Origin of the sequence: Caldisalinibacter kiritimatiensis (assembly GCF_000387765.1) — a bacterium.
Taxonomy (GTDB): domain Bacteria; phylum Bacillota; class Clostridia; order Tissierellales; family Caldisalinibacteraceae; genus Caldisalinibacter; species Caldisalinibacter kiritimatiensis.
Genome location: NZ_ARZA01000186.1, coordinates 1 through 50,196, shown reverse-complemented (window position 1 = coordinate 50,196; position 50,196 = coordinate 1). Strand labels below are relative to the sequence as shown.

At 31.3% G+C, this 50,196-nt stretch carries 46 protein-coding genes; 4 read left to right on the top strand and 42 right to left on the bottom strand.

The window, feature by feature from the left end:
• Nucleotides 1–173: 173 nt before the first annotated feature.
• From L21TH_RS08260 to purR, 12 genes are all read right to left on the bottom strand, one after another.
• Nucleotides 174–419 (bottom strand): RNA-binding S4 domain-containing protein, encoded by a 246-nt coding sequence (locus L21TH_RS08260; RefSeq protein WP_006313898.1) that lies wholly within the window; start codon nucleotides 417–419, stop codon nucleotides 174–176.
• A gap of 113 nt (nucleotides 420–532) precedes the next feature.
• On the bottom strand, nucleotides 533–811 hold the full coding sequence (locus L21TH_RS08255) for an HU family DNA-binding protein (protein ID WP_006313896.1): 279 nt from the start codon (nucleotides 809–811) through the stop codon (nucleotides 533–535).
• A gap of 95 nt (nucleotides 812–906) precedes the next feature.
• Nucleotides 907–2,376, bottom strand: coding sequence for a bifunctional methyltransferase/pyrophosphohydrolase YabN (gene yabN, locus L21TH_RS08250; RefSeq protein ID WP_006313894.1), 1,470 nt, complete (start codon nucleotides 2,374–2,376; stop codon nucleotides 907–909).
• Between the two features lie 59 nt (nucleotides 2,377–2,435).
• A complete protein-coding gene (locus L21TH_RS08245) occupies nucleotides 2,436–4,046 on the bottom strand; it encodes a putative polysaccharide biosynthesis protein (RefSeq protein ID WP_006313892.1) in 1,611 nt (536 codons plus the stop codon).
• A 140-nt stretch (nucleotides 4,047–4,186) separates the two neighbouring features.
• A complete protein-coding gene (gene spoVT, locus L21TH_RS08240; protein ID WP_006313890.1) occupies nucleotides 4,187–4,738 on the bottom strand; it encodes a stage V sporulation protein T in 552 nt (183 codons plus the stop codon).
• 379 nt (nucleotides 4,739–5,117) lie between these two features.
• Complete coding sequence (locus tag L21TH_RS14955; protein WP_006313888.1) at nucleotides 5,118–6,053, bottom strand: peptidylprolyl isomerase; 936 nt, start codon at nucleotides 6,051–6,053, stop codon at nucleotides 5,118–5,120.
• A gap of 38 nt (nucleotides 6,054–6,091) precedes the next feature.
• A complete protein-coding gene (gene mfd, locus L21TH_RS08230; RefSeq protein WP_006313886.1) occupies nucleotides 6,092–9,640 on the bottom strand; it encodes a transcription-repair coupling factor in 3,549 nt (1,182 codons plus the stop codon).
• Between the two features lie 120 nt (nucleotides 9,641–9,760).
• On the bottom strand, nucleotides 9,761–10,321 hold the full coding sequence (gene pth / locus L21TH_RS08225; RefSeq protein ID WP_006313885.1) for an aminoacyl-tRNA hydrolase: 561 nt from the start codon (nucleotides 10,319–10,321) through the stop codon (nucleotides 9,761–9,763).
• 63 nt (nucleotides 10,322–10,384) lie between these two features.
• Nucleotides 10,385–11,332, bottom strand: a complete 948-nt coding sequence (locus L21TH_RS08220; RefSeq protein WP_006313884.1) for a ribose-phosphate diphosphokinase — start codon at nucleotides 11,330–11,332, stop codon at nucleotides 10,385–10,387.
• A 32-nt stretch (nucleotides 11,333–11,364) separates the two neighbouring features.
• Nucleotides 11,365–12,756, bottom strand: a complete 1,392-nt coding sequence (gene glmU, locus L21TH_RS08215; protein WP_006313883.1) for a bifunctional UDP-N-acetylglucosamine diphosphorylase/glucosamine-1-phosphate N-acetyltransferase GlmU — start codon at nucleotides 12,754–12,756, stop codon at nucleotides 11,365–11,367.
• A gap of 338 nt (nucleotides 12,757–13,094) precedes the next feature.
• The gene (spoVG, locus tag L21TH_RS08210; protein ID WP_006313882.1) at nucleotides 13,095–13,373 is read right to left on the bottom strand and encodes a septation regulator SpoVG; all 279 of its coding nucleotides are present in this window, start codon (nucleotides 13,371–13,373) and stop codon (nucleotides 13,095–13,097) included.
• Between the two features lie 267 nt (nucleotides 13,374–13,640).
• Nucleotides 13,641–14,465, bottom strand: coding sequence for a pur operon repressor (purR, locus tag L21TH_RS08205; RefSeq protein WP_006313881.1), 825 nt, complete (start codon nucleotides 14,463–14,465; stop codon nucleotides 13,641–13,643).
• A 233-nt stretch (nucleotides 14,466–14,698) separates the two neighbouring features.
• Here purR and murC point away from each other — a divergent pair, with 233 nt between their 5' ends.
• Complete coding sequence (murC, locus tag L21TH_RS08200; protein ID WP_034429770.1) at nucleotides 14,699–16,099, top strand: UDP-N-acetylmuramate--L-alanine ligase; 1,401 nt, start codon at nucleotides 14,699–14,701, stop codon at nucleotides 16,097–16,099.
• A gap of 158 nt (nucleotides 16,100–16,257) precedes the next feature.
• Here the strand turns inward: murC and L21TH_RS08195 are convergent, their stop codons facing one another.
• The 21 genes from L21TH_RS08195 to L21TH_RS08100 all read right to left on the bottom strand — a co-directional run bounded on the left by L21TH_RS08195 (nucleotide 16,258) and on the right by L21TH_RS08100 (nucleotide 37,655).
• On the bottom strand, nucleotides 16,258–17,256 hold the full coding sequence (locus tag L21TH_RS08195; protein WP_006313879.1) for an LCP family protein: 999 nt from the start codon (nucleotides 17,254–17,256) through the stop codon (nucleotides 16,258–16,260).
• A gap of 280 nt (nucleotides 17,257–17,536) precedes the next feature.
• Nucleotides 17,537–18,355, bottom strand: a complete 819-nt coding sequence (locus L21TH_RS08190) for an alpha/beta fold hydrolase (protein WP_006313877.1) — start codon at nucleotides 18,353–18,355, stop codon at nucleotides 17,537–17,539.
• Nucleotides 18,356–18,373: 18 nt separating this feature from the next.
• On the bottom strand, nucleotides 18,374–19,270 hold the full coding sequence (gene phaZ / locus L21TH_RS08185; protein ID WP_006313875.1) for an intracellular short-chain-length polyhydroxyalkanoate depolymerase: 897 nt from the start codon (nucleotides 19,268–19,270) through the stop codon (nucleotides 18,374–18,376).
• Nucleotides 19,271–19,306: 36 nt separating this feature from the next.
• Complete coding sequence (locus tag L21TH_RS08180) at nucleotides 19,307–20,626, bottom strand: acetyl-CoA hydrolase/transferase family protein (protein ID WP_006313873.1); 1,320 nt, start codon at nucleotides 20,624–20,626, stop codon at nucleotides 19,307–19,309.
• Nucleotides 20,627–20,657: 31 nt separating this feature from the next.
• Complete coding sequence (locus tag L21TH_RS08175) at nucleotides 20,658–21,692, bottom strand: 3-oxoacyl-ACP synthase (protein WP_006313871.1); 1,035 nt, start codon at nucleotides 21,690–21,692, stop codon at nucleotides 20,658–20,660.
• A 71-nt stretch (nucleotides 21,693–21,763) separates the two neighbouring features.
• Entirely contained in the window at nucleotides 21,764–22,588 is an 825-nt protein-coding gene (locus tag L21TH_RS08170; protein WP_006313870.1) for a methyl-accepting chemotaxis protein, read from the bottom strand.
• 416 nt (nucleotides 22,589–23,004) lie between these two features.
• Nucleotides 23,005–24,267, bottom strand: a complete 1,263-nt coding sequence (locus L21TH_RS08165) for an ABC transporter substrate-binding protein (protein WP_006313869.1) — start codon at nucleotides 24,265–24,267, stop codon at nucleotides 23,005–23,007.
• A 58-nt stretch (nucleotides 24,268–24,325) separates the two neighbouring features.
• Complete coding sequence (locus L21TH_RS08160) at nucleotides 24,326–25,030, bottom strand: ABC transporter ATP-binding protein (RefSeq protein ID WP_006313868.1); 705 nt, start codon at nucleotides 25,028–25,030, stop codon at nucleotides 24,326–24,328.
• Complete coding sequence (locus tag L21TH_RS08155; protein ID WP_006313867.1) at nucleotides 25,023–25,835, bottom strand: ABC transporter ATP-binding protein; 813 nt, start codon at nucleotides 25,833–25,835, stop codon at nucleotides 25,023–25,025. Before L21TH_RS08155 ends, L21TH_RS08160 begins: the two co-directional genes overlap by 8 nt.
• A 24-nt stretch (nucleotides 25,836–25,859) precedes the next feature.
• Nucleotides 25,860–26,846 carry a branched-chain amino acid ABC transporter permease gene (locus tag L21TH_RS08150; protein WP_006313866.1) on the bottom strand — a complete coding sequence of 329 codons (987 nt, stop codon included), beginning with the start codon at nucleotides 26,844–26,846 and terminating at the stop codon, nucleotides 25,860–25,862.
• Nucleotides 26,847–26,850: 4 nt separating this feature from the next.
• The gene (locus L21TH_RS08145) at nucleotides 26,851–27,723 is read right to left on the bottom strand and encodes a branched-chain amino acid ABC transporter permease (RefSeq protein ID WP_006313864.1); all 873 of its coding nucleotides are present in this window, start codon (nucleotides 27,721–27,723) and stop codon (nucleotides 26,851–26,853) included.
• Between the two features lie 266 nt (nucleotides 27,724–27,989).
• Entirely contained in the window at nucleotides 27,990–29,228 is a 1,239-nt protein-coding gene (locus tag L21TH_RS08140; protein WP_006313863.1) for an esterase/lipase family protein, read from the bottom strand.
• Nucleotides 29,229–29,247: 19 nt separating this feature from the next.
• Nucleotides 29,248–29,664 (bottom strand): hypothetical protein, encoded by a 417-nt coding sequence (locus L21TH_RS08135; RefSeq protein WP_006313862.1) that lies wholly within the window; start codon nucleotides 29,662–29,664, stop codon nucleotides 29,248–29,250.
• Between the two features lie 61 nt (nucleotides 29,665–29,725).
• The gene (locus L21TH_RS08130) at nucleotides 29,726–31,207 is read right to left on the bottom strand and encodes a sodium:solute symporter family transporter (RefSeq protein ID WP_006313861.1); all 1,482 of its coding nucleotides are present in this window, start codon (nucleotides 31,205–31,207) and stop codon (nucleotides 29,726–29,728) included.
• A gap of 18 nt (nucleotides 31,208–31,225) precedes the next feature.
• Entirely contained in the window at nucleotides 31,226–31,645 is a 420-nt protein-coding gene (locus L21TH_RS08125) for a hypothetical protein (RefSeq protein ID WP_006313860.1), read from the bottom strand.
• Nucleotides 31,646–32,018: 373 nt separating this feature from the next.
• A complete protein-coding gene (locus L21TH_RS08120; protein WP_006313858.1) occupies nucleotides 32,019–33,428 on the bottom strand; it encodes a sigma-54 interaction domain-containing protein in 1,410 nt (469 codons plus the stop codon).
• A gap of 11 nt (nucleotides 33,429–33,439) precedes the next feature.
• On the bottom strand, nucleotides 33,440–33,583 hold the full coding sequence (locus L21TH_RS14560; RefSeq protein ID WP_162138490.1) for a hypothetical protein: 144 nt from the start codon (nucleotides 33,581–33,583) through the stop codon (nucleotides 33,440–33,442).
• A 67-nt stretch (nucleotides 33,584–33,650) separates the two neighbouring features.
• Nucleotides 33,651–34,841 carry a thiolase domain-containing protein gene (locus tag L21TH_RS08115; protein WP_006313856.1) on the bottom strand — a complete coding sequence of 397 codons (1,191 nt, stop codon included), beginning with the start codon at nucleotides 34,839–34,841 and terminating at the stop codon, nucleotides 33,651–33,653.
• A gap of 174 nt (nucleotides 34,842–35,015) precedes the next feature.
• A complete protein-coding gene (locus L21TH_RS08110) occupies nucleotides 35,016–35,861 on the bottom strand; it encodes a 3-hydroxybutyryl-CoA dehydrogenase (RefSeq protein WP_006313855.1) in 846 nt (281 codons plus the stop codon).
• A gap of 55 nt (nucleotides 35,862–35,916) precedes the next feature.
• Nucleotides 35,917–36,696, bottom strand: a complete 780-nt coding sequence (locus L21TH_RS08105) for a short-chain-enoyl-CoA hydratase (RefSeq protein WP_006313853.1) — start codon at nucleotides 36,694–36,696, stop codon at nucleotides 35,917–35,919.
• A 365-nt stretch (nucleotides 36,697–37,061) separates the two neighbouring features.
• Nucleotides 37,062–37,655: a 5' nucleotidase, NT5C type gene (locus L21TH_RS08100; protein ID WP_006313851.1), complete on the bottom strand. Its 594-nt coding sequence runs from the start codon at nucleotides 37,653–37,655 to the stop codon at nucleotides 37,062–37,064.
• Nucleotides 37,656–37,831: 176 nt separating this feature from the next.
• On the opposite strand from L21TH_RS08100, the gene L21TH_RS08095 reads away from it, so the two are divergent.
• Nucleotides 37,832–39,001 (top strand): NAD(P)-dependent malic enzyme, encoded by a 1,170-nt coding sequence (locus L21TH_RS08095; protein WP_006313849.1) that lies wholly within the window; start codon nucleotides 37,832–37,834, stop codon nucleotides 38,999–39,001.
• A gap of 3 nt (nucleotides 39,002–39,004) precedes the next feature.
• Here L21TH_RS08095 and L21TH_RS08090 read toward each other — a convergent pair whose 3' ends face one another.
• The 4 genes from L21TH_RS08090 to L21TH_RS08080 form a co-directional block, all read right to left on the bottom strand.
• Nucleotides 39,005–40,000 (bottom strand): zinc dependent phospholipase C family protein, encoded by a 996-nt coding sequence (locus tag L21TH_RS08090; protein WP_006313840.1) that lies wholly within the window; start codon nucleotides 39,998–40,000, stop codon nucleotides 39,005–39,007.
• An 89-nt stretch (nucleotides 40,001–40,089) separates the two neighbouring features.
• A complete protein-coding gene (locus L21TH_RS08085; RefSeq protein WP_006313834.1) occupies nucleotides 40,090–41,046 on the bottom strand; it encodes an arsenic resistance protein in 957 nt (318 codons plus the stop codon).
• Nucleotides 41,047–41,272: 226 nt separating this feature from the next.
• The gene (locus L21TH_RS14290) at nucleotides 41,273–41,368 is read right to left on the bottom strand and encodes a MetS family NSS transporter small subunit (protein ID WP_155848338.1); all 96 of its coding nucleotides are present in this window, start codon (nucleotides 41,366–41,368) and stop codon (nucleotides 41,273–41,275) included.
• A gap of 40 nt (nucleotides 41,369–41,408) precedes the next feature.
• Nucleotides 41,409–42,923 (bottom strand): sodium-dependent transporter, encoded by a 1,515-nt coding sequence (locus L21TH_RS08080; protein WP_006313833.1) that lies wholly within the window; start codon nucleotides 42,921–42,923, stop codon nucleotides 41,409–41,411.
• Between the two features lie 397 nt (nucleotides 42,924–43,320).
• On the opposite strand from L21TH_RS08080, the gene L21TH_RS08075 reads away from it, so the two are divergent.
• A complete protein-coding gene (locus L21TH_RS08075; RefSeq protein ID WP_006313832.1) occupies nucleotides 43,321–43,959 on the top strand; it encodes a nitroreductase family protein in 639 nt (212 codons plus the stop codon).
• Nucleotides 43,960–43,983: 24 nt separating this feature from the next.
• On the opposite strand, the gene dcd is transcribed toward L21TH_RS08075, so the two are convergent.
• The gene (gene dcd, locus L21TH_RS08070; protein ID WP_006313830.1) at nucleotides 43,984–44,517 is read right to left on the bottom strand and encodes a dCTP deaminase; all 534 of its coding nucleotides are present in this window, start codon (nucleotides 44,515–44,517) and stop codon (nucleotides 43,984–43,986) included.
• 160 nt (nucleotides 44,518–44,677) lie between these two features.
• Between dcd and L21TH_RS08065 the strand changes: the two genes are divergently transcribed.
• Nucleotides 44,678–44,872 carry an H-type small acid-soluble spore protein gene (locus L21TH_RS08065; RefSeq protein ID WP_006313828.1) on the top strand — a complete coding sequence of 65 codons (195 nt, stop codon included), beginning with the start codon at nucleotides 44,678–44,680 and terminating at the stop codon, nucleotides 44,870–44,872.
• Nucleotides 44,873–45,012: 140 nt separating this feature from the next.
• On the opposite strand, the gene lplA is transcribed toward L21TH_RS08065, so the two are convergent.
• The 4 genes from lplA to L21TH_RS08045 all read right to left on the bottom strand — a co-directional run bounded on the left by lplA (nucleotide 45,013) and on the right by L21TH_RS08045 (nucleotide 49,628).
• A complete protein-coding gene (gene lplA / locus L21TH_RS08060; RefSeq protein ID WP_242826512.1) occupies nucleotides 45,013–46,011 on the bottom strand; it encodes a lipoate--protein ligase in 999 nt (332 codons plus the stop codon).
• The gene (gene lpdA / locus L21TH_RS08055; protein WP_006313824.1) at nucleotides 46,001–47,707 is read right to left on the bottom strand and encodes a dihydrolipoyl dehydrogenase; all 1,707 of its coding nucleotides are present in this window, start codon (nucleotides 47,705–47,707) and stop codon (nucleotides 46,001–46,003) included. The genes lplA and lpdA overlap by 11 nt, the downstream gene beginning before the upstream one ends.
• A gap of 48 nt (nucleotides 47,708–47,755) precedes the next feature.
• Nucleotides 47,756–48,109 (bottom strand): carboxymuconolactone decarboxylase family protein, encoded by a 354-nt coding sequence (locus L21TH_RS08050; protein WP_006313823.1) that lies wholly within the window; start codon nucleotides 48,107–48,109, stop codon nucleotides 47,756–47,758.
• 187 nt (nucleotides 48,110–48,296) lie between these two features.
• A complete protein-coding gene (locus tag L21TH_RS08045; protein ID WP_479722805.1) occupies nucleotides 48,297–49,628 on the bottom strand; it encodes a glucose-6-phosphate isomerase in 1,332 nt (443 codons plus the stop codon).
• Nucleotides 49,629–50,196: the final 568 nt, after the last annotated feature.

The window sequence follows — 50,196 nt, the reverse complement described above, 5'->3', positions numbered from 1 at the left end:
CGCTGTTCGCCTTTCGCTTTTCGATAATAATTCTATAAACATTTTTTCTGCCTTTCAAACCTGTATTTAACTTAATTACAAGCTATACAGTAAATATACTTTATTAGACAATGAAAAAGCGAGCAAAGCTCGCTTTTTTAATATTGGATACTAGTTATTAGCTAATGGCTAAATCAATTCTTAATTACCCTATATAAGTCCTGTGCTTTATCCTTTGGTACGTGTTCAAGTATCTCTAATACTTCTATCGTAACATTTCTGTTACCAAAGTTAATTTCTATTATATCTCCTACATTTACATCTGTTCCTGGTTTAGCTTCTTTATTATTTACTAAAACCCTACCTTGTTCACACGCTTCTTTTGCAACTGTTCTTCTTTTAATAATTCTGGAATTTTTTAAAAACTTGTCTATTCTCATAACTATCCTCCCATCTCTTACAGTTGATATTTAAAGTAAAAAGATTGTCACAAAACAGCGTAGACATAAATTTTCGACATTAAATAAAAAATCAGGTCAATTGACCTGATTTCTTATTTATTTACAGCTTCTTTTAATGTTTTACCAGCTTTGAATACAGGCGCTTTTGAAGCTGGGATATCGATAACTTCTTGTGGGTTTCTTGGGTTTCTACCTTTTCTTGCTTTTCTTTCTCTAACTTCGAAAGTTCCAAATCCAACTAATTGAACCTTGTCCCCACTAGTTAAAGCCTCTTCTACACTTTTCATGAATGCGTTTAATGCGCTTTCTGCGTCTTTTTTAGTTAAACCACTTTTTTCTGCAATGCTTGTAATTAATTCTGATTTGTTCACTAAAATTACCTCCTTATATTTATTAATATAGATTTTATACGTATAGCATATTCTATGTTTTTGTCTAAAATCCTCTTTTTTGAAGGGATTTTTTATCATTTTTTGTTCTTTTGTGTCTTAGCTTGTTCCCATAACAAATCCATTTCTTCCAAACTCATACTTTTTAAATCCTTTCCTTGTTTAACACTCTCCTTTTCTATGTACTCAAATCTTTCTATAAATTTATTAATTGTTTTATTTAAAGCTACTTCTGGATTTATTTTAAGAAATCTAGCTACATTAACAATAGCAAACAACAAATCTCCCAACTCTTCTTCAATCTTATCATTATCCTTATTGTTGTATTCCTGTATTAACTCTTTATATTCTTCTTTAGCTTTATCAATAGCTCCATCTATACTATCCCAATCAAAGCCAACATCTGCTGCCCTTTCTTGTATCTTATAACTCTTCATTAAAGATGATAAGCTCTTAGGTAAATTTTTCAATCTATCAGTATAACTTGTAACAGATTTTTCTTTATCCTTCATCTTGTCCCAAGTAGATTTTGCTTCGTTTAAATCATCTGCTTTTACTTCTCCAAATACATGGGGATGTCTATATATCAACTTATCACATATACCCGAAGTAACATCCCAAATGTTAAAATATCCTTCTTCACTTCCTATTTGTGCATGAAATACTACTTGTAAAAGTAAGTCACCCAACTCTTCTACTAATGAATCAATATCTCCACTGTCTATTGCGTCTACAACTTCGTATGCTTCCTCTAATACATACTCTCTAAGGGACTCATGGGTTTGCTTCATATCCCACGGACAGCCCTTCTTACTTCTTAATCTTTCCATAATACTAATCAAATTATTCATATTATATCTTTTTTTAGTTGAATTGTCTACTCTTGGTATGTACAAATATGTAAAATAATCAAAATTATCTATTCTATCTATCTCAAATAATGGTATTTTTACTATTTCTTTATTTTGATTAGAAGAAATTTTAATAATATATATCTCATAATCATCATCATATACTTCCATCAACTTCAATTTCGCCTCTGAAGCTACCATTTGGTCATATACTTGAGAAATAATATTATGACTATTGATATCCACCATATACTCTTCAAAAGATAAACTATCAAGTACTTTAAAACCACTACTAATATCAAATCCTATGGTAGATATTGCTTTTTCAAGAAAACTTATGCTAGGAATAACTTCAATTTCTATTTTACATTCATTTTTAAATTTATTCAATATAAAAACTGTATTTTCTCCTATAAAAGGATTACCTGGTACTCCATAATTAATAATATCATACTGCTTTGCCTTTTCTATTAGGTCTTCAGTAATAATTTCATACACTTTATCAAAATCTTCTTCTTGTTCGTACACATAATCATATGAATTATACTTTATACCTTCTTCTTTTAAATAATCCGTAACAGGATGTCTTTCTGTCCTTAAATAAATAGGTGAACCATTTGTAAGCGTATTTACAGCTTTTAAAGACATTTCATCAACTTTACCTGGTCCCAGACCTATCACGTTAATCTTTGACATTTCTAACCCTCCGTATTAGTTATAATTAGCAATATAAGCTAGGTTTATACCTAGCTTATTTACCCTCTCAATAGTCCTATTGCTTTTAAAAGTCTTGCTATTTTATTACCAAAAGGTAAAAGGTCAAAATCTCTAGATGTAATAGCTCCTGTTATTAATAAAGCTGAGCCATAAACAATAGCTCCCACAAAAATAGCTAAAATCGTAGCTAATTTGGCTCCTATTAAAGACATTGTATATTGGTACGTAAACCATGTAGTTAACACCATAATAGTAACAGAAATAATAGGTTTAATAAAAGTATTAATAAAATTAAATTTCGTTTTAGTATGTTTTTCTACTGCTATAAAGTTTAAGATACATGCTATAAAGTAAGCAACAACCGTACTAATAGCTGCCCCTTTAATATTTATCTCTGGTATTCCTGTTAAAATATATGTTAATACTATTTTAAATACAGCTCCTACTGCAAGATTTCTAACAGGTACTCTAGGCTTTCCTAACCCTTGTAAAATAGCTGTCAAAGACTGTATTAATGTTAAAAACAACACACTAAAGGCTAAAATTTCAAGTATAGCTCCTGTGCTCTCTAAAGTAGATAAATCATTGTTAAAATATAATAATTTAATTATCGGTGTTGAAAGTATATATAGTCCTAAAGCTGCTGGTAACCCAATAAGTAATGTAACTCTAACTCCTGAGCGAGTTATCCTCTTTATGTTTTGATAATTTTTTCTAGCAAAAGCATCAGAAACAGCTGGAACTAAACTCATAGCCAATGCTAGTGAAAATACCTGTGGAAAATTAATAAGTGTTTGAGCCATTCCTCCTAATTGACCATACAGTTCTGCAGCTTCCACTTCACTATAATCAATAAACTGCAATCTTCTCATTACTATACCTGCATCTATAGTATTCATTATTGGTACTATTGCAGCCCCTATAGCTATTGGTATAGCAATAGATAAAAGTCTTTTTACTATTGTATTTGTACTTTCTAACTCTTCTTCTGAACTACTTTTTATCTCTATCCTAATATTTCTTTTTCTTATAAAATATATAATTAAAATTCCTATAGTTCCGAATATAGCACCTGCTGAAGCACCAAAGGAAGCACCAGATGCTGCTATTGGCAAGCCTTTTTCTAATAATGTATATGCTAAATACAGTCCAAAAATCACCCTAAATAACTGCTCTATAACCTGAGATAAAGCTGTAGGTGTCATTGTCTGCCTACCTTGAAAATATCCTCTAAATGCCGACATAATAGGCACAAAAAATAAAGCTGGAATTAAAGCAACTAATGAATAATATGAATTAGTGTTACCTATTAACTTCACTATGCTTTCTGCAGTAAAGTAAACAAATGAAGAAGTTAGTATACCAACCATAAGCATTGCTAATAAAGATACCCTGAATACCTTATGAGCACCTCTATAATTTCCTAAAGCTCTTTTTTCCGATACAAGTTTTGCTATAGCTGTAGGAAATCCGGCAGTTGATATAGCAAGTAAAAACGCATACATTTGATAAGAGGGCTGATAATACCCCATTCCTTCTGCTGTTATTAAGTTTGCTAGTGGAATTCTATAGACTGCACCTAATATTTTTACTATTACCCCTGCTATCCCTAATATGGCAGCTCCTTTAAGAAAATTCTCCTTTGTCATGTATTGTCCTCCTACTTTTACTAACATAGATTAAGCAACTAGTATAATTATATCAGAAAGGAATAATATGTGGAATAGTTTATTATTTGCAAATAAAATATTAAAAGCTCACCATATAGGTGAGCTAACCAATTTCAATATTATTGCTCCATTTGTTTTGCTAAAAATGAAGCCGCTGTTTCAGATAGTTTTTGCTCTAATTCTCCCATTTTTTCATCAGATTCTTTAGTTGTTAAAATAACTGAGCCTATTGGGTCACCTTGCGTTACTATTGGTGCTATAACTTGATTAATATAATCATCTGGGTTAAACTCATTAGAAGAAACTCTTATAGGTTTACTAGTCCCTGTTGCCACATATGTTTCTTTACTTTCAATAATTTTTTCTAGTTCTGGACTTATTCTTTTTTCTAAGTACTCTTTTTTTGACCCTCCAGCAACTGCTACTACTGTATCTCTATCAGTAATTATTGAAATATGGCCTGTCGATTCATTTAAGGCCTCAGCATATTCATTTGCAAATTCGCTAAGCTCACCAATTGGTGAATATTTTTTTAAAATAACTTCTCCTTCTCTGTCTGTAAATATTTCCAATGGGTCTCCTTCTCTGATTCTAAGGGTACGTCTAATTTCTTTAGGAATTACTACTCTACCTAAGTCATCGATTCTTCTAACTATTCCCGTTGCTTTCATATCCTCACTCCTTAATTATTAGATTACATTAAACCTCACATCAAACCTCGGTGTAATTATTATTTAACTTTTTAGATTATTTTATGCATTAGTGGTAATTAAGTACAGAAGTCGATTTATATAATTTTATGTCATATTTGTAGTAAATAAAAGAACAAAGTCGACTTCGTCGATTTGTTAGTTAGTAGTTAGTAGCTTTTCAGTCAGTTCTCAGCTCCTAGCTATTAGTTCTTAGGTTTTGGCAAATGCATTTAACAATACTATTTTTCCCACTCACTCCTACCTGTATATTTAACTTAATTACAATCTATACATTAAATATACTTTCTTAATCAAAAAACAAAGCACTAAGAACAATATGTTCTTAGTGCTTTGTTTTTTATTCTACAAATATCTCTACTTCTGCATTTTCTCTTAATTCATTAAGTTTATTTGAATACTTTTGATTTTCCATATCTTCAATAACTATTTCTTTTAATTCTTCAAAACTGTCTAATCTATCCTCTACCTTTATAATATGGAATCCAAACTGTGTTTTCACAATACCACTAATTTCTCCAGGTTCTAATGAAAATGCCACTCTATCAAATTCTGGAACCATATCTCCTTTATTGAAGTACCCTAAATCACCACCTGCAGAAGCAGTTCCTGGGTCTTGTGATTTTTCTTTTGCTAATTCTGTAAAATCTTTACCATTTTTTACTTCAGCTAATATTTTTTGTGCTTGTTCTTCGGTATTCACTAATATATGGCTAGCTTTTATCTGAATATATGAATTTTTGTTTTCTTCAAAATATGCTTTAGCGTCTTCCTCTGAAATTGCTATACTTTTTAAGAATTCTTCTTTATAACTATTAATCGTAAGGTCTTTTTTTATACTTTCTGTCAAATATTCTTCTGTCATATTGCTCTCTTTTAAGAAATTTTTATAGTCATCCTCATTTTTAAAAACTTCTTTATACTTTTCCACTTCTTTTTTTGCTTGCTCATCGGTAGCTGCTATTTCCATCTCTTCAGCTTTTTGTATAATAATCTCTTCGATTATAAGATTCTCTAATACTTTTTCTTTAATAGCTTGTTCAAAGGTTCTACCATCGCCTATATCTTTCGCCCATATATCAGGCCCAAACTGAGCTTCATATGCCTTTTTATATATATCAAGCTCTTTATCATAATCTGCTTTTAAGATTTTTTCACCATTTACTATGGCAACTGCTTCATTTTCAGCTTTTTCACTGCTACATCCGGTTAGCACAAACGAAAATATCATTATTGTAACTAAAGCTAAAGCTAATAGCTTTCTTCTTAAGAACATCTTATCCTCTCCTTCTTGTGACCAATACTTGTCTATTATTATATATTATTTTTTTGTTCATTGAAACTACTAATTTTTCCAACAACTTCTTCTACTGCATCTAGTACATAATTCTGGTCTTTCTTTAATAATCTATATTTAAAATACGGTTTTCTAGATACATCGAATTCCATCCTTCTTCCAAAGCCGTCAACAAGATAATTAATTAATTGAGGAGTGATTTTAGCAAAGTCACTAAATTCTATTTTTATAAACCCTTCTTTTTGTGATATAGAAACTATATTTGCTTTATTACACAATGATTTTATATATGATATCCTTATTAGATTGTTTACTTGTTTTGGTATATCTCCAAATCTATCTATTATTTCTTCTATAACATCAGATATATCCTCTTTATCCTGTATTGCTGAAATCTTTTTATAAATCTCTATTTTCAACTCTTCATTTCTGATGTATCTATCTGGTATATATCCATCTACATTTAGCTCTATTGTAGTCTCAACTTCTTCATAGGTTTCTTCACCTTTTAATTTCTTAATTGTATCTTCAAGATATTTAATATATAATTCGTAACCTATTGAAGCCATGTGTCCATGTTGTTCTGGCCCTAATATATTACCTGCTCCCCTTATTTCTAAATCCCTCATGGCAATCTTGAATCCAGAACCGAACTCTGTAAATTCTTTTATAGCTTTTAATCTTTTTTCTGCTACTTCTGATAAAACTCTATCTCTTTCATAAGTTAGATATGCAAAAGCTACCCTATTTGACCTTCCAACTCTACCTCTTAGCTGATACAATTGAGCTAATCCCATTTTATCTGCATTAGTTACTATTATAGTATTTACATTAGGTATGTCTAAACCTGTTTCAATGATTGTAGTACAAACTAAAATATCGTACTCTCCTTCTAAAAACTCTATCATTACCTTTTCTAATTCTCTTTCACTCATTTGGCCATGTGCTACTGCTATTCTAGCCTCTGGAACTAATCTTTTTAGCTCTGAAGCTACTTTTTGTATTCCTTGAACTCTATTATATACATAATATATTTGTCCATCTCTACTTAGTTCTTTTAATATTGCATCTCTTATTAACTGTTGATTATGCTCTACTACATATGTCTGTACAGGATATCTTTCTTCTGGTGGCTCTTCTATAACGCTCATATCTCTTATACCTATCATAGACATATGAAGTGTTCTAGGAATAGGTGTAGCTGTTAAAGTTAATACATCAACTGATTCTTTTATTTTCTTTAATGCTTCTTTATGTTTAACTCCAAATCTTTGTTCTTCGTCAACAATTAGTAATCCTAAATCTTTAAACTTTATATCTTTAGAAAGTAATCTATGGGTTCCCACGACTACATCTAATACTCCTGATTTTAAGTCATTTATTATTTTCTTTTGTTGCGCCGGTGTTTTAAATCTGCTAAGCATACCTATCTTGATAGGAAACTTACTGAACCTTTCCACCATAGTATTATAATGTTGTTGTGCTAATATTGTTGTTGGTACTAAAAAGGCTACTTGCTTGCCATCTAATACTGCTTTAAATACAGCCCTTAAAGCAACTTCTGTTTTACCGTACCCAACATCCCCACACAATAGTCTATCCATAGGCCTAGGATTTTCCATATCTCCTTTTATCTCTTCTATACATCTTAACTGGTCTTCAGTTTCTTCATAAGGAAATGAGTCCTCAAATTGTTTTTGCCAAGGTTGATCTTTAGAATAAGCAAATCCTTTATATGTTTGTCGTTTTGCATATAGTGTAAGGAGTTCTTTAGCCATATTTTCAATAGCTTTTTTAGCTTTAGTTTTAGTCTTAGTCCATTCACTACCGCCCATTTTATTTACTTTAGGCTTCACTGCATCTGAACCTATATACTTTTGTATTAAATTCATTTGGTCTACTGGAACATAAAGCCTGTCATTTCCTGAATACTTAATTGTAAGATAATCCTTTTTTACTCCTTGTACTTTTAGCTGCTCTACTCCCATATATCTTCCTATACCATGGGTCTCATGAACTACGTAATCTCCTGTTTTTAAGTCAGCAAAGGATGTTATTTTCTTTGTATCCTTACGTTTTTTCTTTTTACGTCTTTTTTTCTTGTAGTTTCCAAATACCTCTTTATCACTAATAATAGCAAACTTTATTTCTGGATATTCAAATCCTCTACTTATACTACCTGCAACCACAAAAACTTGACCGGATAGAATTTCTCTATCTAAATTGTCAACATAATTACATTCAATCCCTTTTTCTTTTAAAGCTTCAACAAGTCTTTTTCCTCTGTCCTCTACTCCACTTAATATAATTACTTTATATCCTCTATATTTAAATTGTTTAAGTTCATCAGATAACAATTCAATCTTATTATGAAAGGATTGCATACCTTTAACTGTAAAGTTTATAATTGATTTCGGCTTAAATCTTGGAATGTTTTTAAGAAGAGCAGTTATTGTTATGCAAACTTTCTCCTTTATGTGATTTGATACATTATCATATAAACTATATAAGTTCTCATGCTTAGATAACACTTCTCCTTTTTCAAAAAGGTCAGTATATTTATTTATAAAATCGTTTTCAATTCCCTTTACATTCTCTTCTATTCTTTGTGGCTCATCTACTATTATAAGAGAATCATCTTTTAAATATTTAATAATAGAAGTAAATTCATGAGGAATATATGGAATAAGCATGTCTAAATTTTCTATACTTAGTCTATTTTGCAATAACTCAATATATTCACTAAATTTTTCATCGATTCTATCCTTTATTTTTTCTGCTTTAATATGTTTGTTTTTTTCTAGCTTTTTTATTGACTTATTAATATCTTTGTTTATACCATTAATAATATCATTAATGTACTCTTCTTCAATTATCAACTCTTTAGCTGGCGATATATACACTTTATCAATATTTTCAATAGACCTTTGGTCTTTTAAATCAAAAGCTCTAATTGAATCTACTTCATCATCAAATAACTCTATTCTGTAGGGATTAGTGCCCACTAGTGGATAAAAGTCAATTATTCCTCCTCTTATGCTAAACTGTCCTTTCCCTTCTACCATATCTACTCTCTCATAACCCATGAGTATAAACCTTTTTGTTACCTCGTCTAAGTCTACTATAGAGCCAATCTCTAACTCCATATTATATTTAGTTAGCACTTCAGGTCTCATGATTTTATTAAGAACAGCTTCTATTGATGTAACAATAATTATATCCTCATTATTATTTAATCTATCTAAAACATTTAATCTTTGATTTAAAATCTCATGACTGTATGCATCTACACTATAGAATAGTAGTTGCCTAGAAGGAAAAAACTCAACATTGTCCCTTACAAATAACTTTAAGTCTTCTACTAATTTTTTTGCCCTAAGTTCATCGTAAGTAATAATCAAAATTTGTTTTTTTAGGTGTTGATTTAATCCATATGTGATATGAGCAATGTTTTCTTCTGATAAACCATGAATTCCAATAGGAGAGTTTTTCTTTTCTATATTTTCTAACAAATTTTTATACGATGACAGGTTCTTAATTTGATTAATAAATATATTATCAGGCATTACATCAACTCCTTGAATTAAGTAAGCAACTCAAGCCTAGGCAATAACGCCTAGGCTTTATAGAACATATATGGTTTGTTTATGTTGTTGTAAATCTCTGAAAGTTATTTTATTCCTATATTAACCATTATATGCATTCATAGCTTTATTTGCACCATCAGTAATAATCATTTCTACAGCTTTGGCTGCTCTTTCTATTGTATCATCTATAATTTCTCTTTCTTCTTTATTAAATCTACCTAAAACATAATCTGCTAAATCTTGATTTCCTTCATTTCTTCCAATACCTATTCTTATTCTTGGAAACTTATCATCTTGTAAATGATATATAACAGACTTCATTCCATTGTGGCTTCCAGCACTACCTTTAGGTCTAATCCTAAGAACGCCAAGGTCTATATCTATGTCATCGTATATAACTATAATATTGGAAGCTGGCATCTTGTAATAGTTGTATATCTGTAATATACTCTCTCCACTTCTATTCATATACGTAAGTGGTTTCACTAATATAGCCTTCTGACCACCTATATGGGTTTCTCCATAAACTGCATTATATTTCATTTTAGTTAAGTTTACATTATTTCTCTCTGCTAAGTAGTCAATAGTGTCAAATCCAACATTATGACGTGTTCCACTATATTGTTTTCCTGGATTTCCTAGACCAACTATTGCAAACAAAGCAATCAACTCCTTAAATTTCACCTAACATTAGAATAACAACTATTAGGTCTAAAGCTAATACTAATCAAATAATTTACTTACTGATTCGTTTCCATATATTCTTCTGATTGCTTCAGCTATTAATGGTGCAACTGTAACTGTTTCAATCTTATCAATCTGTTTTTCAGGTGCTAAAGGTATAGTGTCTGTAACAACTAGCTTTTTAATAACTGAATTTTCTATTCTTTCAATAGCAGGTCCTGATAAAACTGGATGTGTACAACAAGCATAAACATCTAATGCTCCAAATTCTTTTAATACTTTAGCGGCTTTAGTTATAGAGCCTGCAGTATCTATAATATCATCTACTAAAATAACATTTTTGTCTTTAATATCACCTATAACATTCATTACTTCTGAAACATTTGCTTTAGGTCTTCTTTTTTCAATAATAGCTATTGGTAAATCTAATAAACTAGCAAAATTTCTAGCTCTTTGTACGCCTCCAACATCAGGTGATACAACTACAGTATCTTTATCTATACGGTTTTTAAAATACTCTACTAGGATTGGTCCTCCTAATAAATGGTCCACAGGTATATCGAAATATCCTTGTATCTGACCAGCATGTAAGTCCATACATAATACTCTGTCAGCTCCAGCTTTTGTTAATAAGTCTGCTACTAATTTTGATGTGATTGGGTCTCTTGCTTTAGCTTTTCTATCTTGTCTAGCATAACCATAGTAAGGGATTACTGCATTTATTCTGCCAGCTGATGCTCTTTTAAAAGCATCAATAAGTATAAGTAATTCCATTAAATTTTCATTTACTGGTGGGCAAGTTGGTTGAATTACAAATACATCTGCACCTCTCACTGTTTCATTGATTTTAACTGATATCTCACCATCGCTAAATCTACCCACTTCACTATTTCCTAGTGGTACTCCTATCTCGTCACAGATTTTCTCTGCAAGTTCTTTGTTAGCATTTCCAGCGAAAACTTTTATGTCTCTTTTTCCTACGTTCATTTGAATTCCTCCTATTATTTATATTTTAAAGGTTATTTCTTTTCTTCTCTTTGTAAGTTCTTTTTCTCTACCCAACCTTCTTTATTAAACTGTCTAGCTCTTGCAATGGATAATGCACCACTTTTAACCTCTTCTGTAATAGTTGAACCAGCAGCAACATAGCCATTTTCTCTAACTATAACTGGTGCTACTAAATTAGAGTTACTGCCTACAAAAGCATTGTCTTCTACTATTGTCTTGTGCTTAACTTTACCATCATAATTAACAAATACAACACCACAACCTATATTTACATTCTTTCCAACCTCAGCATCTCCTATATATGCAAGATGTGAAGCTTTAGACTTATCTCCTATTGTTGAATTTTTTACTTCAACAAAGTCACCAATTTTTACTGATTTACCTATCTTACTATTAGGTCTTAAATATGCATAAGGTCCTATGTTAGTATCATTGTCTACTTCGCTTTCTATTATTGTTGAAGATTGTATGTTAACTCTGTCTCCAATTTTACTGTCTACTATTCTACTATTATGTCCTATAACACATTCTTCTCCTATTTCTGTATTACCTTCTATTATTACACCTGGGTATATTACTGTATCCTTACCAATCTTAACATCACTATCTATATAAGTACTACTTGGGTCAATCATTATAGCCCCGTTCATAAGAAGTTTTTCATTTATTCTTCTTCTCATTACTGCTTCGGCTTCTGCAAGTTGTACCTTTGAGTTAACCCCTGCAATTTCTACCTTATCTTCTATTTTATATCCACCTATCTTACAACCCTCTTCATTTAGAATTTTAATAGCATCTGTAATATAATATTCCCCTTGTGCATTGTTATTATCTAATTTATCTAGCACACTTTTTAGATACTTTCCATCGAAGCAATATATACCTGAATTTATTTCTCTTATCTCTTTTTGCTTGTCAGTAGCATCTTTATGCTCAACAATCTCTGTTACATTACCGTTTTCATCTCTAATTATTCTACCATAGCCTGTTGGATCTTCAAATTCTGCTGTCAATACAGTTGCATTATATCCTCCACTCTTATGAAATTCTATTAATTTAGTTAGTGTTTCACTTGTTATTAGTGGAGTATCTCCATATAAAATTATAACATAAGAATTCTCTTTGATATGGTCTTTAGCCTGCATAACTGCATAGCCTGTACCATATGGAAACTCTTCACCTATAGGTTGCTTTACTATTTCAACATTTTCATTTTTCACTGCTTCTCTTACCTTATCCCCACCATGACCTACTATTAATATATTTTTATTTAAATTTGCTTTATGTGCTGCTTCAATAACATAATTAACCATTGGCTTATTACAAATCTTATGTAGAACCTTTGGAAGCTTTGACTTCATTCTAGTTCCTTCACCAGCAGCTAAAATAATGGAAGTCAACATATTAATCATCCCCTCTTTTATTTTTTTCTTTATATACTCAATAAATATTCGACTTAATTAGTATATCATTTATATTATTTCAAATTACTTCCCATAACATTGTATACAATTTTCCACAAAAAATATATACCTTTTAAACAATTTTAATAATTTATATATTATATTGCCATTTTTAGCTATTAACTAATAAGTATGATACAATTATTTCCTCTTTAATTTTACATTCTAAATTATTATAATTATAAAATCTATCTATAAAACACCCACTAACTACTTACCACTAATAACTAACTTTAATTTACAAGTAAAAAAGGGTCCTAATAGACCCTTCTTAATTACTATTCATTTTCTTCATTTTCTTCAGATAAAGCCTTTTCATACTCTTCAAACACAGCCTTTTGAATCATACCTCTAGTTTCAGAGTTTATTGGATGGGCTATGTCTCTAAACTCGCCATCTGGCATTTTCCTACTAGGCATAGCAATAAATGGCCCGTTTTGTCCTTCGATTATTTTAATATCATGTACCACGAAGCAATCATCGAATGTAACAGAAACTATGGCCTTCATTTTCCCTTCCTCGTTGATTTTTCTTATTCTGACATCTGTGATTTGCATAGATTCACCACCTTCCCCCATTGTTAAGTCATTAGTTCGTATTGTTAGTATTCTCTAAAAGCATAGAAAATCCTTCTTTATAAGGGAATTTTATTATATTTTTCATTATTTGTTATTGATATATTAAATTATTCATCTTTCTACAAAAAAATTTATCATTTTTTAAAAAACTTTATTTTCTACGAACTACTTACCGCTAAACACTAACCATTTTTTAGTTCTTTTTCATCTTCTTTTACATCCTTCTGTACGTCTTTATTTACGCCATCAACCTTCTAATATATCAAGATTAGGTTCAATGTATATTTCTTGTTTTTCTTCATCTATTCCCTTTAATGTTAATAGAGAAATATAGTTATCTACTAATTTCTTTTTAGGCTCCTCTGTAGCTATCAAAACACCAATACCAGCTACATCAGCTTTGAATTCTTTCATCATATCTTGAATACCCTTAGCAGTTCCCCCTGCTTTCATAAAATCGTCTACTACTAATACCTTTGAGCCTTCTTTTATAGCTCTTCTTGACAATGACATAGTCTGAATCTTTTTAGTAGACCCTGTAACATAGTTTATGCTAACTGTTGGTCCTTCAGTAACTCTAGCATTTCTTCTAATAATGACTAGTGGAACATCAAGTGCTTGAGCGGTCATCATAGATATAGGTATTCCTTTAGTTTCTACAGTTACTACATAATCTATTTCTTCTGTTAAGAACTTTGATGCAAATACTTTGCCTATGCAGTTGGCAATATTGGGAGAATATAGAATATCTGTCATATATATAAACCCACCTGTTAATAATCTATCCTTCTCCTTGAATTTATCACTTAATTCAACAAGAAATTCCTTTGTCCTTTCTTTAGACATTTTAGGTACAAATTTAACACCACCAGCTGCACCTGATATTGTCTCTATACAACCTAAATCTAACTCCTCTACTAATTCTTTAGCTATAACAATATCTTCACTTATTGTAGATTTAGCTGCATTAAATCTTTCAGTAAAATAATTATATGTAAATATATGATTAGGTCTTTCAGTCAAAATATTCATTAAAGCACCAATTCTATGATTTCTTCTTAGCTTCCTCACCTTAATCCTCCTAAACACGAATGTTTTTCTCGTATATATATATTTTATTCGTTATGACTTAAATATTCAATAGTTTATTGTAATCTACTTATACAGTTTTTAACTTTCGACCATATTGCGTTATAATATAATCAGTACAGTGACAAAACTATATGTCAGGAATATAATAATAATAGTGGAAAACTTGGTAATAATATGTATAGTTATCTAATTAATATAGGGAGGTTTGTAAAATGTTTACTTTCAATATAGATAACCATAAATATAACCACGTTTATTTTATAGGAATAGGTGGCATTAGCATGAGTGCTTTAGCCGAGATACTTTTATCTAATGGCTATAAAGTCTCTGGCTCTGATATGAAATACTCTCCTATTATAGAGAAGCTAAGACAAAAAGGAGCAAAAATCTATATAGGTCATAGTGAAGAAAATATAAAAGACATAGACCTTATAGTATATACTTCTGCTATTTCAAATGATAATCCTGAATTAGTGAAAGCGAAACAGCTAAATATCCCCACAATAGATAGAGCCACGTTTTTAGGGCAACTAATGAAAAACTATGAAAATTCAATAGCCGTAGCTGGTACCCACGGAAAAACCACTACAACTGGAATGCTATCTATTATACTGGATAACTCTGAAATATCTCCTACAATACTTTTAGGAGGAAAACTAGACCAAATAGGTGGTAATGTAAAGCTTGGAGATAATGAGTGTTTATTAACAGAAGCTTGTGAGTATAAAGGCAATTTTCTTAAGTTTTATCCTACAACAGGAATCATACTTAATATTGAAGAAGACCACCTTGATTACTTCAAAGATATCAACCATATAGTAGACACTTTTAAAGACTTTGCTTCTTTAATACCTTCTAATGGAGCTTTAATTATAAACAATGATGATGAACATGCGTCTCAAGTAATTAAAAAAGCTAACTGTAATGTTATAACATTTGGTATTAATAATAACAGTGATATTACTGCCACTAACATAAAATTTAACAATGCAGGATTCCCTACTTTTGACGTAAAAATAAAAGATAAGTTAATAGAAAATGTTACTTTAGGTGTAATGGGAATTCACAACATATATAACTCATTAGCTGCGATTGCTTGCACTTATAATATTGGTATTTCTACAGAAACTATAATTAGCTCACTTAAAAGCTATACAGGAACCCATAGAAGGTTCGAAACCAAAGGTAAAGTCAATAATATAACAATAATAGACGATTACGCACATCATCCAACTGAAATTAAAACTACACTAGATACTGCAAAAAAAATAAAAGCTAATAATGTGTGGTGTATATTCCAACCACATACTTATACAAGGACCAAAGCTTTACTTAATGAATTTAGCCATGCTTTCAATGATGCTGATAAAGTTATTGTTACTGATATTTATGCTGCAAGGGAAAAGGATACTGGTATTATACACTCTAAAGATTTAGTAAATAAAATAAAATCTCAAGATGTTGATGTAGTATATATGAAAGACTTTGAAGATATAGCTAAATATATATTTAAAAATGCAGACGATGGAGACATAGTAATAACAATGGGAGCTGGAGATATCTTTAAAGTAGGAGAAATGTTATTAAATAATCAAATGGATTACAGCGCGTAATATACTATAGTTTCTAATTATTTTTATAAAGACTGTTTAATTTATATAAATTATGGTTATAAATATAATAACCTTAGTCCCCCACTCCCCCTAACATAATAAGGCGATATAATAATCGCCTATATCCACACAAAAAGACTCCCAGTAATGGGAGTCTTTTATTGTGCACTTTCTACATCTTGTTCATCTTCTGCATTGTAAATATCCATTATTAATTCTCTAACTTTATCCTTATCATAAGAATAGTATGAAAGACCAAATTTATATATAGGTCTACCCGGTAATGTAGTCATAGATACATTATCTAATTTTATACCAATTACATCATTTACATACTTCATAACATCTGTTATGCCTACATCTGTCTTAACGTATTTATATACAGTCCTAGCTACTATAGGGAGTCTGTAACTTAATGACTTGCGTATAGCTGACTTTATAAACTGCTGCTGAGCCCTAATTCTACCTAAATCTCCATCTCTATATCCTGTTTTACCATCATTGCTCTTTCTAAATCTTAAAAATTTAACCGCTTGTTCTCCATTTAATAACTGATGTCCTTTTGGTATATCGATTACTAATGGTGGGTCATCAGTTGGATCTTCATATTTCATATGAAACGGTACATTTACCTCTACCCCACCTAATGAATCAACTATTTCTTCTACTCCTTTGTAAGTAACCTTTACATAATGATGTATAGGAACTCCACCTAAAAGACTTTCTATGGCTCTTTTTGTTCCATTTACTCCCCAATCGCCATATACTGCATTTATCTTTCTCTTGTCAGCTTCGTCAAAACCTTCTCTATGCCAATAAGTATCTCTGGGTATAGAAATCATATCTACTTTCTTAGTTACAGGGTCAAAACTAGCAAATATAATAGTATCAGTTCTAGGGCCCTCAAGACCAAGTAATAATACATTTAATCTTTTACTTTCCTTTATCGCCTTTTGTAGTGGGTCATCAGGTTCTTTTGACTCTTCTGATTCTGTCTCTTTTCCACCTTCTGATGCATTTTCACTTATATTAGTTTGCTCTGAATTATTATCTCCTGCTTGTGCACTACTAAAATATAAAAATGCAGCAAACATAGAACCTAATGCTAGCAAACAACATAGAAACACAATTGAAAACACCTTAAAAAAATGCTTCATTTGAAGCCCACCTTTCACAAATAAACTATATCTAAAATTTAAGTATATAATTATTGCTTTTAAAAAAATTATAGTACTATATAATATTAATACTATCAAATTTTTAGCACTAAACAATGCATGTCCTAAAACTATTATAGCACGACTATTTATTGGAAAAAATTAAATTTTGATTACAGATTATTTTTAAGTTACTTAAAAGATTATACCACTTTCTTTATAATCTTGCAATTTAATAAGCCCACGAAAGTGGGCTTATTGTCGGTTGTATGTAATTTTATTAAACTATGTTAAATGAATATCTATAAGTGTTTAAGAAACCTAATACAATTGAAACAAATTCATAAGGTTTCTCATACATAGAAGCATGACCTGCTCCTTTTATCACAACAAATTTTGAATCTTTTATTCTTTTATAGATATGTTCTTGTAGTCTTAATGGTGTAGTTGAATCATATTCTGAGCCTATAATTAATGTAGGTACATTAATTTCATGTAGTTGCTCTGTTACATTTAAACTCTCTGCACTAATTACTAATCTAACAAAGGCATCATACCATTCCTTTGTAAATAGTTGTATAAATAACTTTTCTCTTTTTCTTAACCACTCAATATTATTGTCATAAAACTCTATAGAATATACTGATGGTATGACCGTCCTAAAGAAGGTCTCTCCGTCATACGTTTTAGCTGCTTTTATCCATGCCTTTCCTAAGTCTTTAAGTAATTCATTGGTATAGCTTGTAGTATTGCTTAAAATTAAACTATTTATTTTATCTTGATATTTTAATGCAAACTTAAGTGCAACTTCTCCACCATATGAAATTCCTAATAAATGTACTTTTGTAAAACCTAACTTATCTATAAGCCCTTTTAATACTTCAGCCTGCAAATCTTGAGTATAAATTTCTTCTACTTTTTCTGATTTACCCTGGTCAACAAAATCCATAAGCACTAGTTTGTATTGCTTAGAAAAAGGCTCAATAAATGCTTGCCAGCTTGCTGTACTCATCATTATACCATTTAAAACAACTAAAGGCTCTCCTTCACCATACATTTCATAATATATGTTTTTATCGTTCACTGAAAGATAAGGCATATTGCTCTCTCCTCTATTTTAGTTTATAAAATCTACTATAACATTAGTAAGCTTATCTAAATTATCAATCAATGGTGAGTGGCCACTATCCTCCATAATGACTAGCTTAGCGTTATCTCCTATACTTACTGCTATTTCTTTACCCATATTCATAGGAACAACGTAATCTCTATCTCCTTGAATAACTAATGTAGGTACATTAATTTTATCTACATCACCTGTTCCATCTACTACACCATTGTTTTCATTTGAAATATTGAAAGTTAGTAAAGCATAATCAACATCTACAAGATTTCTCTGTGTTAACATATCATCTAAGTACTCTTCATATCTTTCTTCACTAGGTTGATTATGAGTATAAATTAACATATTCCATAAATTTCTTAGATAATTTTTATCCTTATTAGCATAAGCATTTAATACTGGTAACACCTGTACTGGGTCTTTAGCAATTTCTTTTTTAGTTTTTAATAATTCTCCTACAATTGGCTGTCCTTTTTCATCTTTTTTGTATATAGGATAACCCTTTATTCCAACCGATTCTACTAATATTAGTTTTTCTACATATTCAGGATAATCAGCTGTAAACTGCATACTAACGCCACCACCAGTTGACCATCCCGCTATAGTAAATCCTTTAATACCTAGCTCATCTACAAATAATTTAATATCCTCTGAAAAATCCTTTATAGAATTTATTGGTTTATTGTATGTTGACTTCCCGAAGCCTCTTAAGTCTACAGCATAAATCTTATATTTCTCTGGGAGTCTATCAATTAATATGTCCCAATGTTTTGATGATGTCATATTACCATGAACTAATAATACTATCTTTTCACCCTTTACAGTTTCCCTATACCCTAATGTTTCTCCATTAGGTAATTCAACACTTTTTAAAACAACTTCTCTTGACATATATTTCCCCCTCAATATTTATCATGGTTCAACTATCTACCAAATCATCAATTCCTTAGCTTCCTTTCTTAATTCAGCTCTAAAGTCTGGATGAGCTATATTAATTAGTCTTTCTACTCTTTCCCTTATTGATGTTCCTCTTAAAGAAGCAACTCCATATTCTGTCACAACATAGTCAACATCATTTCTAGACAATGTAACAGCTGCTCCATAATCTAATCTTGGAACTATCTTAGATACTACTTTTCTTTTATCACTACCTGGCACTCTAACTTTAGCTGTTGAATATAAGGCTATTATAGACTTTCCTCCTGGAGAATTTTGAGCTCCTATTGCAGTATCAGCCTGGCCTCCTGTTCCACTGAAATGCTTATGTCCTAATGACTCTGAACAACACTGTCCTGTTAAGTCAACTTGTAATGTAGTATTTATTGAAACCATTTTATGGTTTTTGCCTACTACATAAGGGTCATTTACCCAAGCTCCTCTCATAATATTAACTGCTGGATTGTCATCTATAAAGTCATATAATTTTCTTGTACCCAATGCAAAAGTTGCTACCGTTTTTCCTGGCATCAATGTCTTTTTCTTACTTGTTATAACCCCTGCTTCATATAAGTCAACCATACCATCGGTAAACATTTCAGTATGTATTCCTAAATCCTTTTTATCCATTAGTTCAGCAGTAACTGCATTAGGAATACCACCTATTCCTAATTGTATAGTAGAGCCGTCCTCTATAAGGTCTGCTATAAACTTACCAATTATTCTGTCTTTGTCTGAAGGTTCAAGTACAGGAAGTTCTGGAACTTGATAATCAGTTTCTACAATATAATCAACTTCGCTTATATGAATGATTGTATCACCAAAGGTTCTTGGCATATTAGGATTTACTTCTAATATTACTAAATCTGCATTATCTATCATTTCTCTTTCATATGTAGCACTTAAAGACAAGGATATATATCCGTGTTTATCCATTGGCGCAGCAGTACCTAAAAATACATTAGGTTTTCTATGTGCTAACCTTTTGTAGGCTGCTAAGTGTAAGTGATTAGGGATATATGATACATTGCCATTTTTATGTGCTTTTCTTATACCTGGACTATAGAACCAACCATCCATAAAGAAACTGTCTTTATATTCTGGATTCATAAAATATTCATAATTTGCCATAGGCAAACATGTTGTTACATTTACATTTTCAACTCTATCTGCAATAGTATGAAGTTTAGATAAAATTTCTCTTGGTTCTGCAGCTGATAATGCTGAAACTATATTATCATTTGATTTAATCTTACTTAAAGCCTCTTCTACACTAATTACTTTACTTTTATATAATTCGTTTACGTTCATAAAATTTCCTCCTTTAACCTTATTAATTTTATTAGTTAGCAGGACCCCATTTTATTACGTTTGCTGCCCATGAATACCCTATACCTGCAGCAATCATTGAAACGACTGTGCCATCTTTTATTTTTCCTTGTTCTAAGCCTAATTGTAAAGATAATATCTGGTCTATCTGTCCCATATGACCATAATGACTTAGATAAGTGGTCTGATCTTCAGTTAATCCAAGTTCTTTAAGCATATATTTATGCATTGAATATTTAAAGTGCAATACTGCTAAATATCCTAACTCATCTTTAGGTATACCTGATTTTTCAAATGCCTTATCTATACAATGAAACCAATTCTTCATTGATACTTCATTAAGTCTATCCTTCATATGTTTAGGTCTCATTACCCTTAATGACTTATACGCTTCATCAACATTATCCTTAGTAATTGGATTAGCTATACCTCCTATTTCTACGCCTGCATCTCTAGCCATTGAACCATCTGATACTATATGAGTACCTAAAAGCAAGTTTTTATTATAATTTTTCTTAAGTATAAGAGCTCCTCCACCAGCAGCTAAATTGTACATCATAGACATAGCTTTATCTGCATAATCCACAAAATCACAGTTTCGATAACCTCCAACTATCATTACAGTATTTATTTCATCATCTGCAATCATCATATCCTTAGCCATTTTCATAGCTGCAACTGTAGTACAACATCTTTGCTGAACGTCTATTGCCCAAGCATTAGTTGCTCCTATTTTTTCTTGAATATATATACCTGATGTTGTTAATGGATACTCTTTCCATTCCTCTCCTATACAAAGAATTAAATCAATTTCCTTTGGATCTACTCCTGTTCTTTTTAATGCATCTAATCCTGCCTTTACTCCCATCTCCTGTGTACCATCGTTTGGACCAGGAATAGGTTTTTCTATAACCCCAAGCTTGTTTTTTACTGCTTCTTCTGCCCATACCCCATTAGTTGCTTCAGCTATTTCCTTAGCTGTCATTCTTCCCTCTGGAATATATAATCCAGTTCCTACAATACCTACATTTACACTTTTATCTGTCATAGTAAAATCCCCCTTATTAATATTTTTATAAATTTATATAAGTATTAATTAGATGCAATCGAATAAACCCTTCACTCACTTAATAGCCTTGCTTGCTTTTGTAAAAGTTCTGCTACTTTATTTAACTCAGTTACATGGCTGTATATATCTTCATTTGCTTCAACTTGACTTGACGCTAGTTCTAGTAAGCTATTTACCCTTTCATTTACTTCAGTTGTAATTTGTCTAATGTCATTTATAATCGTATCTACCTGTTTTACGTATCCATCAGTTGTCTTGGCTAGCTTCCTTATTTCTTCTGCCACTACTCTAAAGCCCTTTCCTTCATTACCAAGCCTTGCTGCTTCTATTGCTGCATTTAAGCCTAGTAAATTTGTTTTACTTGCAATAGTACTAATAAACCCCAGTATTTTATCTGTTTCTTCTACTTTTCTCATTGATTCTTCTGTTACTTTTCTTAATTCTTTTACTATTAGTTCTAGACTTTTTGTTTTACTAGAGATGATATCTGTGGCTGCAGATGTCTGTTGCATATTTGAATATAGACTATCAGCCGTTTGTGACAATATATCCTGTTTTTCTACTGTTTCACTAAAACATACAGAACCTATAACCTCGTTATTGTTGTTAAAAATTGGTGTAGCTATTGCTATATATGGAAACCCAAACACTTCCTTATCCACTCTCTTGACTATTCTTTTTTTCTGCTTTATACATTGATAAGAAACTGATGACTTAACATGTGGTGTTCCCTTTCTTATTCCATGGTTTAATTTTTTTCCTGGTACATACACTAAACACTTTTCTAAATCACACACTGATACAGCAAAATCTGAGTTAGTCAATTGGTTTATATAAGGTGCAACTGTAACAAAATGTTTTAAAATATCCCCCATATTACTCCCTCGCATCTTGTTTTTGTAAATCTAAAGCTCCATTGGTCAACTGCTTTCGTCACCTGCCAACCTTACAAAATCTAATAAACATATATAGGTCAAGTCTCTTTAAATAGATGACCTGCCTCTATCACCTAAATAATTCAAAATAAATAGCATACGTTTTCCCGGTGCGTAATAAGTTTATTTCTTTTTACCTTTATTTAGTGCAACTTCTATGCCAAACCCTATATACCTATAAGTGTTGAAATTAGCTAACTCTAGAAAAATAATAGAACTATAAAAATGTGATTTGTATGTTTTTAGAACACAATTTTGTTGTTTTTCGTGTATAATAATAGAAATGCCAATTGTACTTATTTCAAACATGTTCGTATTTCGGACAAAAATAAAGCCCGGAAAAATCCGGGCTTATTTTACTTAAATTCATTAAATTCACTTACTAGTTCAAAATAGAAGTTTCCACTTTCATCTTGAGCTACTTTACTAATAGCCATCTTAGTAACACCTTGACGTACTCCTGGTGAATATGAAATCTCAGGAGCTAATCCTTCTGTGAAATTAAGATGATTCATAGCTTCTATATAACCTTCCCATGATAAGTTATCTCCAGCTTCTTTAAGTCCTGCAACAAATGTCTCTGCTGCAACCCAACCAGCCATTGTATAAGCGTTTACTGGAGCATCAGGGAAATACTTTTTCATTGCTTCATTTAAAGGTTTTAGACTTTCTTCAGTTACATCAAGCCATCCCATAACGTGTAGATTTTTAATCATATTAGGTGCACCTGGTGCTGCAATAGCAAGGAATGATGCATCTGCATTTGAATATGTTGTTAACATAGGCACATCAAAACCTACTTTTTCTATTTCCTTTAATACACCTGCTGTACCAGTTGAAAGACCATAAATTATGATTAAGTCAGGATTTAAGCTTTTAGCCTTTTGTACTTGAACTGTAAAATCTGTATCTCCAGAGTTATATGCTAGTTTCCCTTCTGATTTTAATATATCAGATTTACCTAACTCTTTTAGTCCTTCTTCTACTCCTTTTAATCCATCTCTACCAACATCATCATTTCTATATATTACAACTAAATTATTTGCTTTAAAATGTTCTACTGCATATTTAGCCATTAACTTACCTTCATATACATAGTTAGGTTGTACTGGGAAGAAATTTTCACCTGCTTGTGTTAACTGAACTGCACCTGAGCCAAAATATACAGATGGTATTCCAGCTTCTTTAACTGTATCAACTGCTGCCATAACTCCTGGTGTTCCTAAATGACCAACTATGGCAAATACTTCTTCGTCATATATTAAGGATTCTACTGCCTGCAATGATTTAGCTGGATTAAATTCATCATCCTTCTTGATTAACTCAATCTTTCTACCATTTACTCCACCATTATCATTTACTTTATTAAAATATGCTTCCATACCTGCAAAATAAGGTGTACCAATAAATGCTAAAGGACCTGACTGAACTCCTACTGTACCAATTTTAATACTGTCTTCTTTTACCCCTTGAGCTAATTCAATATTGTTTTCTTCTGCTTCTTCTTGTTCATTATTAGCAGTATCCGTGACTTCAGTATTTCCCTCTTGGTTAGTAGAGCACCCTACTAATGAAAATACTAAAAGTAAACTTAATAATAAAGCTACAATTTTTTTCATTTCATTTCCCCCTCTTGTTTTTTATTTAACTAAGCCAAAGGCTTAGGTAAAATCACTTTTATGCACCAAGGTATGCTTTTTTTACATTTTGGTCACTAATTAGTTGATTAGCTCTTCCTTGGTGTACAATTTTTCCAGTTTCAAGAATATAAGCATAGTCTGAAATTTGTAATGCCTGAAAAGCATTTTGCTCAACCAATAGTATAGTAGTACCTTCTTTATTAATCTCTTTAATAATTTCAAAAATATCCTTCACTATAAGTGGAGCTAATCCTAAAGAAGGTTCATCTAATAACAATAGTTTAGGCTTTGCCATTAATGCTCTACCTATAGCAAGCATTTGTTGTTCTCCACCTGAAAGAGTACCTGCTATTTGCTTTTCCCTTTCTTTAAGCCTTGGGAAGTATGTATATACTTTATCTAATGTATTTGGAATATTGTCTTTATCTTTTCTAGTAAATGTACCTATCATTAAGTTTTCTTTAACAGTTAACTGTGGAAAAACTTGTCTTCCTTCTGGTACTTGAACTATTCCCATTGATACTATTTGCTCAGGTGAATAGTTTTTTATATTTCTTTCTTGAAATTCTATTATTCCTGATTCAACCGAAACAAGTCTTGATATAACTTTAAGGGTAGAGGTTTTACCTGCTCCATTAGCACCTAATAGAGACACTATTTTCCCCTCTTCTACATCTATTGATATCCCTTTAAGTGCGTGAACATATCCGTAATAGGCGTTTACATCTCTTAATTTAAGCATTTAGTTCCTCTCCCTTCCCTAAGTAGGCTTCTTGTACAACTGGATTGTTTCTAATTTCTTCTGGCGTACCTTCTGCTATCTTTTTACCAAAATTTATTACACATATTTCTTCGCATATATTCATCACTAACCCCATATCGTGCTCAACTAATAGAATAGTAATTCCAAATTCATTTTTTATCTTTGTAATTAATTCTGCCAATTCCTCTGTTTCAGTATGATTCATACCTGCTGCCGGCTCATCTAATATTATTAGCCTAGGCTGAGAAACTAGTGCCCTTCCAAGTTCTATTTTTTTCTGTACTCCATATGGCTGTGATGCCGCTAACTGATAAGCTATATCATCAATGCCTAAAAACTTCATGATTTCAAAAGCTTTTTCTCTTATTCTTTTTTCTTCTTTACATACTATAGGAAGGTTAAATCCTTGAGATAATATTCCACCTTTAGTAGTAGAATGTTCTCCTAACATAATATTTTCTAATACAGTCATATGTTTAACTAACAAAACATTTTGAAATGTACGTGACAATCCCTTCCCTATTATTTCATGTACTTTATAGTCTAAAAGATTATATTCAGCTCTACTTTCACCATCATCTGTATTAGTTAGAGGAGAAAATATAATCCTACCTTCATCGGGAGTGTAAAATCTACTAATACAGTTAAACACTGTTGTCTTTCCTGCTCCATTTGGGCCTATAAGGCCAAATATACTATTTTCTTCTACTTCAAAGCTTAAATTATCTACAGCTTTCAACCCTCCAAAGCTTATTGAAAGATTTTCTACCTTTAATATCTTCATAAACAGTCCTCCTCGTGAAATCCTTTACGTTAGCTGTTCTTTCTTCTTTTTACTCAATAACGACTGTTTTAGCTGAGTACCAACTCTAGCGAGTCCATATGGGAAAAACATAATAATAAGTATCAACGCTGCACCTGTGAATATAGAGGAAACGTTCTTTATATTTTGAAGAAATGGTATTTCTTTGATTAACTCTGGAACTAAGGTTAAGAAAAAAGCTCCTAATATACTTCCTTCTATAGATGCTAATCCTCCTATAACTACCATCGCTAGTAGATTAAGTGAAAGTTCTATTCCCCATTGATTAGGCTCAGTAAATCTAATAAGATGCATATAAAGAGAGCCTGCTATCCCTGCATAAAAAGCACTTAATGCAAATGCTACAAGTTTATATTTAAATAAACTTATTCCCATAGCTTGAGCTGCGTGTTCACTGTCCCTCATTGCAATTAATGCTCTTCCAGTCTTTGATTTAAGTAAATTATATGCGAAAACTGAAAGTAAGAATAATACAGTTATAGATAAAATAAAATAGTATTCTCTACTTCTAAAATTGATACCGAAAATAGTTGGAAATTTAGCTGTCATACCTGAATATCCATTGGTAAATGAAATCCATTCCTTAAATACTTGTTGTATTGCTACACCGAAACCTAAAGTTGCTATTGCTAAATAATGTCCTTCTAGTCTTAAAGCTACCATTCCTAATAACAATCCTATTAACATAGGAACTAATCCTGAGACTAATAAAGATAATAAAAATGGCATATGTAGCTGAGATACCATATTAGCTGACACATAAGCTCCAAGCCCCATAAACGCTGCATGTCCTAAAGAAATCTGCCCTGCATATCCTAATAAAATATTGAATCCTAAAGCTATTATTGAATATATTACTGCTAAATTTAACATCGTCATAGTAGATTGTTGAAGCTTAAACACTAAAGGTATAATCATACATATTAATGCTACTATCAAATATTGAATAGGTTTATTTCGTAAAAAGTTCATTCTACTACACCTTCTTTCTCTGTACTTTTCCAAATAGTCCATTGGGTTTAACAATTAAAACAAATATTAATAATCCATAAACTATAACAGTTTTCCACTTCAAAGATATATACATTCCAACTAAATTATCTAATATTCCAATTATAAATCCTCCTACTACTGGACCTATAAATGAACTAAACCCTCCTACAACCGCTGCAATAAAGGATTTTAGATGTACCTCCATCATCATAGTAGTTGAAACATTTGTAGTAGGAGCTATAAGTACACCTGCTATAGCACCTAAAACTGTAGCAATAACCCATGATAAAGAATAAAATTTTGATACAGGAATTCCCATAAGTTTTGCTGTAGTTTCATTTTGTGCTGTAGCTCGAATTGCAATACCAAATATAGTTTTTCTTATTAGGTAGAATAGGATTGCCATTATAGTAATCGTTATTAATATAATAAATAATGCATTTGGCTGAATTATAACTCCACCTACATTTAAGTTGTCAAAAGTTAAAGCTTTTCTAAAATAATGAGAATCTATGCCAAAAATAGCTGCTGCAAGGCCATCAATTATCATTATGAGACCGAGAGTTATAATCATTTTACTAACTAACGAAGCCTTACTTGCAGGTCTAATAAATAATCTTTCAACAATAAAACCAAGTACAATCGCAAATACTATTGCTCCTATGAAAGCGACCGGATATGGCATATTATTTTGCCATATTTTCAATGCAATAAAACTACTAAACATAGCCATTTCACCTTGAGCAAAATTAATCACATCTTGGGTTCTAAATATTAATACTAAGCCCAGAGCAGCGAGGGCATACAAACTTCCCGTTTCTAAACCAGCTATTATATTTTGAAATAATATTTCCATATGTATCCTCCTCTAGTGGTTAGAATTATGATACTTTCCCTCCAATAAATCCTTGTAATGTCATAAGTAAGTCATCGTAATTAAGTTTGTTATCTTTGTTATATAACTTAAATTCACTATTTTTAGTTTTAATATGTATACCATTCTTAAAGAATGTTCTTTTTTTAACTCCACTTTTTCTTTATCTTCAAAAAGAGTTAAGGGAGCTGTTATGCTCCCTTTAGAATAGACAGATAGAAACTAAAATTCCATTTATGAAAAGGGAGCTATCTTGTAAGCTGTGTTAATATCCATGCTTTTGCCTGTTCATGATAAGCTAACTCAATATGATTTAATTCCATTAATTCCTTATCCAATAAAGTAGCTCCATTTGTTGTCATTGGCTCTGTCATTAATGCACTTTCAACAAAAACTATCCCATCACTTGGTCCATCATCTTCCATAGTAATACCATTTATAACGTTTACATTTCCAGCTAAAGTTGCTATTTCAACCGTTGAATCAACAGGGGAATTTTTAAGGATTTCTATTAGATTTCCACCTTGTTCAATTGCATAATCTATTCCTTTTGAGTAGCTTGCAAATCCCCAACCACCATAATATGTCGTATACCAATCTTGCTCATATGCATCTAAAGGATATACGTCATCCCATTTAGCTAACATTTGTGCTTGACCAGTATATGCTCCTCCTCCGTCATCTAGACTATATAAGCTATGATATGCAGTATCTACCCACACACCATAAATTAACATATTTAAATATGGGACTGGCCCATGTTCTCCTGTAGCCATTATTCCCCACGCATCCCAAGTATTCCTAAAACTATAGTCTATGCCTCCATTTGGTGCCCCAAGCTGAATATATCTTCTTACATCACATCTAAAAGGTACTCCCCACTCTTTTTTTACATTTGATACATACATACGTGCACTCATATTGCCTTTACTGTGAGCTATTATATCAACCTTTGAAGCATTAGTAACATCTTTTATTCTTTGTATCGCAGCAGCAAGTATCTCTCTCTGTATATAATTATCTCCATGGGGATGAGCAAAAGTTATAGAAAACACTTTAAATCCATTGTCTTTTAAATATTGCATTAATCCTTCAACATTTTCACCGCCTATTGGATCTGCTGCATAATCACCATCTTTACCAGCCCCATGTACAAAAAGAACGGGCACTGGCTGTTGATTAGTATCCCATCCTTCAGCATAATGTAATAGGAATAATTGAGAATTAGGTCTGGCTGTATTTCCAAACTGCTTAATAATATTATCTCTTTTATGTTCATTGTCTGATATAAACTTTTCTTGTCCTATATTAGAATTATTTAATCTTATTCTTTCAACTTTTGACCAATACCTAGTTATATCAGGATTTGTAAACGTTTCTTCTACGGTTATCGTACTTGTAGCTTTTATTTTCCCAGGTATAAAAAGCATTACTAAAGAAAGTAATAACATAACAGTAACAACTTTATAACTAATTATCTTTTTCACTCTATAACATCCCCTTAATTTACGATTCATTAAATATCACTTTTTTACCCATAAATCCTTGTAATGTCATAAGTAAGTCATCGTAATTAAGTTTCTTATCTTTGTTATATAACTTAAATTCATTATTTTTAGTTTTAATATATATATAACCATTCTTAAAGAATGTTCTTTTTTTCAACTCCACTTTTTCAATATCTTCATAATCTATAATTACATTTTTTTCATTATAATTTACAACATCATCTATGTTTAATTTCTCAAATTCCTTTCTTTTATACATCCCTGGGTCAACCCTTAACATCCAAGGTCTATAGGTTTCTCCCATCCATGCAAGAATAATCCTTTTATCTGTCACTACTATGTCATAATATTTTTGATTATAAAAACCAACTTCAAAAAATTTAGGTACAATTTCTTTAATTATTTCTGTATTCATATATATTCGAGACAGCCAGGTGTCCCCAGCTGTCTCATTCTCACTCCCTTTTCTATTAGTTTTATACATCCATTACAGCTTCCATATCTTCTTTAAGCTCTGGTTTAGAAGTTGCATATGATATTGCAATAAATAAAATAACTGAAATAACTAGTGAGAAAGTACCATTGTAGATTCCTAGAGGTTTAAATATATTATTATAGAAGCCAGCTCCTAGATTTTTACCTACTTCAAGAACAACATTAAGTACTAATCCTACAAGAATTGACCAAAAAGCTGCTTGTTTTGTAGCTCTTTTCCAGTTTAAACCTATACCTAATGCAGGTGCTAATGCTGCAGCAAATGTTCCCCATCCAAATGCTCCTAATATTGCAACTCCACTTTGACCAAATACAAAACAAATTATTACTGTAAGAACTGATAATACAGCAACTGCTATTCTTCCATATTTTAATTCCTGATTAGAATTAAATTGTTTTCCAAAAGCCTTTGGTATATCTCTTACAACAGCTGCAGAAGCTAAGTTTATGAATGAATCTGCTGTAGACATAACTGCTGATGTAATACCCGCATAAATAATACCCGCTAAAATCTTAGGTGTATAATTATTTAAGAATACTGAGATTGCATAGTCAGCATTTTCTAATGGTGCTACTTCACCTATTACAACCTTATATCTAACAGCAAGACCAACACCTAGCCATAATAATCCTCCCATCATTCCTGCAATTGCTGCTATAGCTGGTCCCCATTTAAGCTTTTTGATATCTTTAATCATATAAAACTTATGCGCAATATGTGGTTGCCCAACTATTCCTATTGATAAACAGAAGAACCAGCCCATTGCCATTCCTGGACCAACTAACCCCCAAGGTCCAACATAATCAGGACTAACATTTTGTGCTAATGTAGCAGTCATATTAGACATTCCGCCACCATGTACTAATGTTAGTATAAACACAAATATAGAAGCTACAGCCATTACAGAGCCTTGGAATACATCAGTATATACGCCAGCTAGCATTCCACCGGCAACAGAATAAACTAATACTATACCCATACCTATTAAAACTGCAGTTTTAAAAGACCAACCAAATATAGGAGATAAGATAAAAGCAAATGCACTAATCTGTGTAGCTAAATATAAGATTAATCCTACTAATGATGCTAATGCAGCAAGTAGACTTGCTCCTTTACTTTCATACCTTGCATATATTGCATCTGATACAGTCATACAATCTCTAGTTTCAGCTAATAATCTCATCTTCTTACCTAGTATCAACCAAGCCATCATAAATGATATTGAGGTTGGGAAAGTAAGCCATAATGTCCCTACTCCAAGACTATAAGCAATTCCAGGTCCACCAACAAATACAAATCCTGATATTGCAGCTGAGAATGAAGCTAAAGCAACTGCTAAGATTCCTAATTGCTTACCTGCTATAAAGAAATCTGAAGAACTTTTTGTTTTTTTCATAGCCCAAAAACCTATTCCTAGAACTATGAGCATATATAAAACTATTACTGCTATAATAGTACCCATTAATTATCCCCCTTTACTTTAATCTAGATTTACAGTTTCTCCTGTCTTTTTCTCAAATCTTTTTATGTCTTTTTCATCAAGATAGTCTTTATCGAATCTTATTCCATACATTAATGTACCTACAAAGAATGGTAGTAACCAAATTATATAAATCATAATCGCAGTTCCTGGCATAAATCCTAATGCTGTGCCATTAAATACACTATGATTCATTAGATTTAAAACTAGAAATCCAATAATCCAAATAGCGTATAAGCAAATTAAGGATATTTTTAATCCCTTTCCAACTTCATTCCTTCTTAGTGCTCCTAAAGTCATCCAAGCAATGATTAATGTAGGAAATGCTAATGCAAATAATACTGGTAACTTAGCTATCTGTGCTATAAACAACAAGATAGCGCCAACTAATAAAATCTTTACCCACTTATCGTTTTTCATCAATATACCCCCTTCAAACTTTTTAGTAATTTAAGAGTTGTTATTGCTACTTGTCCTCTCCCCCCCTTCCAAGTAAATTGTTGAATTTTGTTTAGGTTTGTGAAATGGTTTTCCTTTGTGTTATATAAATTATATTAATATTTTTTACATTTAAATATATTGCAAATGGTATGCCATATGTTAAACATATATCAAATCCCCCCCTTAATTTTAGTAATTTCAAGTGTTACATCATTAATTAACTTTATCCATTAATAAAAAATTTAGGAACTGTACTTATATTTGTACAGTTCCTAAGTTATATTGTCCATTGAATTTGTAATCTATCATCACTGTTTGTTTGAAAATCATACACATGTACGTTTTTCAAACATTATTTTATACCATATTTTTCTATTTTGTCATATAAACTAGACCTACTTATTCCTAGTAACTTAGCTGTTCTTAATTTATTACCATTGGTATATTTTAAACATCTAGTAATTGCTTCTTTTTCGGCATCTTCTATTATATACTTCAAAGGCCTTATAGGACTATCCATTGTATATTTAGTATTTTTAGTTAAATATACCGGTAAATGCATAGGTAGTATTGTATCTGAATCAGTCAAATTAATAGCTCTCTCTAATACGTTTTCAAGTTCCCTCACATTGCCAGGCCAATTATGTCTTTTTATATATGCCATAGCATCAGAACTTATTTTTGATACATATTTACCTAACTGCTTTGATAATTTCTTTAATAATAATCTAGCTATTTGACCAATATCTTCATACCTCTCCCTTAATGGTGGTATTTCAATAGTCATTACATTAAGCCTATAGTATAAATCTTCTCTAAATTTCCCTTCTTCAACTAATTCCTTTAAATTCTTATTTGTTGCCGCTATTACTCTAACATCTATCTTTATTGGATTATTACTTCCTATTCTTTCTATTTCCTTTTCCTGAAGTACCCTAAGAAGCTTCGCTTGCATTTCCATAGGCATATCCCCTATTTCATCTAAAAAAATACTACCACCACTGGCTAGTTCAAACTTTCCTATTTTGCCTCCCTTTTTAGCACCAGTAAATGCTCCTTCGTCATAACCAAACAACTCAGATTCTAATAATTCAGAAGGTATTGCAGCACAATTCACCTTAACAAAAGGCGAATAATTTCTGCCGCTTCCATTATGTATAGCATGGGCAAATAACTCTTTCCCTGTACCACTTTCTCCTAATAACAATACATTTGAATTAGTCTGTGCTGCTTTTTCTGCTATGTACTTTGCTTGCAACATTTTCTTACTATTTCCTATAATATTGTCCCATGAATACTTTGCTCCATGTATTTCTTTTAATTGCTTTTTATAATGATGTAATTCTGTTTCTAGCAACTTATTTTTTTCAATTATATCCTTAAATTCTTCAACATCTTGAAAAAGTACCAATCCAAATCCATATACTACTTCTCCATTTTCATCTAAAACAGGTATTCTATGTACTATTGCAGTGTGACCATTTTCAAATCTATGTTTCCAAGCAATTTCAGCCTTTTTAGCCTTAAAAACATAGGGAAATCTACTATTTTTATCTATCTCTAATACCTTTCTACCAATAAGTTCTTCCTTTGAAAAACCTAAATAATCTGCAAATACTTTATTTATTACTCTTATTCTTGTCTCTGCATCTATTAGAATTATTGGTACAGGAACTGGGTCGAATATCTTTTCAATAGTAGTAGCTAAATAATCTGATAAAAGTTCTTTTTTTCCCCTAAATTTTAATGCATTACCTTCCATTATATCCCCCCTTATCCTTTGCTACCCATAACCTTAGCTAATATATGTATGCTTATCCCATTAAATAATAAATGTAACTCATTTATATTTATTCTATATTTTTCTTCATTATCCTTTTTAAGACTTAACAATTTTTTAACAATGTTTTGATGCACTAATAAAAGCAGGAGATTTACTCTCCTGCTTTCGATACTTTCACATATTTAATTCTTCTTAATATTATTATTTTATTCTCTTAAGTATAGATGCTATGTTAGTAGCTCCACTTCCACCTATATTAAGTGTTAATCCTATTTCTGCTCCTTCAGCTTGTAATCCTATAGCATTACCTAATAGCTGTCTTGCTATTAATACATGCATTGAAGCTCCAGTAGCTCCAACAGGGTGACCTTTAGCTTTTAGTCCTCCAGAAAGGTTAACTGGTAACTTGCCACCTGGATAAACAATTCCGTTATCTAACGCTTCTCTACCTTTTCCATCTGGAGCTAATCCTAATGCTTCATAGATTAATAACTCAGTTATTGTGAAGCAGTCATGCACTTCTGCTACATCTATATCATCAATAGTAAGGTTTACTTCTTCTAATGCCTTTTTAACTGCATATTTAGCAGCTGTTAATTCATAATTTGACCTTTTACCTTCAACTATTGATAAGTGGTCTGAAGCGTGAACAAGACTTTGTATTTCAACTACTTCATCTTTCATTGCTTTTGCATTTTCAGTAGTAGTTAATACTAATGCAGCTGCACCATCTGAAATAAGCGAGCAATCAGATAACTTTAATGGGTCAGCAATCATTGGGTTCTTGTCATGTACAGATTTAGCAGCTTCATGTGTATATTCTACATGCATTTGTGCTAATGGGTTACTCATTGCATTTTTATGAGCTTTAACTGAAATATGAGCTAAAGTATCATATAATTCTTCTATGCTATAACCATACTTTTTCATATATCCTTTAGCATACTCAGCATAAAGTCCAGGGAATGTATATCCTTTACTTCCCTCTACTGGATAATATGATGCCATTGCTAATACATCTGTTACTCCTTTAGTATTTAAAGAAGTCATTTTTTCAACACCAATAACTAATGCAGTTTTAATTTTTCCAGCTTGAATTGCCATCATAGCTTCTTCAACTGCAGTTGAGCCTGAAGCACAAGCATTTTCTACTCTGATACAAGGTTTAAATCTTAATCCTTCATCAATCTCTATTGCATATGGAGCTAAATGTTCTTGATGATTAAATCCTCCTCCACTGTAGTTACCAACATAAACAGCGTCGATATCTTTTCCTGTAAGGTTTGCATCTTCTAAAGCGCCTTTTCCTGCTTCAACAAGTAAGCTATATAAAGTTTCTTCTTTTAGTCTTCCTACTTTCGAGTGATAAGTTCCTACAATTGATACTGACATATAAACATCCTCCTTTTTGTTTTATTTTTATTAATCCATATTTATGCTTTTATATTGTCATATAAGTCCTTAATAATTTACTCAATAGAATATTATAATTTAATATGTTAACATTTTAACATTCTTCAAGCACAGGTGAACCCTACCGTACCGGTAGGGTTCAAATGAATATTATTATTTACTATAGTCATAAAATCCTTTACCAGTTTTTCTTCCTAATAAACCACCTCTAACCATTTTTCTTAATAATGGATGTGGTCTGTATTTTGAATCTCCAAACTCTTGATATAATACTTCCATAACTGCTAAACATACATCATTACCAATCAAGTCAGCTAAAGCTAAAGGTCCTATTGGATGATTTGCACCCAATTTCATAGCTGCATCTATATCTTCTGCTGTTGCAATACCTTCTGCTAATATTCCAACAGCTTCATTTATCATTGGAATAAGTATTCTATTAACAACAAACCCTGGAGCCTCTTCTACTTGCACAGGTGTTTTTCCTAATTCCTTTGATAATTCTACAACTTTGTTGTTAGTTTCTTCTGATGTTGCAATCCCCTTAATAACTTCTATTAATTTCATCACTGGTACTGGATTAAAGAAGTGCATACCTATTACCTTATCTGGTCTGTTTGTTGCACTTGCTATTTCAGTTATTGAAAGTGATGATGTATTCGTAGCAAGAATTGCCTCTGGCTTACAAATCTCATCTAATTCAGCAAATATTTTCTTTTTGATATCTAAATTTTCTACTGCTGCCTCTACTACTAAATCAACGTCTTTAGCTAAGTTAATATCAGTAGTAGCTGTGATTTTTCCTAATACTTCTTGTTTCTCTTCTTCAGTCATTCTTTCTTTCTTAACGTTTCTGTCTAAATTCTTTGTTATTACTGATAGACCTCTTTCAACATAGTCGTCTTTAATGTCTCTCATTATTACTTCATGTCCTGCCATAGCAAAAGCTTGAGCAATTCCTGAACCCATAGTCCCTGCTCCTAAAACACATACCTTCATCTTTACATCCTCCTTCTATTTATGTTCATTTTTCTATACATACTAATTGCTTTTTCTATTTATTCTTAAAGTTTGGTTTTCTCTTTTCAACAAATGCTGTCATACCCTCTTTTTGGTCTTCTGTTGCAAAACATAATGCAAATAGCTCTCTTTCAAGTGCCATTCCTGTTTCAATGTCAGTTTCTATTCCTCTATTAATTGCCTTTTTAGAATATCTTACAGCTAATTGTCCTTTTGATGCTATCTTATTAGCTAAGTCCATAGCTTTTTCCATTAACTCTTCTTGTGATACCACTTTATTTACTAGCCCTATCTTCTCTGCTTCAGCTGCTGATATCATATCTCCTGTAAAGATTAACTCATTAGCCTTCGCTGCTCCCACTAATCTTGCTAGTCTTTGTGTTCCTGCAAATCCTGGAGTTATACCTAAACCAACTTCAGGTTGACCAAACTTAGCCTTCTCTCCTGCAACTCTAATGTCACAGCTCATAGCTAGCTCACAGCCACCACCTAAAGCAAATCCATTAACAGCAGCTATAACAGGTTTTTCCATAAGTTCGATTTTTCTGAATACTTCTAGTCCTAAATTAGCAAATTCTCTTGCTTCTTCTGGAGTTTTATCCTTCATTTCAGTAATATCTGCTCCAGCTACAAAAGCCTTTCCTTCTCCTGTTATAACAACCACATATATTTCCTCATCTTTTTCTATTGTATTTATAGCTTGATTTAATTCCTCTAATACTGAAGTGTTTAATGCATTTAACGCTTTAGGTCGATTAATACTTAATATTGCTACGTTACCTTCTTTTTTTAATAAAAGGTTTTCAAATGCCATAGTACCCCCTCCTTAAGGTTTTATACTTATATTAATAAGCAATTAGTGTGCCAATTTTTATAAAATTTAAAAACATAGATAAATCAACATGTTTAGACTTAAACCTAAATATATTCTTAAGACAAAGTGTAAAATAATTATACACAAAACGTTTTCAAACTCTTAAACTACTTTATTCAAGTATCTGTCTACTTTCAAATACACCTGTACGATATTTCGTACATTCATTCATAGAGGTTAATCATATTTAACTATTTCTCCAAAAAATTCTATTTTCCTTCAAAAAAAATAAAACTTCATAAAATAATTATGAAGTTTTATTTAAGAGTTCCACTTATTCAGTTTTTCATTTTATACATTCAACTTTATGCAATTTCTTGAATAGCTTCTTCTTTTCTTATTTCTAACTTTTTAATTTCATTATATATTTCATTCCAGTTAAAAACCCTTGTTATACCTGGAATTACTGGCAATCTATTATAATAACAATCAACAAGTAATACTTTAAATCCTGCAAGAGCCAATTGAATAGCATTTTCATATCTATCTTCAATAAATACATCACAGTTTAATTCTTTAGCTTTATCTACTTTGTAATGACTTCCCAATAAAAATACTGAGTCCATAGGAAACTCGTTCATTCTAAGCCATTTGTATGTTACCTCTGTCATTCTTTTTTCTCTAGCTGTTACATAATATAAATTATGCCTTTTAGAAAGCTCTTTAAGCTTTTCATTTGCATTATCCCTTACAGTTGCATTTAAATGTATCATTTCCCCAAATTTATCATAAAACTCTAAGTATTCTTCTCTAGTTACCCCCAAAACCTTATCTATCTCATACTCTGTCACATTATAAGGCTCTATACTAGTATTAAAATACTTATTGGCTAAACCTATCCAATCATATGGATTAGTTATAGTGCCATCAATATCTATACAAATGTTTAATCTTTTCATCATATACCCCCTAATTTTTTATGTAATATTATAATAACTTTTATCTTTTAAAATGGTATTAGAAACATATTATGGTTAGGTTAAAAACAAGGAAATGCTACATTTTCTTGTTGCTTAAAACATACTAAAATGTGATATACTTATTTAAAGATTATATTATTGAAAGGATGATTATAATGGACTACAGACAACAAAGTTTAAAGATACATGAAGAAAAGAAAGGTAAAGTTGAAGTTACATCAAAGGTAAAGGTGGAAAACAAAGACGATTTAAGCATAGCATATACACCAGGAGTAGCAGAGCCTTGTAGAAAAATACATGAAAATCCTGCCGAAGTTTACAAATATACTTCTAAAGGTAATTTAGTAGCTGTAGTGACAGACGGGTCTGCTGTTTTAGGTCTAGGTAATATAGGTCCTCAAGCTGCAATGCCTGTAATGGAAGGCAAAGCTATTTTATTTAAAGAATTTGCAGATATTGATGCTTTCCCTATATGTTTAAATGCACAAAACATAGATGAAATCGTTAATACAGTTAAAACTATCGCTCCTACATTTGGTGGAATAAATTTAGAAGATATAAGTGCTCCAAGATGTTTTGAAATAGAGAAAAAATTAAAAGAAGAATTAGATATCCCTGTATTTCATGATGACCAACACGGTACTGCAATAGTAGTAACTGCTGGATTAATTAACTCATTGAAATTAGTAGATAAAAATATTAGTAATATTAAAGTAGTAGTTAATGGTGCAGGTTCAGCTGGCATAGCTATCGTTAAAATGTTATTAAATCTAGGTGCAAAAAATATTTTAGTATGTGATAAACAAGGTATCCTATATAAAGGTAATTGTAATAATCCTTATCAAGAAGAAATTGTAGAAATCGTAAATAAAGATTCCAAAAAGGGTACGTTAGAGGATGCACTAGTTGATGCGGATGTGTTTATAGGTGTATCTGCAGGTAATATAGTATCACAAGATATGATAAAAAGTATGAATAATGACCCTATCGTTTTTGCAATGGCTAATCCTATCCCTGAAATAATGCCTGATTTAGCAAAAGAAGCAGGAGCAAGAGTTGTAGGTTCTGGTCGCTCAGATTTTCCAAATCAAATTAACAATGTACTTGCATTCCCTGGAATATTTAAAGGAGCATTAAAAGTAAAAGCAAAGGAAATAAACGAAGAAATGAAATTAGCAGCCGCCTACGCAATTGCAAATATAATAGAGAAAAATGAATTAAAAGAAGATTATGTTGTTCCAGCTCCATTAGATAAAAGAGTAGTACCAAAGATAGCTGAAGCTGTAGCTGAAGCAGCTAAAAAGACAGGAGCTGCTAAAATTTAGACCCTATCTTTCAAAGATAGGGTCATAATATATAATTTCACATTTTTGGTTAGTAGGTTTACCTGTAACATATGATATATTGGGAAAAAGCTTTTCTAAATCCTTTATTTCCAATTTATCCTCTAGATACATTATTGCTCCCTTTAGCATTTCCCTACTTTCTATAACTGCTTTATCGAGAAGGTCATCAAAGCTGCTATTATAAACCTCTTTTTTATCACAAGGATGATTCCATATATTATGGTTTCTATTCATATAGTCCCTTTGAGCAAGTCGTCTTGGGTAAATAACGCTATTATAATCTATATCTCCTCTAGTAACTAAGTCTATAAAATAAAGTAAAACTTTTTTTATTCCTAGTCTATCATGAGTTATTTTAAACACTTTTTTCATATCGTTATAAGAATCTACAATAAAATCAGGATTACTCTTATATTTATAAAGATTTGAAATTATATATTTGTAAAATTGTACAACTACTTTAGGAAGTCCTCCTTCAATATCTATTTCTTTAAATACAGGATATTTATAAGCGTCTATACCCTTTCTTTCTTTTACTATTATAGAGTCAATTATAACTTCTAGTTTTTTATGATAACCACTATATTTACGTGTCTCAGGCTTGTTTTTATCATATTTTCCTGAATAATAATGTATATATGGATGTGCTACTCTATCTAACCCAAAGTGGCATACAAACCCTGCTAAATATGTAAACAGTAATTGAAATCCCTTTTGTTTTTCTATATTATGCTTAAGGTAATTGAATCCCTTTATAAAAAACTCTCCAGTTTTTTCTTCATGTAATAATGAACCAAATTTTACTCCTCTTTTTTCTTTAATCCAAGGCCAAAAGTCATTATATAAAAATATATCAGGTCCTTGACAGCCAAGATTAAATAACTTCTTGTTTTTGATAAGAATTTCTTTCCACTTACTATCATGCAATGAATTTAAAACTTCTTCGCCACAAATAATATGGGTCCAAATATCAGGCATAACCCCCACTCCCTATTAATCGGTATCCATAGATATTATATCATATAATGGAAGAAAAAAACTAAAAAGAAAGAAGGGTTTGCACCCTTCTAATTAATTGCTACTTCACCTCGCATTAACATTCTCATATAAAATGCAGCTAATGGCACTTGAATAATATATCCAATGGCTATTAAAAATACCGATAAGCCACCTCCAAAAGCACTTAAACTTAACCCTAATGAAATAGTTAAATTACGCATAGTACTTCCATAAACTAATGCAATACTATTACCTCTATCTAACACTCTACTACCAATACTATGACTTATTATTAATAAGACTCCATAATATATAACTAAAGGTACAAGTGAATATAAAACTAAACTACTTTCATTAATTATAGTTTTACTTTTCAATGACATAGCAACAAATACTATTATCAATACTCCAACAGAGCTTATAGCTCCTAAGTGAGGTTTTATTTTCTTAAAGCCGCTTTCTTTGTATTTCCACATTAATATTCTTCTTGTTATATCACCTAACACTAATGGTATAATTACTACTTTCAATAAACTATATATTATAGTCATTGTATCAACCGTTACAGCTTCTCCAATAAATAACTTCATATATAGCGGTATCATTACTATTGAAAGCAGCAGGTTTGATGATATTATAAGTAATGCTGACTTCATATTACCATTTGCCAATCCCGTCCAAGATGCTGTCATCCCACTAGTCGGTATCAGGGAAATTAAAATTAACCCTACTGTTAACATAGGTTGATTAGCAAAAAATAGCTTACTTAATCCAAAAGCTATAATAGGTGATATAATGAAGTTCATTCCCAAACTTATTAGTAAAGGTTTTGGATTTGAAATCCCTTCAAATAAATCAGTAACTTTTAAGTTTATCATCATAGGATAAACCATTAAAAATAGAGTCGGAGTTACTAATACCTTTAATCCACTCACATCATTTACATAACCATTTGCTAGCCCTAATATCATCATTCCTAGTATCAAGTAAGATAGATTGTCTTTTATGAATTTTGCTATATTCATTTTATACCTCCTTAACAAATAGTTTTTTGGCATACGCCAATAATATAATACCCATATATCGTATCATTAATCATATTTTTTATAAATTTTTAAAAACACTAATGTGAATTTTTAGGTGCTATGTGCTATTTTTTCCATGCCAACACACCCATTAGCAGCTCACATTTAAATGTGAGCTAAACAGCAAAAAAGAAGGCTGAAAACTCAGCCTTCTTTTTTGATATATCTATTGACTTTTTCTAGCACGTGATATAGCCCAGAATAAACCTCCATACAATACTACAACGCCAAAGATAAGCATAATCCATGAACCTGCAGTCATCTAAATTCCCCCTTATATTAAAGGTAAATATACCAAATAACTACTCTTCATTTAACACTTCTTCAGGCTCTATTTCCTTTAATTTAGTCTTTGCTAGGATTACAGATATGATAACTAATACTACTAATACAAGCCAGCCTCCTACTACAATTGCCCAAAGATCGTATCCCTCATACATAGTACCGTTTATAGCATCTATAATCTCTTGTATAACATTCCATACCAAGATTATAGCTAACATTAAAGGTGATATAACTTTAAGTAGTATATCAAACCAAGGTCCTAGCTTTACTTCAGATATAGGATTTACATATTCACGTAATTTCTTGGACTTAAATCCCCAACCGATTAATAAAGCTTCTAATAATGCCACTGTAACTACATTAAAGTTGTTTATATATCTATCAACTATATCTAACCAGTATAATCCTCCTTTAGTAGCATAAAGTAAACTAACTATAAATCCAATGCCAATAACCAATTTTGTTGTTTTCTTCTTATTCCATGAATACTTATCAGATAATCCTGCCACTACTCCTTCAACAAGTGAAAATGCAGAGTCTATACCAAGAGTTAATAGCATAATGAAAAATACTAGTGCAAATAAAGCATTTCCAAAAGGTAATAAATTGATAGCTTCTGGATAAACCCAAAATGCCAATCCAACTCCACCACTACCAGCAACCTCTGCTACTGGAGCGCCTTTTTGTACAGCCATATAACCTATAGTACTAAATACAGCAAAACCTGATAAGAAGCTTATACCACAGTTTGATAATGCAGTTATGATTGCATTATTAGTAATATCTGATTTCTTTGGTAAGTAACTAGCATAAGCTATCATAACCCCAAATGCCAAACTCAATGAAAAGAAAATCTGTCCGTATGCTGCAACCCATACTTTAGGGTCTAATAATTTTGAAAAGTCTGGGTCTAGGTAGAAGTTTAGTCCCTCTACTGCTCCTTCTAATGTTATTCCTCTTATTACTAATATACCTAACATTGCTAATGGTAAAGGAACTGTCCATTTTACAACTTTACCAACTGATTTTGTTCCATCTCTAATAGTCCAATAAATAGCTATCCATGCAATTATAAGTCCTATGATTACTGGTAAACTAAAGCCACCTAACTCACCTGGTCCACTAGATATATGTAGTACCTTATTTAAGAAAAAGTCCTGTGGTGCATTCCCCCAAGCTGTAGTTAGTGAATACCATAAATAATCAAATACCCAAGCCATAATAACACTGTAATAAGTAACTATTATAAAACTTATAAGAATAGGCCACCAACCTAACCATTCCCATCCTTTTTTAATTTTACTCATCGCAGTAGGTGCTCCGGCTTGGAACTTATGTCCTATTGCAAATTCAAGTATTAAAAGAGGTATACCTGCTGTTATAAGTGCAATGAAATAAGGAATCAGAAAAGCTCCACCACCATTAGATGCTGCTTGATATGGAAATCTCCATGCATTCCCCAATCCTGCCGCTGAACCTATAGCTGCAAATACAAATATAGTTCTGCTACTCCATCGCTGTCTTTTTTCCATTTAAAACCCCCCTTTAAAATTAAAAGAATTAAGTACTAAGACTCACCTCCTATTACATTATTATTCACTTTTGTTACATTTTATTAACATTCACACTTTTATTATATCACTTTTTTGAATTTTCTCAATATTTGTTATATTTTTGTCACATTAATTTATTTCTACAGTATAACATTGAAGGTTAATGTGATATGTTATTTTGTGTTTCAGGTGGATTATACTATCATAATAAACTATTACCTACTTTGTCTAAAATAAAAATAACATCGTAAATATTTACTCATTCACAGGCAAATTAATACAAAATTAATTAGTAACTATTAGTTTTTTTATGTTATACTAGTTTATAAGATGAAATTTTTACAATTTTCCACAAATTTTTATAAGGAGGTTAACGATGGGAAAATTAGATTTTATCTATAAGAGACACAGTGTTAGAAAATTCAAAGATGAAGAAATACCTATGGAAGATATTAAAGAGATTATCAAAGCAGCTACATATGCTCCTTCAGGTAAGAACCAACAAAACTGGCATTTCGTCATAGTTAAAAATAAAGAAAAGATTGAAGAAATGGCTAAAATCGTAGAAAAGAAAAATGCAGAACTAGCTAGTTCTACTGACGATGAAAAGAAAAAGAAATCTATGACAAAGTTTTTAAAATATCATACTGTATTTAGAAATGCTCCGATGGTAGTTTTAGTATTCGCAGGTCCATATCCTTCAACTGGCATTGACATTCTTGAAGAAAAAGGAGCAACTCAAGAAGAGCTTAACGCCGTTTTACTACCAAACCCAGGAATTCAAAACGTAGCAGCAGCTATGGAAAACTTACAATTAGCCGCAGCAAATCTAGGCTACGGAACATGCTGGATGACTGGTCCTAACTATGCTAGTAAAGAAATAACTGAGTACATAGGCTTTAATAAAGAAGGATATTTCTTAGCTGCCATGACTCCACTTGGAGTGCCTGAAGAATCTAAACTTACAAGTCCACCAAGAAAACCTGTAGAAGAAGTTTTAACTATAATTGAGTAAAAGCGGCGTAGCCGCTTTTACTCTTTACCTATCCACATCCATAAAAACTCTACTGCCTGTTGCTTTTCTTTGTCCTTGATATTTACCTCTATACGGATTTTCAGCTTCTTTATCCATAAAGGCAAAAACTAACTGACATATTCTTCTTCCTGAGATTAATTTAATAGGAAGTCTATTAGCATTATACAGCTCTAATGTTATTTCTCCTTCAAAGCCAGGGTCAACCCAACCTGCATTCTGAATAAATAACCCCATTCTACCAATTGAACTTCTACCTTCTACAAATGCAGTAACATTGTTAGGTAATTTTATATATTCCCTAGTAGTTGCTAGTAAAAATGAATTAGGTGGTATTATTATCTCATTACTTTCAATCTCTACATATTTTATTTCCTTATCTAAGCTCATAGATTCAATAGAATTTTCATCTACTTTTAAAAAATGTGTCCCTAATTTAAGGTCTACTGAAGCTGGTTGAATTTGCTCGTCATCAATAGGCTCAATAACTAATTCCTTTGTCTTTAGCATTTCCTTTATAGTTTTATCTGAAAGTATCATCGCAGCTCACCTCTTAGTAAATATTTTAAAATTTATTTCTTATCTATAAATTATATATCAACTAATAATATCCTTTAAAATTTATTTACTATTTTTAAGTTTTATAGATACATATTTACTCTTATATTTAAAAATAATATCCTTGAAGGGAGGTTTATTGGTGGATATAGACAGAGCTTATGAAATATTAAATTCTCCAAAAAAAATTGAAGTAACTTATAATAATACTCCAGTTTGGATAGAAGGTATTAATAAACAAAAAGGAACTGCAAATATTAAAATGCTAAGTAACAACACATTACTTGAAGTCAATACAAATAGTTTAACTGAAACAGGTAATTTAATGAAATCATAAAGAACAAAATCGACTTCGTCGATTTGTCAGTTAGTAGTTTTTAAATTATATTTTATCTACAAATTTAATCTGTTTATAATTTCCTACTTAATATTAAAAAGGGTGCCGACTAACTATCAGCACCTTTTTATCTTAAAAATTTATATCATTTTTATAAATAATTCTTTTATATCTTTAATAATGTTATTATCTTCACAATCGTAAGCAACATCATCTATTTTCTTTATTATATTATCTAATTTAAGCTGAATTCCTTTTAATTCGTGTGCAAGCTTTTGTATTAATGTACTATTCATTGCATCTGAGTAAATTGTTACTCGTTTTATATATCCTTCCTGTAACCTCAATCTAATATCTATTTCTCCCCAAGTGAATTTATCACTAAATTTTATATCAAAATCTGGAGAATCACCATATCTCCATTCCCATGAAGAATACTTTTTATAAAGTCTTTTTATCTCTTCATTTGATTCGTTAATACCCATATCTTCGTTAGTTCCATTATATATATTAATAAAGCTTTGTTTAATACTTTTCTTTACAGTATCTATTGTAATGTCACTTTTTAATTCTTTTAAGTTTATTACTCTAGACTTGACTGAATCTATACCTTTAGACATTATCTTAGCCTTAGAAGGCTGCAAGTATGTAGAAAGCTTAGAAAAGTCAGTATCTACTAATATAGTTCCATGATGATATGCTCTATTGTTGCTGAAGTAAAAGGCATTTCCTGATATTTTTTTACCTTGTACTACTATGTCATTTCTACCTGTAAATTCAGCTTGTATTCCTAATTGTTTTATACCATTTAAAATAACTTGTATTTGTTTTTCAAAGTCATATAAATATTCTTTCATTATAAAAGTAAAATTCAAGTTTCCTAAATCGTGATAAACTGCACCACCCCCAGATAATCTTCGTGCTAGTTTACCTCCATCTCTTTTTAATTCTTCACATCTACATTCTTTCCATGGATTCTGATTTCTACCTATTACAACTGTATCTTTGTTTTGCCAAAGATACAGTATAATTTCTTTATCAGATATATTATTAAACAAATATTCTTCCATAGCCAAGTTATACCATGGATTTACAGATGATGTCTCAACTATTCTAGTCATTATGCTCCTATTCTGCAAAGTGTAGTGCTCCTCCTTCGACTGATAAGGCTCCTTCATGTATTGATTCTGCAGTAGTTGGATGGGCATGTATAGTCTCTATTATGTCTTCAGCTGTTAATCCATTTTGAATTGCCAATGCAACTTCTGCTATCAAGTCAGTAGCATGAGGTCCTATTATAGTTCCTCCTATAATCTTACCTGTAGCCTTATCTTTAACTATCTTTACAAATCCTCTAGATTCTCCTAAAGTTAAAGCCTTCCCATTTGCACTAAATGGGAATTTTCCTACCTCTACATCAATATTAGCTTCCCTTGCTGCATCCTCACAGATACCTACCATTGCTATTTCTGGGTCAGTAAATATAGCACTTGGTATAACTGTATAATCCATTTCCTTTTCTTCTCCCATAATATTTTTTACAGCTACAATTCCTTGATGAGAAGCAACATGTGCAAGTTGTACTTTATTTGTTACATCTCCTATTGCGTATACATTTGATACATTTGTTTGCATTTTTTCATTAACTTTTATTCCTATATTGTTTTCATTCATTTCTATATTTAGTTCTTCTACTCCTAAGCCTTCAAGATAAGGTTTTCTTCCTACTGCCATAAGCACCTTATCAGCTGTAACATATTTTATCTGTTCACCTTTAGAAAAGGCAATTATACACTCGCCATCTTCACCTTCCATAATTGATTCAACCTTTGAATCTGTGTATAACTTAATACCTCTTTCACCTGCAATTTTAGTAATTTCTTCAGACACATCATCATCTAAAGCTGCAAGCACCTTATCAAGATATTCTATAACTGTAACATCAACGCCTAAATTTGCATAAATAAATGCAAATTCCATACCTATAACTCCGCCACCTACTATTACTATCTTATCAGGTAGGTTTGTAAGGCTTAAAGCCTCTTTACTTGTAATAACATTTTCTAATTCTACACCTGGTATTGGTATCATAGATGTTTCTGAGCCAGTTGCAATAATTATATTTTTAGCTTTAATGGTAGTTTCAGATCTATTCTCTTTTACAAAGACTGTTTCATTATCGACTAGCTTACCTGCTCCTTTTATAACTTGTACTCCGTTCTTTTCCATTAAGTACTCAATTCCACCAACCAATTGTTTTACTACATTATCTTTTCTAGCTATAACCTTTTGCATATCAACTTTTACATCGTCAACGTTTACCCCATAGGATTCTGCTTCTTTACAATCTTTATATACTTGTGCTGACCTTACTAAAGCTTTAGTTGGAATACATCCCCAATTTAAACATGTACCTCCAAGGTTCTCTTTTTCAACAAGAACAACCTTAGCTCCCAATTTTGCACCTTGTATAGCAGCTACATATCCACCAGGGCCTCCACCTATTACTACTATGTCAGCATTTATTTCTTTCTTTTGAGGTTTCATTAATCCTCCAAAGTAATTAAAGCTTCCTTCATTACTTTCTTCTTGCTTTTTCTCACCTTCTATTTTTACTAATAGGTCATTTAATTTTACTTCCTGTCCTACTTCTACCTCTATACTTTTTACCTTACCTTCTACTTCAGATGTTACAGTAACATTACCCTTGTTTGATTCAACTTCAAACAGTTTATCCCCTGACTTTACCTCATCTCCAACTTTTATATATACTTTTCCTATCTTACCGCTTTTAGCATGTCCAGATAAATTTTCTAATTTTATATCTATTTCCATAGTATTCCTCCTTCTATGCAAAAAAGGCAGCTTACACTGCCTTTTCTATTATTTAAAGTCTCCTTCGAATTCATCTAATGATTGTTTTACTAATGTAACTGTGTAAGCCATTGATGGTCCTCCACCAAATGCAACAGCAACCATAGCAGCTTCTAAAATTTCTTCACGAGTAGCTCCTGCTTCAAGTGCTTTATATACATGGAATACTATACAATATTCACAACGGTTGTATGCAGCTATTGCTACGCTTATTAATTCTTTAGTTTTAACATCAAGCTTTTGTGGTTCATATGCTTTACCTAATAAATTCATAAAAGCTTCTACTTGTTCCTTATTAGTCTTACTTACCTCTTCAAGTCCTGCTGTAAAATCATTTAACATTTGTCTAACGTCTTTTGCCATACCAAATTCCTCCCTGCATAGTTAATTTTTTCCTATACATGTACTAGCATATCAAATTTTCATAATTTTTTCAATGTTATTTATGTTGCAAAATTTTTGGTTTTACCACATTTTTCAATGAATGTTGACGACATTATTCAATAAAAAAATGCTATTGGTTAGTATAACCAATAGCATTTCATATTATTTATAATCTTTTAAGTAATTCTTCTCTTAAATCTTCGAATCCTGGTTTGCCTAATAAAGCAAACATGTTTTTCTTATATGCTTCTACTCCCGGTTGGTCAAATGGATTTACTCCTAATACATATCCACTAATTCCACATGCCTTTTCAAAGAAGTAGATTAATTTACCAAAATAATATTCGTTCATTTCTGGTACATTTATTACAATGTTAGGCACGTTTCCATCTGTATGTGCTAAAGTAGTACCTTCAAATGCTTTTTTATTTACAAAATCCATAGTTTTTCCACTTAAGTAGTTTAATCCATCTAAGTTTGCTTCATCTTCTTCAATCTCTATATCTTCTCTTGGTGTAACTACATTGATTACTGTTTCAAATAGATGTCTTCTACCATCTTGGATATATTGACCTAATGAATGAAGGTCTGTAGAGAAATCTACTGATGCTGGGAATATACCCTTACCATCTTTACCTTCACTTTCTCCATATAATTGTTTCCACCATTCAGAAATATAGTGTAATGAAGGCTCATAGTTTACTAATACTTCTATAAGCTTTCCTTTTCTGTGAAGTGCATTTCTTATTGCTGCATATTGATAACATGGGTTGTTTTCTAATTCTTCTACACTATATTCTTCTCTACCTGCTTTAGCTCCTTCCATCATTTTCTCTATATCTAATCCAGCAACAGCTATTGGTAGCATTCCTACTGGTGTAAATATAGAGAATCTTCCTCCAACATCATCTGGAATAATGAAAGTTTCGTATCCTTCTTGCTCTGCTAATTTTCTAAGAGCTCCCTTTGTGCTATCTGTTGTTGCATATATTCTTTCTTTAGCGCCTTCTTTACCGTATTTCTCTTCTATATACTTTCTTAATACTCTAAATGCAATAGCTGGTTCTGTAGTAGTACCTGATTTTGATATAACGTTGATGCTTATATCTTTACCTTCGATAACATCTAATAAGTGCTTTAAGTATGTTCCACTTATATTATTTCCTACAAAATATATCTCTGGAGCATTTCTCTTTTCTTTAGATAATGAATTGTGGAAAGAATGACTTAATGCTTCAATAGCAGCTCTAGCTCCTAAATAAGAACCACCTATACCAACTACTATAAAAACATCTGAATTACTTCTTATTTTTTCTGCTGCTTTCTTTATTCTGTCGAACTCTTCCTTGTCATAGTTTACAGGATAGTCAACCCATCCTAAGAAGTCATTACCAGCACCTGTTTTTTCATGAAGCATTTTGTGTGCATTAGAAATTTGACCTTTTATGTAGTCTAATTCATAGTCCTTTATTAAGGCATTCGAATAATCCAATGTTATATTATTCACTACTATCCCTCCCTATCTATTTTTCAATGTAATATTTTTCTTCATAAAAATTCTGAAACATTATTTCATAACATTTATAGTATCATATCGACAATTTTTATACAATAGGAAGGGATTTAATTTAATGTTAAGTTAGTGAGAACAAATTCAGTGCATGCATTTTAATTGTGAATGATAGATTATTCTTTAAGCTATCTTATTCTGTCTTTTTTAAAGCTTTCTTACGTTCTTCATATTTTCAATTTTACATTTTCTTTTGTTGCTAAGGTTTTTTTATTTATAATTTAAAATTGGCTTTCCTATTCCACTATTGGTACGATTAAAACCATACGGGTAGATCCGTAACACAAGATGTATTTAAAGTTTCAATTCCACTACTGGTACGATTAGAACTACCTTTTCTTAGTGCTGTATAATAATCTTTATTTTGGTTTCAATTCCACTACTGGTACGATTAGAACATATATTTGTTTGTTCTGTATTATTAGCCATGTTATGTTGATGTTAGTATAATATTGTAGACACATTTTCTCGAACATTATAAAATAAAATTAATGGG

What these genes read in the sequence shown, in the direction of transcription:
- L21TH_RS08175 (WP_006313871.1), bottom strand. Translation starts at nt 21,692, where the DNA reads ATGACAGATAAAAGTGTAAATGTAGGTATTGTAGGAACTGGATTATAT.
- L21TH_RS08125 (WP_006313860.1), bottom strand. Translation starts at nt 31,645, where the DNA reads ATGAAAAACGATAAGTGGGTAAAGATTTTATTAGTTGGCGCTATCTTG.
- L21TH_RS08260 (WP_006313898.1), bottom strand. Translation starts at nt 419, where the DNA reads ATGAGAATAGACAAGTTTTTAAAAAATTCCAGAATTATTAAAAGAAGA.
- yabN (WP_006313894.1), bottom strand. Translation starts at nt 2,376, where the DNA reads ATGTCAAAGATTAACGTGATAGGTCTGGGACCAGGTAAAGTTGATGAA.
- L21TH_RS08195 (WP_006313879.1), bottom strand. Translation starts at nt 17,256, where the DNA reads ATGAAGCATTTTTTTAAGGTGTTTTCAATTGTGTTTCTATGTTGTTTG.
- murC (WP_034429770.1), top strand. Translation starts at nt 14,699, where the DNA reads ATGTTTACTTTCAATATAGATAACCATAAATATAACCACGTTTATTTT.
- L21TH_RS08170 (WP_006313870.1), bottom strand. Translation starts at nt 22,588, where the DNA reads ATGGGGGATATTTTAAAACATTTTGTTACAGTTGCACCTTATATAAAC.
- L21TH_RS08135 (WP_006313862.1), bottom strand. Translation starts at nt 29,664, where the DNA reads ATGAATACAGAAATAATTAAAGAAATTGTACCTAAATTTTTTGAAGTT.
- L21TH_RS08090 (WP_006313840.1), bottom strand. Translation starts at nt 40,000, where the DNA reads ATGCCTGATATTTGGACCCATATTATTTGTGGCGAAGAAGTTTTAAAT.
- L21TH_RS08075 (WP_006313832.1), top strand. Translation starts at nt 43,321, where the DNA reads ATGGGAAAATTAGATTTTATCTATAAGAGACACAGTGTTAGAAAATTC.
- L21TH_RS08180 (WP_006313873.1), bottom strand. Translation starts at nt 20,626, where the DNA reads ATGAACGTAAACGAATTATATAAAAGTAAAGTAATTAGTGTAGAAGAG.
- L21TH_RS08220 (WP_006313884.1), bottom strand. Translation starts at nt 11,332, where the DNA reads ATGAACGTAGGAAAAAGAGACATAAAAGTTTTCGCTGGAAATGCTAAC.
- L21TH_RS08145 (WP_006313864.1), bottom strand. Translation starts at nt 27,723, where the DNA reads ATGGAAATATTATTTCAAAATATAATAGCTGGTTTAGAAACGGGAAGT.
- L21TH_RS14955 (WP_006313888.1), bottom strand. Translation starts at nt 6,053, where the DNA reads ATGTTCTTAAGAAGAAAGCTATTAGCTTTAGCTTTAGTTACAATAATG.
- L21TH_RS08120 (WP_006313858.1), bottom strand. Translation starts at nt 33,428, where the DNA reads ATGGAAGGTAATGCATTAAAATTTAGGGGAAAAAAAGAACTTTTATCA.
- L21TH_RS08160 (WP_006313868.1), bottom strand. Translation starts at nt 25,030, where the DNA reads ATGCTTAAATTAAGAGATGTAAACGCCTATTACGGATATGTTCACGCA.
- L21TH_RS08050 (WP_006313823.1), bottom strand. Translation starts at nt 48,109, where the DNA reads ATGGCAAAAGACGTTAGACAAATGTTAAATGATTTTACAGCAGGACTT.
- spoVG (WP_006313882.1), bottom strand. Translation starts at nt 13,373, where the DNA reads ATGCAAATCACAGATGTCAGAATAAGAAAAATCAACGAGGAAGGGAAA.
- L21TH_RS08155 (WP_006313867.1), bottom strand. Translation starts at nt 25,835, where the DNA reads ATGAAGATATTAAAGGTAGAAAATCTTTCAATAAGCTTTGGAGGGTTG.
- glmU (WP_006313883.1), bottom strand. Translation starts at nt 12,756, where the DNA reads ATGTTGACTTCCATTATTTTAGCTGCTGGTGAAGGAACTAGAATGAAG.
- L21TH_RS08085 (WP_006313834.1), bottom strand. Translation starts at nt 41,046, where the DNA reads ATGAATATAGCAAAATTCATAAAAGACAATCTATCTTACTTGATACTA.
- L21TH_RS08115 (WP_006313856.1), bottom strand. Translation starts at nt 34,841, where the DNA reads ATGTCAGTATCAATTGTAGGAACTTATCACTCGAAAGTAGGAAGACTA.
- L21TH_RS08100 (WP_006313851.1), bottom strand. Translation starts at nt 37,655, where the DNA reads ATGAAAAGATTAAACATTTGTATAGATATTGATGGCACTATAACTAAT.
- L21TH_RS08165 (WP_006313869.1), bottom strand. Translation starts at nt 24,267, where the DNA reads ATGAAAAAAATTGTAGCTTTATTATTAAGTTTACTTTTAGTATTTTCA.
- lpdA (WP_006313824.1), bottom strand. Translation starts at nt 47,707, where the DNA reads ATGGAAATAGATATAAAATTAGAAAATTTATCTGGACATGCTAAAAGC.
- L21TH_RS08105 (WP_006313853.1), bottom strand. Translation starts at nt 36,696, where the DNA reads ATGGCATTTGAAAACCTTTTATTAAAAAAAGAAGGTAACGTAGCAATA.
- L21TH_RS08080 (WP_006313833.1), bottom strand. Translation starts at nt 42,923, where the DNA reads ATGGAAAAAAGACAGCGATGGAGTAGCAGAACTATATTTGTATTTGCA.
- phaZ (WP_006313875.1), bottom strand. Translation starts at nt 19,270, where the DNA reads ATGTCAAGAGAAGTTGTTTTAAAAAGTGTTGAATTACCTAATGGAGAA.
- L21TH_RS08190 (WP_006313877.1), bottom strand. Translation starts at nt 18,355, where the DNA reads ATGCCTTATCTTTCAGTGAACGATAAAAACATATATTATGAAATGTAT.
- L21TH_RS08150 (WP_006313866.1), bottom strand. Translation starts at nt 26,846, where the DNA reads ATGAACTTTTTACGAAATAAACCTATTCAATATTTGATAGTAGCATTA.
- L21TH_RS08095 (WP_006313849.1), top strand. Translation starts at nt 37,832, where the DNA reads ATGGACTACAGACAACAAAGTTTAAAGATACATGAAGAAAAGAAAGGT.
- L21TH_RS08130 (WP_006313861.1), bottom strand. Translation starts at nt 31,207, where the DNA reads ATGGGTACTATTATAGCAGTAATAGTTTTATATATGCTCATAGTTCTA.
- L21TH_RS14290 (WP_155848338.1), bottom strand. Translation starts at nt 41,368, where the DNA reads ATGACTGCAGGTTCATGGATTATGCTTATCTTTGGCGTTGTAGTATTG.
- dcd (WP_006313830.1), bottom strand. Translation starts at nt 44,517, where the DNA reads ATGATACTTTCAGATAAAACTATAAAGGAAATGCTAAAGACAAAGGAA.
- L21TH_RS08245 (WP_006313892.1), bottom strand. Translation starts at nt 4,046, where the DNA reads ATGACAAAGGAGAATTTTCTTAAAGGAGCTGCCATATTAGGGATAGCA.
- spoVT (WP_006313890.1), bottom strand. Translation starts at nt 4,738, where the DNA reads ATGAAAGCAACGGGAATAGTTAGAAGAATCGATGACTTAGGTAGAGTA.
- mfd (WP_006313886.1), bottom strand. Translation starts at nt 9,640, where the DNA reads ATGCCTGATAATATATTTATTAATCAAATTAAGAACCTGTCATCGTAT.
- L21TH_RS08110 (WP_006313855.1), bottom strand. Translation starts at nt 35,861, where the DNA reads ATGAAGGTATGTGTTTTAGGAGCAGGGACTATGGGTTCAGGAATTGCT.